We start from the raw sequence: 57671 nt of genomic DNA on the forward strand, positions 1-57671 counted from the left end.
GCCGGTTGTGGGCACGGGTCGCCGAGGTGATCGGCGCCCCCGAGGCAGGCGCGGTCACCGTGCATGCGGTGACCTCGGCGCCGATGATGAGCCAGCGCGACCCCTGGGTGAACATGTTGCGCACCACGCTTGCGGCTTTCGGCGCCGGCGTCGGCGGCGCCGACACCGTGCTGGTGCAGCCCTTCGACGCCGCGATCCCCGGCGGGCTGCCGGGAACGGCGACGAGCTTCACCCGGCGGATGGCGCGTAACACCCAACTGCTTCTGCTCGAAGAATCGCACCTGGGCAAGGTGCTCGACCCGGGTGCGGGCTCCTGGTTCATCGAGGACCTGACCGTGCAGCTGGCCGAACACGCCTGGGCGCACTTCCAGGATCTGGAGAGCCGCGGCGGGCTTACCGCCGCGCGCGATCACCTCGACGCGCAGATCGCCACCGTGCGCGGGCAGCGCGCCGCGGACATCGCGCACCGCCGGACCTCGCTGACCGGCGTGAACGAGTTTCCCAACCTCGCCGAGAAGCCGCTACCGGCAGGGTCGCGCGCCGCGGAATCCGCCCGGATCTACCGCTACGCCGCGGAATTCGAGGCCCTGCGCGACCGGTCCGATGCCTATCTGGCCGAGCACGGGACCCGCCCGCAGGCCGTCCTGCTACCGCTGGGTCCGTTGGCCGAGCACAACATCCGCACGACCTTCGCGGCCAACCTGCTGGCCTCCGGTGGCATCGAGACGGTCAACCCGGGCACCGTGGATCCGGCCGGTGTGGCCGCCGCGGTCGGCACGCACACCGTGGCCGTCATCTGCGGTACCGACGCCCGCTACGGCGCCGAGGTCTCCGATATCGCGGCGGCCGCGCGCGCGGCCGGGATCACGCACCTGTACCTGGCCGGACCGGAGAAATCGGTCGCCGAGGCGACCGCCAAGCCCGACGAGTACCTCACCGCCAAGATCAACGCCGTCGAGGCTCTCTCGACCCTGCTCACCCGATTGGGAGCGTGACATGACGTCAACGGAGAAGACCGAAACGGCGGCCATCGCCAGCTTCGCCGATGTGCCGCTGCAGGGGGACGCCACCCCGCCCGCAGCCACCGCCGAAGGCGTCGCCGAGCTGGCGGCCGGGGCCGCCGCGGCACACGGCTACACCCCTGAACAACTGGTGTGGGCGACCCCGGAGGGCATCGACGTCAAGCCGGTCTACATCGCCGCCGACCGTGACGAGGCCGCCGCCGCCGGATATCCGGTGGACAGCTTCCCCGGCGACCCGCCGTTCATCCGCGGGCCCTACCCGACGATGTACGTCAACCAGCCGTGGACGATCCGCCAGTACGCCGGTTTCTCCACCGCCGCCGAGTCCAACGCCTTCTACCGGCGTAACCTGGCCGCCGGTCAGAAGGGCCTTTCGGTCGCCTTCGATCTGGCCACCCACCGCGGTTACGACTCCGACCATCCGCGGGTCGCCGGCGATGTCGGTATGGCGGGTGTGGCCATCGACTCGATCCTGGACATGCGCCAACTCTTCGACGGTATCGACCTGGGCAGCGTGTCGGTGTCGATGACGATGAACGGCGCGGTGCTGCCGATCCTGGCGCTCTACGTGGTCGCCGCCGAGGAGCAGGGGGTGGCTCCGGAGAAACTGGCCGGGACCATCCAGAACGACATCCTCAAAGAGTTCATGGTCCGCAACACCTACATCTACCCGCCCAAACCGTCGATGCGGATCATCTCCGACATCTTCGGCTACACCAGCGCCAAGATGCCGAAGTTCAACAGCATCTCGATCTCGGGTTACCACATCCAGGAAGCCGGCGCGACGGCCGATCTGGAGCTGGCCTACACGCTGGCCGACGGCGTCGAGTACATCAAGGCGGGCCTGGACGCCGGCCTGGACATCGACAAGTTCGCGCCGCGGCTGTCCTTCTTCTGGGGCATCGGGATGAACTTCTTCATGGAGGTGGCCAAGCTGCGTGCCGGCCGGCTGCTGTGGAGTGAGCTGGTCTCGCAATTCGACCCGAAGAGCTCCAAATCGCTGTCCCTGCGCACCCATTCGCAGACCTCCGGTTGGTCGTTGACCGCGCAGGACGTCTTCAACAACGTCGCGCGCACCTGTGTGGAGGCGATGGCCGCCACCCAGGGGCACACCCAGTCGTTGCACACCAACGCGCTCGACGAGGCGCTGGCGCTGCCGACCGACTTCTCCGCTCGGATCGCCCGCAACACCCAGCTGTTGCTGCAGCAGGAGTCGGGCACGACCCGGCCGATCGATCCGTGGGGCGGCTCGTATTACGTCGAGTGGCTGACCCATCAGCTCGCCGACCGGGCCAGGGCACATATCAAGGAGGTCGCCGAATACGGCGGCATGGCCCAGGCCATCGACGCGGGCATCCCCAAGATGCGCATCGAGGAGGCCGCCGCGCGCACCCAGGCACGCATCGACTCCGGTGTGCAGGCACTGATCGGTGTGAACAAGTACCAGGTCGCCGAGGATCAGGAGATCGAGGTCCTCAAGGTCGAGAACAGCCGGGTGCGCGCCGAACAGCTGGCCAAGCTGGAGCGCCTCCGCTCGGAAAGAGATGAGCACGCCACCCAGGCCGCGCTTGCCGAATTGACCCGTGCCGCTGGGGAGAACGTGGCCACCGGGGAGGATGGTCTCGGCAACAACCTGATGGCGCTGGCCATCAACGCGGCCCGCGCCCACGCCACCGTCGGTGAGATATCCGATGCGTTGGAGAAGGTGTACGGCCGTCATGTCGCGGAGATCCGCACCATCTCCGGCGTGTATCGCGACGAGGTCGGGAAGGCTGGCAACGTGAGTACCGCGACGGATCTGGTGGAGCGCTTCGCCGAGGCCGACGGACGACGTCCGCGCATCCTGGTGGCCAAGATGGGCCAGGACGGACACGACCGGGGACAGAAGGTGATCGCGACGGCATTCGCCGATATCGGCTTCGACGTGGACGTCGGTTCGCTGTTCTCCACCCCGGACGAGGTGGCGCGTCAGGCCGCCGACAACGACGTGCACGTCGTCGGGGTGTCCTCGCTGGCTGCCGGTCACCTCACGCTGGTGCCCGCACTGCGCGACGCGCTGGCCGAGGTGGGTCGCCCGGACATCATGGTCGTGGTGGGCGGGGTCATCCCGCCCGGGGACTTCGACGAGTTGTATGCCGCGGGTGCCACCGCGATCTTCCCGCCGGGAACCGTGATCGCCGACGCAGCGATCGGCCTGCTGCACAAGCTGGCCGAGCGACTCGGGTACAGCCTGGCTTGATGAGCCGCTCGGATCTTGCGCCCGCAGAAATGGCGGCGGCACTGCGCAGCGGGGATCGCGCGGCCCTGGCGCGCGCGATCACCCTCGTCGAGTCGACGCGCGCCGATCACCGGCAGCGGGCACAGGAGCTGCTGCTGGAGCTGATGCCGGACGCGGGCAGCGCCGTCCACGTGGGCATCACCGGGGTGCCCGGGGTCGGCAAGTCGACGACGATCGAGGCGCTGGGCATGCACCTGATCGAGGCCGGGCATCGGGTGGCGGTGCTGGCCGTGGATCCGTCCTCGACGCGCACCGGCGGGTCGATCCTCGGGGACAAGACCCGGATGGCGAAGTTGGCCGTCCACCCCGAGGCCTACATCCGGCCTTCCCCGACATCGGGGACCCTCGGTGGGGTGGCCCGGGCCACCCGCGAGACCATCGTGCTGCTGGAGGCGGCAGGCTTCGACGTGATCCTTGTCGAGACCGTCGGGGTGGGCCAATCCGAGGTGACGGTGTCGGACATGGTGGACACCTTCGTGTTCCTGACCCTGGCCCGCACCGGAGATCAGTTGCAGGGCATCAAGAAGGGCGTCCTGGAGCTGGCCGACATCGTGGTGGTCAACAAGGCCGACGGTCCGCATGCCGTCGAGGCGCGAGCCGCCGCGCGCGAGCTGGCCGGCGCCTTGCGGTTGATCTATCCGCGCGAAACTCTTTGGCGGCCACCGGTTCTCACTATGAGCGCACTGACCGGCGACGGGCTGGAACAGCTGTGGCAGACGGTGGAGGAACACCGCAGGGTGCTGACCGAGGCGGGGGAGTTCGAGTCGCGCCGACGCACCCAGCAGGTGAACTGGACCTGGTCCATGGTCCGTGACACGGTGTTGGACCGAGTGCTGAGCAACCCGGAGGTCAAGCGGATCCGTGCCGATGTCGAGCGTCAGGTGCGCGATGGCGAGCTGACCGCGGCCCTGGCGGCCCAGCGGATCCTCGACGCCGCCGACTGAGTCGGCGCGGACACGGTTATGGCTGGCGGGATGCCGCTTTTCGGCAAACCCCGACGTCCTCACGGTTAGGTAACAGTCCTCGGTAGTTAGCCAGCCGGCGGAGTACATTGTGGCGACTGTGACCTACGCAATAGATGGTGAGCGCAACGACGCGTTCGCCGAGCAGACCGGGGGCGTCCGCGCCGGCGTCCTGCCGCGCGGCGTGCGCGGTGCCGCCGATCCCAGCTTCGCGCTCGCGGTACAGGCCTTCTCCCGGCTGTTCGGTCCGCGCCGGTTCGGCGGCGGCGCGTTGACGGTGTACCTGGACGGGGTTCCCGTCGTCGACGTCTGGACCGGCTGGGCCGATCGCGCGGGCCGGCGACGCTGGTCGGCCGATACCGGCGCCATGGTCTTCTCCGCGACCAAGGGTCTGGCTTCCACGGTCATCCACCGGCTGGTGGACCGTGGACTCGTCGATTACGACGCGCCGGTCGCCGAGTACTGGCCGGAATTCGGCGCCAGGGGCAAGGGCGCGATCACGGTCCGCGACGTCATGCGGCACCGGGCGGGTTTGTCCCAGCTCAACGGTGTCACCAGGGCAGACCTGCTCGACCATGTCCGGATGGAGGAGCGCATCGCCGCCGCGCCGCCGGGGTTGTTGCGTGGTCGGCCCGCCTACCATGCCCTGACCTACGGCTGGCTGGTCTCGGGACTGGCCCGGTCCGTCACCGGGCTGGGTATGCGTGAGCTCTTCCGGACCGAGCTGGCGCGCCCGCTCGACGTGGATGGCATCCATTTGGGGCGGCCGCCGGTCTCGGCACCGACCCAGCCCGCCCAGATCATCGGTCCGCAGCGGCATCTGCAGAACCCGATCGTCAATTTGCTCACCCCGCGGCTGGCGGCGCTGCCGGTCTCAGGGGGCCTGGGCGCGCTCTACTTCCCAGGGATGAAGTCAGTGGTGCAGGGGGAGACCCCGCTGTTGGACAGCGAGATGGCGTCGGCCAACGGGGTGTCGACCGCGCGCGGCTTGGCGCGGGTGTACGGCGCGATCGCCAACGGCGGTGAGATCGACGGCACCCGGTTCCTTTCCGGTTCGGTGGTGGCGGGTCTGACCGGCCCGCGCAGCCTGCATCCCGACGGATCACTGGGTATGCCGATGTCCTTCCACCTCGGCTACCACGGGTTGCCGCTGCCCGGTGTGCTCCCGGGGTTCGGCCATGTCGGGCTGGGGGGCTCGTTGGGCTGGGCCGATCCGGCCGCCGGGCTGGCATTCGGTTACGTGCACAATCGGCTGCTGACCCCGCTGGTGGTCGCCGATCAGGCCGGGTTCGTGGCGATGGCGGCGCTCATCCGTCGGGGCGCCGCGCGTGCCAGGCAACGGGGTTTCGCGGCGGTTCCGCGCTTCGGTGCGGGATCCGCGGGGCCGGCTGCGACGGCTGTCTGAACGCCTCGGCCGATCCTCGTTTCGGCCGCCCGAAGTTTTGCTTGCCGCGGCGATCATCACGCGATACCGCGGGTAACACGATATTGCTGGTGACCTCGGCAGTTGGCTGGATGAATGGATATACGGCGCCGTGCAAGGGCATTTTGCCGCTGTCGCAGCACCGGACCGGCCCCATTCCGAACGTGCAGATTCCGTTACCCAGTCAAAGGTTGCCAACCTCTCTGGCGAACTCGCCGGGATGCGCGTCGTCGAACCCCCGCGATATCGCGTTACCCGTGTCAGTGTGGTCATTGTGACTGCTGTTTACTCAGCTAGCGCGTGTTGAGCGGGCTGTTCGCGTCTTCGGTCGACAGCTTCTTCACAGTTTCGACGTACGGGTCGACATACCGCATGGTCGGTCCAATATGTTTGCTGGCAAATCCGGTGGCTAATCCATCGCTTGACAAAGTGACTCGAATCACATTTACTTGGACGTCAATATGGATGTTCATTCGCAGGTGGAGAGCCCGATGCGCAGTTGCTGGAATCACAAGACGTAGCTGGTGTAGCCTGCGCAACGGCGCTCTTGACGCTGTAGAGTTCGCAGTGGATTTGCTCGATTTTTAACGCCGTCGTCAACGGGGACGACTACGCTCCGACTCGGAGGCGAGTTGAAGCGAGGTCCGGAGAGGGTGAGGAAGAGTGCGCAACGGTTTTGTGCTCCTGTCAGACCGGCAGCCCGGTTGACCCGGCAGTAGCCAGCGCGCCCACTCAGTCTCGTACTACCCGTTTGGAAGAGGTTTGAACTTCGTGGTTGATACACCTGTCACAACTGTCGCCGTCATCGGGATGGCGTGCCGGTTGCCTGGCGGAATCGACTCACCTGACCGTATGTGGCAGGCGTTGCTCGGTGGCGAGGACCACGTCACCGTCATCCCGGCGGACCGCTGGGATGCCGACGAGTTCTACGACCCCGAGCCCGGCGTGCCCGGCCGGTCGGTCTCCAAATGGGGCGCCTTCCTCGATGACGTAGCCGGCTTCGACGCCGACTTCTTCGGTATCAGCGACCGTGAGGCCACCGCCGTGGACCCGCAGCACCGGCTGCTGCTGGAGACCGCGTGGGAGGCCATCGAGCACGCGGGCATCGACCCCGCGACGCTGCAGGGATCGCGCACCGGTGTGTTCATGGGCCTCACCCACGGTGACTACCAGCTGCTGGCCGCCGACGCGCACTCGATCGAGGGCCCCTACGGATTCACCGGCAACAATTTCAGCATGGCTTCGGGCCGCATCGCCTATCACCTCGGCGTGCACGGGCCGGCCTACTCGGTGGATTCCGCATGCTCCTCCGGTCTGCTCGCCCTGCACCTCGGGTGCCGCAGCCTGCACGACGGAGACAGCGACCTGGTGCTCGCCGGTGGGGTGAACCTCGTCCTGGAGCCCCGCAAGTTGTCCTCGGGTTCCGCGCAGGGCATGTTGTCGCCCACCGGTCAGTGCCACGCGTTCGATGCTGCCGCCGACGGTTTCGTGCCGGGGGAGGCCACCGGCGTCGTGCTGCTCAAGCGTCTCGCCGATGCCGAACGCGACGGCGACCGCATCCTCGCCGTCGTGCGGGGTAGCGCGGTCAACCAGGACGGTCACACCGTCAACATCGCCACGCCCTCGCGCGACGCCCAGGAGGCCGTCTACCGCGCGGCGCTGGCGTCCGGCGATATCGACCCGACCACCGTCGGCATGATCGAGGCGCACGGCACCGGAACTCCTGTCGGTGACCCGATCGAGTTCGCCGGCCTGGCCGCGGTGTACGGCACCGCGGGCCCCGTCGCGCTCGGTTCGTCGAAGACCAACTTCGGCCACGCCCAGTCCGCCGCGGGCACCATCGGCATCATCAAGAGCGTGCTGGCCCTGCAGCACGCGACGGTGCCACCGAACGCCAACTTCAACCGACTCCCCGACGAGCTCGCCAAGATCAAGACCGATCTGTTCGTGCCCGCCGAGATCACCCCGTGGCCCGTCACCGATGCTCCGCGGCGCGCCGCGGTCTCGGCCTACGGACTGTCCGGCACCAACGTGCACGCCGTGCTCGAAGAGGCACCCGCCGTCCCGGCTGCCGCCACCGATACCGACTCGGCCGGTCACGTCTTCGCGCTGTCCTCGACCTCGGCCGAGGAACTGCGCCGCACCGCAGGCCGGCTGGCCGACTGGGTGGCCGCCCAGGGCGAGGACCTCAGCCTGCACGACCTCGCCTACACGCTGGCCCGCCGCCGCGCGCACCGGCCGGTGCGCACCACGGTGCTCGCCGATGACCGCGCGGCATTGATCGCCGCGTTGCGTGAGGTCGCCGACGGTGAGACGCCGTACCAGCGGGCCGTGGGCGACGGTGAACGCGGTCCGGTCTGGGTGTTCTCCGGCCAGGGCTCGCAGTGGGCCCGCATGGGTGCCGGGCTGCTCGACGGTGAGCCGGCCTTCGCCGCCGCCATCGCCGAACTCGAGCCACTGATCGCCGCGGAATCCGGTTTCTCGGTCACCGAGGAGCTGACATCCGCGCAGACCGTCACCGGCATCGACAAGGTGCAGCCGACCGTGTTCGCGGTCCAGGTGGGCCTCGCCGCCACCCTGAAGGCCTACGGGGTGACTCCCGGTGCGGTGATCGGCCACTCGATGGGCGAGGTCGCCGCGTCGGTGGTCTCCGGTGTGCTGACCCTCGCCGACGGCGTCAAGGTCATCTGCCGCCGCTCCAAGCTGATGGCCACCATCGCCGGATCCGGTGCGATGGCCTCGGTCGAACTGCCCGCCCAGCAGGTGCTCTCCGAGCTCGCGGCGCGCGGTGTCAACGATGTCGTGCTCTCGGTGGTGGCATCGCCGCGCTCGACCGTCGTCGGCGGCGCCAAGGAGTCGGTGCGCGAGCTGATCGCCGAATGGGAGAGCCGCGATGTGATGGCCCGTGAGGTCGCCGTCGACGTGGCCTCGCACTCCCCGCAGGTCGACCCGATCCTCGACGACCTGGCCGACGCGCTGGAAGACCTCGATCCGTCCGAGCCCGAGATCGACTACTACTCGGCGACCCTGTACGACCCGCGTGATATCGCCGACTTCGACGCCGACTACTGGGTCGACAACCTGCGCCACGCGGTGCGCTTCGCCGCGGCCGTGCAGGCGGCCCTCGAGGACGGGTACCGCGTCTTCACCGAGCTGTCGCCGCACCCGTTGCTCACCCATGCGGTCGACCAGACCGCCAGCAGCCTGGACATCGCGCACGCGGCACTGGCAAGTGTGCGGCGTGAGCAGGAGCTGCCGCACGGGTTACGGGCCGTGCTCGCCGATCTGCACAACGCCGGCGCCAGGGTGGACTTCTCGGCGCTCTATCCGAGCGGCAACCTCGTCGACGCCCCGCTGCCGACCTGGACGCACCGCGAGCTGATTCTGGTGCGCGACCCGCTGGAACTGGCCCCCGGCGGTGCCACGCTGGCCGTGCATCCGCTGCTGGGCGCGCACGTCCGGCTGCCCGAGGAACCCGAACGGCACGCCTGGCAGGCCGATGTCGGCACCGAGATCCAGCCGTGGCTGGGGGATCACCAGGTGCACAACGTGGCAGCACTGCCGGGTGCGGCGTACTGCGAGATGGCGTTGGCCGCCGCCCGCAACGTCCTCGGCGAGGACGCCGAGGTCCGCGATATCAGCTTCGACCAGATGTTGTTGCTGCAGGAGAGCACCGAGGTGACCGCGGCCGCGACCGTGACCCGCGAGGGATCCGCCGATTTCGCAGTCGAGACCTATCTCGACGGCGAGCAGGTCAAGCGGGCGTCGGCCACGCTGCGGGCCGCCGAAGCCGATACCGTTCCCGCCGCCGTCGACATCGACGGTGAGCTGGCCGCGCACACCGTGCGCGTCGACGGTGCCGAGATGCGCGCCTGGTACAACCAGCGCGGCATCCAGTACGGCCCCGCGTTCGCCGGGTTGGTCGCCGTCTACGTCAACGATGGATCCGATGTGCAGTCGGACTCGGTGCTGGCCGAGGTGGCGCTGCCGGGGTCGATCCGCTCCCAGCAGGGTGCCTATGGCGTGCACCCGGCGCTGCTGGACGCCTGCTTCCAGGCCGTCGGCGCCCATCCCGCACTGCGCGGCGACACGACCGGCACCCTGATGCTGCCGCTGGGGGTGCGCCGGATGCGCGCATTCGGTTCCACCCGCAACGCGCACTACTGCCGCGCCACAATCATCGGTATCACTGCCAACTCCGTCGAGGTCGACCTCGACCTGCTCGACGAGGCTGGCACCGTGCTGCTGGCCGTCGGCGGTTTGCGGTTGGGCACCGGGGTTTCCGACAGCGGGCAGCGCGAGCGCACCTTCAACGACCGGTTGCTCACCGTCGAGTGGCGTCAGCAGGAGCTGCCCGAGGTCGACTACCACGGTGGCGGTCGGTGGTTGCTGATCAGCACCTCGGACGCGGCCGATCTGCTGGCCACCAGGCTTTCCGATGCGCTCAAGAGCCACGAGGTGGACGTCACCACCATGGTGTGGCCGCAGCATTCCGATCACGACACCCACGCCGCCCGGCTGCGTGAGCAGCTGGAGGCGCAGTCCTTCGGCCACGTTCTGGTGGTGACCCCGCCGCGGCACGGTGTGGCCGACGAACAGTCCGGCGTCCGCGGCGCCGACAACGTCCGGCACCTGGTCAAGATCGTCCGCGAGCTCCCGGAGGCCCCGGGCGAGGCGCCGCGGCTGCACGTGCTGACGCGTAACGCCCAGACGGTGTCGGGTGAGGATTCGGCGAACCTGGACGAGGCCGGTCTGCGCGGGCTGATCCGCGTGATCGGCACGGAGTACCCGCAGCTCAAGACCGCGCATATCGATGTCGACGACTACACCGACGCCACCCAGATCGCCGCGCAGCTGTTGTCCGGTTCCGACGAGGACGAGACCGCCTGGCGTTCCAGCCTGTGGTACGTGGCCCGGCTGACGCCCGGCGCGCTGCGGCCCGAGGACCGCCGCACGACGGTGGTCAATCCGGCCCGCGATGGGATGCGTCTGCAGATCCGCACACCGGGGGATATCCAGTCCCTCGAGCTGGCGGCCTTCGAGCGGGTGGCCCCAGGGCCCGGTCAGATCGAGGTCTCGGTCACCGCGTCGAACCTGAACTTCGCCGATGTGCTGGTGGCCTTCGGGCGTTACCCGTCCTTCGAGGGCCGGTTGCCCAAGCTGGGCGCCGATTTCGCCGGTGTCGTCACCGCGGTCGGGCCGGGGGTCACCGGGCACAAGGTCGGTGACCGCGTCGGCGGCATCTCCGCCGACGGCGCCTGGGCCACCTTCGTGACCTGTGATGCCAACCTGGCCGTCACGCTCCCTCCGGGCCTGCCCACCAATCGGGCCGCAGCGGTGCCTAGTGCGCACGCGACCGCCTGGTACAGCCTGCACGACCTGGCCCGCATCAGCGCCGGTGACAAGGTGCTGATCCACTCCGCCACCGGTGGTGTCGGCCAGGCGGCCGTCGCCATCGCGCGGGCCGCCGGGGCCGAGATCTTCGCCACCGCGGGCAGCGAGGCCCGTCGCGAGCTGTTGCGGGGCATGGGCATCGACCATGTCTACGATTCGCGCAGCACCGCGTTCGCCGACCAGATCCGCGCGGATACGGACGGCTACGGGGTCGATATCGTGCTCAACTCGCTGACCGGGGCCTCCCAGAAGGCCGGCCTGGAGCTGTTGTCGTTCGGCGGCCGGTTCGTCGAGATCGGCAAGCGCGACATCTACGGCGATACCCGGATGGGACTGTTCCCGTTCCGTCGCAACCTGTCGTTCTACGCCGTCGACCTCGCGCTGCTGTCGCTGACCGACTCCGACACGCTGCGTCGCCTGCTGGAGGTCTGCTACCAGCAGATCGCCGACGGGGTGCTGCCGCTGCCGGAGACCACGCATTACCCGCTGCAGGACGGTGCCACGGCCATCCGCGTCATGGGTGCCGCCGAGCACACCGGCAAGCTCGTCCTGGACATCCCGCACGGTGGCCAGATCGACGCCGTGGTGCCGCCCGATGAGTTTCGGGCAGCGCGGTCCGATTCGGCATATATCGTCACCGGCGGCCTGACCGGGCTCGGACTTTTCCTCGCCGAGAAACTGGCCGACTCCGGTGCGGGACGCATCGTGCTCAACGGCCGATCGACACCGTCGGAGGCGGCCACCGAGGTCATCGATCGCATCCGCCGCGGTGGGACCGAGGTCGAGGTGCAGCGCGGGGACATCGCCGATCCCGAGACCGCCGACCGGCTGGTCGATGCGGCGTGTGCAACCGGTCTCCCGCTGCGCGGCGTGTTGCACGGAGCGGCGGTCATCGAGGACGCGGTGCTGGCCAACATCACCGACGAACTCATCGAACGCGACTGGGCGCCAAAGGTTTACGGTGCGCTCAACCTGCACCGCGCGACCGCCAAGCAGACGCTGGACTGGTTCTGCGTGTTCTCCTCGGCGGCGGCGTTGGTGGGTTCGCCCGGCCAGGGCGCCTACGCCGCGGCCAACAGCTGGCTCGACGCCTTCACCCACTGGCGTCGCGGTCAGGGCCTGCCCGCGACATCGATCGCGTGGGGCCCCTGGTCGCAGATCGGTGCAGGCACGGCACTGGCGGAATCCGGCGAGGCCGCGATCGAGCCGGAGGAAGGCGCGTACGCGTTCGAAACGCTACTTCGCCACGATAGGCCGTACAGTGGGTATGCACCCGTGGTCGGCACCCCGTGGCTGGCGGCGTTCGCGCAGAGCAGTAAGTTCGCCGAAGCGTTCCGGTCGACGGGTCAGCGCAGTACCGGCAGTGCCTTCCTCGCGGAGCTGCACGAACTGCCGCGTGACGAGTGGCCTGCCCGGATGCGTCGCATGATCTCCGAGCAGATCAGCCTGATCTTGCGGCGGTCGGTTGATCCCGACCGGCCGCTTGCGGAGTACGGGCTGGACTCGCTGGGCACGCTCGAAGTACGAACCCGCATCGAGGCGGAGACAGGTATACGCATCGGATCCGCAGATATTTCGACCATTCGGGTGCTCGCCGATCGTCTGTGTGACGTTCTCGCCCCCGAAGAAGTATCGGTTCCGTCATGATCGAAGGTCGTGCAACGTCGCTCGAACCCCGATCCGACGTCGTCGAAGCAGGAGACAGATTGTGGTAGCGATGAAACCGATCCATGACTGGGTCGGCGAACCAGGTGCCGTGATTTCCTGGCATCCCTCGCGGTCGACCCTGGCCAAGGTCAAGGACGCCCCGGTCAGTGATGTCCCGGTCAGCTACCAGCAGGCACAGCACCTGCTGGCCTACCGCAAGCATTCGGCCGCGGGCACCGACATGGCCAGGCTCAACATCCCGTCCTGGGATATCCCCGGACGCTGTGACGTCCGTGCCATGACGCATGTCATCAACGCGTACCTGCGCAGGCACGACACGTTCCACAGCTGGTTCGAGTACACCGAATCGGGCGAGATCCTGCGCCATACGCTCACCAATCCGCGCGATATCAAGTTCGTCGCCACCGAGCAGGGTGAGATGACCTCCCAGCAGTGGCGTGAGCACATCCTGGCCACCGCCAGCCCGTGGGAATGGGACTGCTTCCACGTCGGAGTGATCCAGCGCGCCGACCACTTCACGGTGTACATCAGCGTCGACCATGTGCACACCGACGCCATGTTCATGGGCCTGGCCTTCGTCGAGATCCACATGATGTACAACGCCCTCGTCGAAGGTGCTGCCCCGCTCAAGCTGCCCGAGCCCGGCAGCTATGACACCTACTGCCGCGAACAGCACGAGTACGTCTCGGCGCTGACCACGGATTCTCCCGAGGTGGCCGGCTGGATCGACTTCCTGCACAGCAGCGGCGGCTCGTTACCGACGTTCCCCCTACCGTTGGGTGACCCCTCGGTCGCCTACACCGGCGATGTCATCACCCTGCCGCTGCTGGACAAGGAACAGGGCGACCGGTTCGAGGCCATCTGCATCGCGGCCGGTGCCCGCTTCAGCGGTGGCGTGTTCGCCTGCGGTGCGATCGCGCAGGCCGCGCTGACCGGTGACGACGTCTACCGCGTGATCACGCCGACCACGACCCGGCGCACGCCCGCGGAGTTCATGACCACCGGCTGGTTCACCGGCCTGGTGCCGATCACCGTCCCGGTGGACACCGAGACCTTCGGCAACACCGCCCGCGCCGCGCAGGAGTCCTTCGACGGCGGGCTGGACCTGGCCCACGTCCCGGTCGAGCGGGTGCTGGAGCTGGGTGCGGAATCACACGGCCTGCGCGCACCCAACGGCGGTGTGCCGATGCTGTCCTACCTCGACGTCGGGCTGCTCTCGCCCGGTGTGATCGCCGAATGGCAGCGGCTCAACGGCACCATCTGGAGTGACTCCCGCGCCGCCTATCAGGTGGGAATGTGGGTCAACCGGGTCGAACACGAGACCACCGTCACCGCGGCGTTCCCGGCGAACCCGATCGCCCGCGAATCGGTCCTGCGCTATCTGGAGGCGATGAAGGCCGTGTATGTCAGCGTCGTCGAGGGTCGCGATCTCGCGATCCTGCCGATCGGCGCCGACGCCGCGAGCCTGAACCTCAAGACGGCCTGATCGCCCTGTTCGCATCGGAGGTGTCGACGCGATGAGTCGTGCCGCCACACGGCCGGCGCAGCGGGACGACCGGATCGACTTCACCGATCAGGCGATGTTCCTCGGCCTGCGTGCCACCGGCCAGGAGGCCGTCATGCAGATCGTGTGGATCTACGAACGTCCCGTCGATCTCGACGCCATCCGCGGATTCCACGCCCATATCGGGTACGGGCTGCTGGGTAGGCGCATCGAACGGTCCGCGCTGCGATTCGGTCGGCACCGCTGGGTGTCGGCCCTGGGCCCGCAGTCCGAGCTCGACTTCGCCGCACCGCGTCCGCGCGCCGAACTGGGCCGCTGGATCGACGAGCGGTCGACCATGCCACTGGACCCCGAGTACGGGCCCGCCTGGCATGTCGGTGTGCTGCCCATGACCGACGGCGCGACCGCGGTCAGCATCGTCATATCGCACTGTGTCAGCGACGGGGGCGGTGCCCTGGCGGCGATGGTGAACGCCATCCATCGCCGACGCCTGGACTTCGGCTACCCGCCGCCGAGGTCACGAACCCGTGCCCGGGCGCTGCGCGCCGATCTGCGCGATACCGTGCGCGGTCTTCCCGAGGTGGGGCGCACCGTGGTCGAGGCGGCCCGCCAGGCGCTGCGCCGACGTGACGAACTGACCGCATCCGGGGCCACCAAACCCGCGATCAGTGGCACTGATGAGCAGGTCTTCACCCCATCGGCGACGGTTCGCATCGCACTCACCGACTGGGACCGCCGGGCCGGCGAACTCGGCGGCAACGGTCATTCGCTGGTGGCCGGGTTCGTCGCCAAACTCGCCGAGCAGATCGGCCGGGTGGGGCCCGACGGGATGGTGACCCTGAACATCCCGCAGGGCGACCGCAGGCCCGGCGACGATGACACCCGGGCCAACGCGGTGATCCTGGTCAATCTGGCCATCGACCCGGCCAAGGTCACCGTCGACCTCGCCGACGCGCGCGCGGCCCTGCGGGAGGGCCTGCGGGCGGCCCGTGAGGTGCCCAACGACGATCTCAAGCTGCTTCCGTTGACCCCGTTCATCCCGAAGCGGGTGGTGCGCAAGATGGCCGACGTGGCCTTCGGCTTTTCCACCGAACTACCGGTGTCGTGCTCGAACATGGGTGATGTGCCCCCGGACCTGCCGAATATCGACGGCACACCGGCCGATGTGGTGTTCCTGCGGGGTATCGACCGGGTGGCCACCCGGCATGCGTTGGAGCAGCGGTGCGGGCTGCTCACCGTGGTGGCGGGCCGGATCAACGGTGCCGAGGTGTTGACGTTCGCCGCGTATGCGCCGGGCGCGGAGAACACCACCGCATGGTTGCGGACCGAATTGGACAAGACGCTGGCCGCCTTCGAGCTGTCCGGTGTGATCGAGTAACGAGGGGACAGTCTGTGGAGTTCACCAACGGCGACGCCGTGGGCAATCGGCTGACGCTGTGGGACGAGGCGATGGTGCGCGCCAACCGGGCGACCGGCCGGGTGCAGATGATCCAGGTGGTCTGGGTCTACGAGCACCCGGTGAACATGGACCAGGTGCGCCGATTCCACCGCAACTTCGGTTACGGGATGGCGGGCCGCCGGGTCGAACGATCCCCGTTGCCGTTCGGCAGATACCGGTGGGTGGCCGCGCTCGGCCCGGCCGCACCGCTGCACGTCAACACCGATCCGTTGCCGCGCGCGGAGATCGGGGACTGGGCCGACCGGTGGGCTCAGGTCACGGTCGATCCGGAGGATGGACCGGGTTGGCAGATGGCTGTGCAATCCTTCACCGAAGGCGTGACGGCCATCTCGGTGGTGGGTTCGCACTGCCTGGGTGACGGGGTGGCCGCGCTGCTGGCCGTCGGCACGGCGGTGGCCGGCGCCAACATCGACATCGGTTATCCGCCGCCGCTGTCGCGGCGGACCGGCCGCGCGATCGTGGAGGACCTGCGCGAGACCGTCCGCGAACTCCCGACCATCGCCCGCGCCGCGCGTAAGGCGGTCAAGGTGCTGCGCGCCGGCGCCCGGGAGGCTGCCCAGGAGGGCACCCAGAAGGCCGCCCCCGCCCGCCCGGCCATCGCCGATCCGCACGAGCGCGTCATCGTCCCCGCCATCACCGCCTACGTCGATCTGGCGGAGTGGGACGCCAAGGCCGAGTCCCTCGGCGGCAACGGTTACTCGATGCTCGCCGCGATCTGCGCCAAGCTCGGCGAACGGATGGGCAGGCGTAACTCGGATGGCAACATCTCGCTGCTGATCGCCATCAGCGACCGCACCGCGCAGACCGACGTCCGGGCCAACGCGATGTCCTTGGTGAACGCCAAGATCGATCCGGCGGACCTGACCGAGGACCTCAGCGGCACCCGCGCCACGCTGCGCAACGCGCTGAAGTCCGCCAAGGATCAGCCCGACGAGATCCTCGAGCTGATGCCGCTGACGCCGCTGGTTCCCAAGCGGCTCGTCAAGAAGGTCGCCGACATCATGATCGCCTCCGACGACAAGCCGGTGGTGTGCTCCAACATGGGCGATCTGCCGTCGATGCTGGCCAGCGTCGACGGCACCGAGGCCGAGTACACATCGTTCTTCGGCATCGACCAGGCCACCCCGCGGTTCGAGCTCGAAAGCGGCGATGGTCAGCTGGTCGTCGTGTCCGGTCGGCTCAATGGCAAGGTCATCATCGGCATCGTCGCCTATGAGGCCGGGGCGGAGAACTCGAAGTCCCGGTTGCGCGCGCTCACCACCGAGGCGCTGGCTGAATTCGACCTCACCGGCGTGTTCGTTTAATACTGCTTACCGATTGAGCTGGTTCTCGAAAGAGAATTGCCGAGAAAGGCATCACCGTGTCCGACACCAACCTCATCGGCGTGCTGCGCGAGCGTGCGAGCCTGCAGCCTGAGGACATCGCGTACACCTTCATGGATTACGACCATGAGTGGGATGGCGTGGCCACCACCCTGACGTGGTCCCAGCTGTATCGCAGGGTCCGCAACCTGGCCTCCGAGATGCGCCAGATCGGTCAGCTCGGCGACCGTGCCGTCATCCTGGCACCGCAGAGCCTGGAGTACGTGATCGGTTTCCTCGCCTCGCTGGAGGCGGGCATCATCGCGGTACCGCTGTCGGTGCCGATGGTCGGCCAGCATGACGAGCGGGTGTCCGCGGTGATCAAGGACTCCACGCCCGCGATCATCCTGACCACCTCGTCGGTGGCCGCCACCGTCGCCGAGTACGCCAAGACCGACGACGGTGCCGCCGCGGCCACCGTCATCGAGGTCGACGCCCTGGATCTGGAGGCCCGGCGCAAGTCGCTGTCCAGCCGTGAGCAGAAGCCCGAGACCGCGTACCTGCAGTACACGTCCGGATCGACGCGGACCCCGGCCGGGGTGATGGTCACCCACCGCAACCTCACCTCGAACTTCGAGCAGATGATGTGCGCGTTCTTCCCGCACTTCGGCAAGGTGCCACCCTCGGGCGCTCACGTGGTGTCGTGGTTGCCCTTCTATCACGACATGGGTCTGCTGCTCGGCATCGTCGCCCCTGTGCTCGGCGGCTGGAGCACCGTGTTCACCACCCCGCTGTCCTTCCTGGCTCGCCCCGCCCGCTGGATCCAGCTGATGGGCAGCTACCCGCGCGTCGTCACCGGCGGCCCGAACTTCGCCTTCGAACTGGCGGCCGGTCGGACCACCGACGAGGATCTCGACGGTATCGACCTCAGCGATGTGATCGCCGTGTACAGCGGCGCCGAGCGGGTGCACGAAGCCACCCTGAAGCGGTTCTCGCAGCGATTCGCCAAGTTCAACTTCGACGAGGGGGTCATCCGGCCCTCGTACGGCCTGGCCGAGGCGACGCTGTTCGTGGGGACCGGCGTTCCCGGCCCGCCCAGCGTGGTGTCCTTCGACCCGGAGAAGTTGTCCGCCGGGGTGGCCGAGCGCACCGCCGACGGCAGCGGAACGAAACTGGTGGGGTACGGCCGCCCCGAGGACCCCGTGGTGCGCATCGTCGATGCGGAGACGCTGGTCGAGGTGCCTGCCGGCAGTATCGGCGAGATCTGGTCCTACGGTGAGAACAACTGCCTCGGCTACTGGGACAAGCCCGAACAGACCGAGCACACCTTCGGCGGGATGATCACCGACCCGTCCGAGGGCACGCCCGCGGGCCCCTGGTTGCGCACCGGTGACCTGGGCTTCCTCTCCGACGGTGAGCTCTTCATCATCGGCCGGATCAAGGATCTGCTGATCGTGCGCGGCAGCAACCACTATCCCGACGATATCGAGGCGACCATCCAGGAGATCACCGGTGGCCGGGTTGCGGCGATCGCGGTCGACGGGGACCGCAGCGAGCAGCTCGTCGCGATCATCGAGGTCAAGAAGCGCGGTGACTCCGAGGCCGAGGTGATGGAGAACCTCCTCGACATCAAACGCTCCGTGGCATCGGCGGTATCGCAGACGCACGGTATCGCCGCCGCCGACCTGGTGCTGGTGCCGCGCGGGGCCATCCCGATCACCACCAGCGGCAAGATCCGCCGCCAATCCTGTGTCCAGAAGTACCGTGACGGCGAGTTCGCGCGGCTCGACGAAAACCTGCAAACGGTGTGACCGGTGGGTGACAACACCCTGGCCTATATCGACCAGGCGTCGTTCCTGGGGCTGCGGGCCCTCGGCCGCGGCCCGATCGTCCAGACGGTCTGGGTGTATGAGCGGCCGGTCGATATCGACGGTCTGCGGCGGTTGCGCCGCGAACTGGGCCACGGCCTGCTGGGCAGGCGGATCGAACCATCGGTCCTGCCGTTCGGCAGGCACCGGTGGGTGTCCGACACCAGCGCGCCGACACTCGACCTCTCGGTACAGGAGATATCCCGCAGCGAGGTGGGGGACTGGGCCAACGGCCGGCTCGCGGTGCCGATAGATCCGGAACGCGGCCCGGGATGGCGGCTGGCGGTGCAGCCGTTGGTCGACGGTGGCGCAGCGGTCAGCCTCACCGCCTCGCACTCCCTGGTCGACGGCCTCGGGTTCATCTCCGCCGTCACCGACGCCGTGAACGGTGTGCGGCACGATCTGGGTTACCCACCGCCCGGATCCCGGCCGCGCCGAAGGGCTTTCGCTCAGGACGCCCGCCAGACACTGGCCGCTGTTCCGGAGGTGGCCGCCGCGGTGGTGGCCTCGGCCCGGGTCGCCAGGGCCGAGCGCGCAGACCTCACGACGTCGATCAAGGCCGCCGGGGACGTGCCGCCCGGCGACGACGTACCGATGGTTCCGCCGTCGGTGATCACGTTCGTCGATCTCGATCAGTGGGATGCCTGCGCGAAACGGCTTGGCGGCAGTAGCAATTCGCTGTTCGCCGGACTCGCGGCCCGAATCGGTGCACGCCTGGGCCGGTTGAACTCGGCAGGCCGGGCGAACCTGTCCTGGCCGGTGAGCGAGCGTACTGCCGGTGATACCAGGGCCAATGCGCTGGTATCGGTGTCGATGACGGCCGACCCGGACGAGGTGCTGGGCGATCTGGGCGGGGTCCGCGCCGCCATGCGGCAGGCACTCGCGGAGTCGGCGCAGACCTCGGTGAAATTGACCGGCCCGCTGCCGCTCACCCCGTTCACCCCCAAGGTCGTCCTGCGTCGGCTGGAGGGCATGGTGCTCGCGGTCAACGATCCGATCGGCTGCTCGAATCTCGGCGAGCCCGAGGACGCGTTCAGCTGTCCCGACGGTACCCCCGCGGATTTCGTGTTGATGCGCGGTGTGGAGCCCAATGTGACCAGCAGGGAGCTCAACCGGATCGGTGGCCAACTCGTGTTGGGCGGAATCCGGGCCAGGGGACGGTTCGGGGTCTCGGTATCCGCCTGGTCGGTGCACGGGCCGAATTCGAAAGCAGCGTTGCGCGAACTGGTCTCGGCGGCCTACGCGGACTTCGGACTCACCGGGCTGGTCGAGCTGTAGTCCGTCCGGTCACAGTCCGGTGATGCCGAGCCCGATCAGGATCACGCCGACGACCGCGACGAAAACACCCGCCTGCTTGCGGGTTCGGCTGCGCACCCACGCGTTCATCTGCTGCACCCATGTCCGGGTCTTCTCCGGCGCCACGATGAAGCTCAGCATCGGCAACGTCGCGGCCCACCCGGCCAGCAGCAGGAAGGTCAGCAGCGCCAATCCCTGCTCCAGCGGCGGGGTTTGGGACGCGATGATGATCGCGAGCAACGCGAAATAGTCGATACTCGGCATCGCCGTCGCGGCACCGATGGACGCCGCGAACACCGGCGACTCACTCTTGAGGAACTGGCGGATCCGGGCGAGGAACCGCGTCCGCCGGCGCGGCGGTGTGGCTTCGGCGACCACATCGGCGACGACCTCTTCATGCCCCGAACCTTCATGGCCCGCACCGTGATCGCCCGCGCCGTCGACCGCGGCGGGCTCGCCACCACCGGCTGGGATCTTGTCCTTCGGCCGGAACCGGTCCAGCGGGATCTTCGAGGCCAGTACCGCACCAAGCAGCACCAGCACCGCGCCGAAGGCGATCTGGAGTGGGGCGGGGTGAATGTTGCTGTCGCCCAGGAAACTGCGGTGGAAGACGAACAGGACGGTCAGTCCGACGCTGAGGCTGATGGTCAGCCCGGTGCACTGGAAGACGATGAGGTGTCGGATGGGATGCCGTCTGGTCAGCAACAGTGCGATCAACCCGAGGCGTGTGGGTTCGATGCTGACGGTGAGGCCGAGCAGCACAACGGTCGTCCACACGAGCGCAAACGGTACCGTTTGGGTTCGCCGTCGGCAACTTGCGTCACCCGCCGGTGCGCGCCGCCTCCTCGAGCAGGTCGGCGGCAGTCCCGACGCTCTGCGATGCCGGGCGCATCCTTCCGGCGAGCAAACGCGCGCTCTCGGTGACGCCCGGCGCCAGCACGGTGCGCAGGTCGGCGAGCAGGGAGTCCCGCGTGGTGGCGGAGAAACGACGGTAGGCGCCGACGCCGAGACGCTCGACCTGTTTGCCCCACAGTGGTTGTTCGGCGGCCACCCACAACACCAGGGTGGGGATCCCGGCGCGCAGGCCGGCGGCGGTCGTTCCGGCACCACCGTGGTGGACGACGGCGCGGCACGACGGGAACACCGCCGAATGGTTGACCGCGGGCACGACCAAGACGGAGTCGGTGGGCGCGGTCTCGTCGAACGCCGAGAAGCCCGCGCAGATCAGCGCGCGCTCACCCAGCTCGGCGCAGACATCGCTGATCATGCGCACCGCCTCGGCGGGGGAGTCCAGCGGCATACTGCCGAACCCGAAGTAGATCGGCGGGCTGCCGCCCGCGATCCACGAACTCACCTCCCGGTCCACCCCGGTGGACTTCTGCAATGTCATGGCCCCGATGAGGGGGCGCCGCTCGCCCCATTCGGCGGCCAGCCCGGGGAAGAACACCGGATCGTAGGCCTGGATCTCCAGCGCGCCACCGGAGACGATGCGGGTCACCGGTGAGTTCTTCGCCGGCGGCAGACCCAACTCCGCGCGCTGGCGGGCCTCGGCCGGTCGCAGCAGTTGCCAATGCACCCATGAACCTGCCGCATACCCCGCGGCGAGCATCGCCTTCGGTACCCGCACCGGCAGCAGTTCGCTGGTGGCACGCACCGGGAAGTAATGCACCTCGGCGAGCGGAAGTCCGCGGGACTCGGCGATGTTGGCAGCGATCTCCTGATAGGCGGTACCGGTCACGATCAGATCCGCGTCGCTGGCCAGCGACAGCAGTGTCCGGCTCATCTCTTCCCAACCGCGGGTGGCCGCGGCCCTGGCCCTACGCACCGCGTTGAGGGGATTACCCAGTCGCATCCAGTCCGCCGGAGTGGCTGCGGTGAGCGCGTCGGGGCGCTCGAAGACGTCGCCTTCGAGCTGCTTCTGCGAATCGGGGCCGTAGCCGACGGCGGACAGCCCGACCGACTCGACGAACCCGACCAGATTCGGCGGCACCGCCATCGGCACCTCGTGTCCGCGGCGCTGAAGCTCAAGAGCCACGGCCGCACACGGTTCGACGTCGCCGCGGGTGCCGTGGATGGTGATCGCGATCTTCATCGGTCGCCGTCGTCGAACGGCGCACCGTGGCATCCGGTCGGCACGCCGACAGACTATATACTCGCCGCGTCAGGCGGCACGGGCCGCCATAATTTCAGAAGGGGCCAGATGACGAGCAGCGCGGTCAGCACCGGCCCCAGCCGCCGCTACTACCTGACGTTCGGTGTCCTGCTGTTGGTGTGGGCCACGGTGCTCGTGCTGGTCGCGGCGAGGTTCGTCCCGGACGGTTACTGGTACTCCTACTTCTCCGTCGACTATTCGCAGGGCTTCATCCGGCGCGGCCTGGCCGGCGAGATCGTCAACCTCTTCCCCGACGAGCGGTACTTCGGCGCGTTGGCGGTGCTGCGCTGGATTCCGACGGTGCTGTTCGCCCTCGGCCTTGCCGCGGTGGCCTGGTTCGTCGCGGTGCGCAGCGGCCGATCCGATCGCAGGTGGTTGCTGGCACTCCTGATTCCCGTGCTGCCCTTCGGTTTTGCCTTCGGTGTGTTCTCGGCGCGTACAGATCTTCTCGGCGCCGCGGCGCTGGCCGTGTTCGCGGTCGCCCTGGCCGTGGTCACCACCCGTCGCGCGGTGATCATCAGCTCGGCGGTGTACGGGGCGGTCACGGTGGTGCTGACCCTGATCCACGAGGCAACGGTCTTCCTGTTCGGGCTCGGCGCGATCGTGGCGCTGGTGGTGCTGTCGGCACATCTCGGTACCGGCGTCCTGCGCCTGTGTGCGGCGCTGGCCCTGGGTCCCGGAATCGTGGCGGCTCTGACGGTGTCGTTGTTCGGTGCTCGTGGGAAGTCGGCGGCGCTGTGCGAGGTGGTGCCGCACGGCGTGATGAATCATCCGCTGGCCGGGAATCCGACACCGGGGCAGCTGCTGCGTGGGTTCCGCTACGAGGTCGATTATCACGACTGGATGTGCCGGGCGATCCTGCCGCTGTTCGACCAGAGCTTCGGCGATGCGCTGGGCTTCGTCGCCAGCATCGGCGTGGTGGCGCTGCTGGGATCGACCATCTACGGCGTCGTGGTGCTTGCCGTGTCGATGGGCCTCATCGCCGAGGTGTCCGGCGTGTCGGTGGCACGGTTCCGCGAAGCCTTGTCGGCGCAGCGAGTCGCGGTCGCCGTCGGGCTGGTACTGATCCTGCCGGTGTTCCTGACCGGCGTGGACTGGATCCGATGGTGGGTCATCATCGCCTTCGACCTCGCCATCGTGTTCCTGCTGTTCGTGAGTCGACGTGCCGAGATCGATCAGCCCCCGACGCCTCGCTCGGTGAAGGTGCTCACGGTCCTCGCCCTCGTGCTGGCGTTGGTGCCGATCGGCATCATCCCGGGATTCGGGGCGCCGGTACCGATGTGATCCGTGCTGATGTGATCTGTACTGATGGGATCTGCGGGCCTCAGCGGTTGGCCTTGCTGAACCATTTCGTCTTGATGCGCCAGGAATGCGCCGAGGAGATCGCGAAGCCGGCGCCGCAACCGCAGGCGAAGATCCACACCAGCACACCGCGCTCCAGATCGAGCGCCGCCGGCCAGATCGCGGTGGCGATGCGGATCGTGCACGCGATGATGCCGCTGGCGCAGGCGGCCAGGTAGATGTTGGCGACCCGACGCGACCTCGGATCCTTGCGCAGCACCAGCAGTGCGCGCGCACCGTAGACCAGCAGGTAGATCAGCAGGCCGCAGAGCATGGTCCAATACGCGGCCAGCCACCCGTCGGTGGGTGCGGCGAAGAAGTCGCGGGCGTAGACGTCGTGCGCGCTGCTCATGGCGAACGTGGCCAGCAGCAACGGGATGCAGAGCGTGGCGGGATACTCGACGTATTGCTTGAAGGCGCGCTGCATGGAGTGGTCGTCCTGCAAACGGCCCAGCGCGTTGTAGACGATGGCCGATGCGGCCACGATGTACATGTCGTGGCCGATGAAATCCTCCAGATTCCACATCCCGGTCCACGAGTGCAGGACCCTGCCGATGGTCTCCGAAGCCCACGGCGACATCAGCAGGATGGCACCGCCCTGGAGTGCGATGTTGAGGGTGGCGGCCACCTCCCAGCGACACGACCACGTGACGCGGCGGATCCACAGGCTCCACGCGATGCACATCAGTGTGATCGCGATCAGTGCGGTGATTTCCATCGTGGTGCGCCTTTATGGATGTAGAAAGCGGCCGTAGAAACCGGTATCGCGTGCGCAATACCGGATAACTGCCAGCAAATTCTAACCGTTAGAGGGGCGGCGCGTCGCTACGTGGGCGTAATTCGGAGAGCTTTTTCGGGCGGGCGTGTTGCTGGGTGATGGTCTGCTCGCGAACGGACTCGGCGACCGCGGTGACGGTGAACGGCGTCGACTCGATGTAGTTCCACACCTCTTGCCTGCTCATCAGGCCGAATCGGATCTGCAGGTCGGGATAACTCAGCGCGAACCGGTCGGCGATGCGGCGCAACTCTTCGGCATCGGGGTAGCTGACCTCTTTGATCCGGCGGTAATAGGTGCTGCTGGAGATGTCCAACGCGTCATAGATGTCCTTGGCCTCGACATCCCCGTCCAGCAGGTAATCAAGCAGGGCTTTCAGCTGGCGGCCGTTCTCATCTGTACGGGGCACCCACCGACAATAACCCTTTCCCATCGCTGAGGGCCAGCAACCGTTCGGTGGACATCTGGCCTTTAATTGACAGGGGTGTCAGACTTTCGGGAGTGATGTCCCAATTCTGGGAATCCGACTGTAGTCTCTGTCACATGGTTGCTCCGCTGTTCCAGGATCGGGTTCGCGTCGACTCTTTTTCCGCAGACGTTCTTGCCGCAGACGTGCTCGCTGCACCCGAGGTGTCCGAATTCGCGACATCACTGCCGTCGGCGCCGGACATATCGACCGCCGGCTTCGATCTGGTTGTCGGTCAGGCGCGGGATATCGCAGCGACGCTGACACTGACCGACTACGAGGCCGACGGGCTGCCCGCCGAATCGGATCTTCGCCGTGTCGGCCTGGAACTGCCGCCGGTACTCAGTGCCGAACTCGACGGCGCGGCGGCCCACCTGGGCATCCTGAACGGCAAAATCCTGATCGCCGCCCTCGGTAGGGCAGTGGCGCGCACCATCGGTCGCGGCGTCCTGGCCGTGGACGTCGACGCGCACATCATCGCCCTGGATTGCGTGATGCCCGCCGAGCTGGATGCCACCGAGATGATCGCGCACGTCTGCTCGGCGCTGGTCGCTTCGACCGGGCGACATGACGAGCAGCCGCCGGCCGACCTGTCCTTCCGGTGCGCCGGCCCCGTCTCGCCCGACGAGCCGCTGGCCGGGCATGCGCTGGAACTGCGCGCCTACCGCTGCAACGGGCTGGTGCAGATCGACTTCTGGTACGACACCCGACGCTTCGAGGCGTACACGATCGAGGAGCTGACCGAGCAGTTCCCGCAGGCTCTCATCGAGATCACCTCGGAGGCGGTCCCGGAGGAGATCGACGCCGCCTGAGCGTTAGACTCCGTAGTCAACGACGCAGATCCGGCCATCACCGGGGAGTCTCCGGAAGAACGGGCTGTATCCTCTGTGATCCCGCCCCAGTAGAACCGGACGGGCAGGCCCGTCATCGCCTGTAGTTGAGCGGCGGATCCGCGTGGTCCGCAAGCGGGGTGGTACCGCGGGCTCGCGCACCGGCGCGACGTTCGTCCCCGTGCCTGAATCGCTGGGCACACAGGAGACGCAGTGACCGCTGACCCGAATTCGGCCGCTTACCCCAAGCCGGCCGCCGGAACCCCCAACTTTCCGGCGCTGGAAGCCGAAGTTCTCGACTACTGGGGTGCCGACGACACCTTCCGGGCCAGTATCGCCCGCCGAGACGGCGCGCCGGAGTATGTGTTCTACGACGGCCCACCATTCGCCAACGGCCTTCCGCACTACGGCCACCTGCTCACCGGCTACGTCAAGGACATCGTCCCGCGCTACCGCACCATGCGCGGATACAAGGTGGATCGGCGGTTCGGCTGGGATACCCACGGTCTGCCCGCCGAGTTGGAGGTGCAACGCCAGCTCGGTATCACCGACAAGAGCCAGATCGAAGAGCTCGGCATCGAGAAGTTCAACGACGCCTGCCGCGCCTCGGTGATGAAGTATGCGGGTGAGTGGCGCGCCTACGTCACCCGCCAGGCCCGCTGGGTCGACTTCGACAACGACTACAAGACGATGGACCCGGACTTCATGGAGTCCACCATCTGGGCGTTCAAACAGTTGTGGGACAAGGGTCTTGCCTACCAGGGCAACCGCGTGTTGCCGTACTGCTGGAATGACGAGACCCCGTTGTCCAACCACGAGCTGCGGATGGACGATGACGTCTACCAGAGTCGCCAGGACCCCGCGCTGACCGTCGGATTTCGGATCACCGACGATGCCGAATCCGGCTTGGCCGGCGCCTACCTGCTGATCTGGACCACCACGCCGTGGACGCTGCCGTCGAATCAGGCCGTGGCGGTCAATCCCGGCGTCTCCTACGTGGTGGTCGACGGTCCCGACGGACACCGTTTCGTCCTCGCCGAAGCCCGCCTCGGTGCCTACGCCCGCGAACTGGGTGAAGAACCGGTCGTCGTCGCGACCTTCCTCGGTGAACAGTTGCTCGGCACGCGCTACCTACCGCCGTTCGCCTACTTCGTCGACTCCGATGCCGCGCGGAACTCCTTCCAGGTGCTCGGCGGCGATTTCGTCAGCACCGAGGACGGCACCGGGCTGGTGCACATGGCCCCGGCCTATGGCGAGGACGACAAGGCGACCGCCGATACCGCCGATATCGTGGCGGTCACCCCGGTCGATTCCAAGGGCCGGTTCGACGCCAGCGTGCCCGATTACGCCGGCCTGCAGGTGTTCGAGGCGAACCCGCAGATCATCAAGGACCTCAAGAACGGCACCGGGCCCGCGGCGGTGAATGCGCCGGTGCTGCTGCGGCACGAGACCTACGAACACTCCTATCCGCACTGCTGGCGCTGCCGTAACCCGCTGATCTATCGGGCGGTGTCGTCCTGGTTTGTCAAGGTGACGCAGTTTCGGGACCGGATGGTGGAGCTCAATCAGCAGATCACCTGGTACCCCGAACATGTCAAGGACGGCCAGTTCGGCAAGTGGCTCTCGAACGCGCGGGACTGGTCCATCTCGCGAAACCGCTACTGGGGCACACCCATCCCGGTGTGGGTTTCCGATGACCCCGCCTACCCGCGCACCGACGTGTACGGCAGCCTCGACGAGCTCGAACGCGATTTCGGGGTACGCCCGGACAACCTGCACCGACCGTTCATCGACGAGCTGACCCGCCCCAATCCCGATGACCCGACCGGCAAATCGACCATGCGGCGCATCGAGGACGTGCTCGACGTCTGGTTCGACTCCGGGTCGATGCCCTATGCGCAGGTGCACTACCCGTTCGAGAACCAGAAGTGGTTCGACGGTGCCAGTGGTCCGGACGGCACCGAGGAAGCCCATTTCCCCGGTGATTTCATCGTCGAGTACATCGGGCAGACCCGCGGCTGGTTCTACACCATGCATGTGCTCTCCACCGCCTTGTTCGACCGGCCGGCGTTCAAAACCTGTGTCTCGCACGGCATCGTGCTGGGTAACGACGGCCAGAAGATGAGCAAGTCGCTGCGCAACTACCCGGACGTGTCGGAGGTTTTCGACCGCGACGGCTCTGATGCCATGCGCTGGTTCCTGATGGCCTCACCGATCCTGCGTGGTGGGAATCTGATCGTCACCGAGCAGGGCATCCGCGAGGGTGTGCGGCAGGTGCAGTTGCCGTTCTGGAACGCCTACACCTTCCTGACCCTGTACGCCCCGGCCAAGGGCACCTGGCGCACCGATTCAACCCATGTGCTCGACCGTTACATCCTGGCCAAGCTCGCCGCCCTGCGTGACGCGTTGACCGCCTCGTTGGACGTCTGCGATATCTCCGGCGCGTGTGACCAGCTGCGGCAGTTCACCGAGGCCTTGACCAATTGGTATGTGCGACGGTCGCGTTCGCGGTTCTGGGAGGAGGATGCCGACGCGATCGACACCCTGCACACGGTGCTGGAGGTGACCGGGCGGTTGGCCGCTCCGCTGCTGCCGCTGGTGTCGGAGGTCATCTGGCGCGGGGTGACGGGACAGCGGTCGGTGCACCTGACGGACTGGCCGTCGGCCGATGAGCTGCCCGCCGATCCCGATCTGGTGGCCGCCATGGACCAGGTGCGCGAGGTGTGCTCGACGGGCTCCTCGCTGCGCAAGGCCAAGAAGCTGCGGGTGCGGCTGCCGCTTCCCAAACTGACTGTCGCGGTTCAGAATCCGGACAGCCTGCAGCCGTTCGTGGACCTGATCGCCGACGAGCTGAACGTCAAGGCCGTCGAGCTCAGCGACGAGATCGACACCTACGGCCGGTTCGAGCTGGCAGTCAACGCCCGCGCCGCGGGCCCGCGGATCGGCAAGGACGTGCAGGCGGCCATCAAGGCGGTCAAGGCCGGCGAGGGTGTGCTCAACGACGATGGCACGCTCACCGCCGGGCCCGCGACCTTGCTGCCCACCGAGTTCACCTCCAAACTCGTTGCCGCGGACCCGGAATGGACCGCGGCGTTGCCCGACGGTGCCGGCCTGGTGGTGTTGGACGGAAACGTGACCCCGGAACTGGAGGCCGAAGGCTGGGCCAAGGACCGCATCCGTGAGCTGCAGGAGCTGCGTAAGACCACCGGTCTTGACGTCTCCGACCGCATCGCGGTGCGCATGTCGGTGCCTGCGGAATTCGCCGAATGGGCGGCCACCCACCGCGATCTGATCGCCGGTGAGATCCTGGCGACGGACTTCGACTTCGGCGAGGTCGTCGACGGCCATGATGTCGGCGAGGGCGTGCTGGTGACCATCGCCAAGGCGTGAGCCGCCTCAGTCCGCCGTGACCCGGGCCGACCTGTCGGCGAAGGACACCTCGTCACCGGGGTGCAGCTGGCGGCCGCGGCGCAGATCGACCTCACCGTTGACCGTGACCAGGCCCTCGGCTATCACCGATTTGGCATCCGCGCCGCTGTCGATCAACCCGGCCAACTTGAGGAACTGCCCCAATCGGATCGACCCGTCGCGGATCGGCACGTTGTCCATGCCGCCAGGGTAGTGGCGTGTGGTCGTGCCGTCGGACCGTGCGCCTAGCATCCAGGTGTGCATCGGTGGGTTCTGCATCTGGACATGGATGCGTTCTTCGCCTCCGTCGAACAGTTGACCAGGCCCACCCTGCGTCATCGTCCGGTTCTGGTCGGTGGCCTCGGCGGCCGCGGCGTCGTGGCCGGTGCCAGCTACCAGGCGCGGGTCTTCGGGGCGCGCTCGGCGATGCCCATGCATCAGGCACGCAGGCTCGTCGGTGCCGGGGCCGTGGTCCTACCGCCGCGCGGCGCGGTGTACGGGACCGCCAGCCGGCGGGTCTTCGCCACCGTTCGGTCGGTCGTGCCGGTGCTGGAACAGCTGTCCTTCGACGAGGCGTTCGGCGAACCGGCCGAACTGGCCGGCGCCGCCGTGGCCGAGGTCGAGGAATTCTGCGAAACCCTGCGTTCCCGGGTGCTGGCCGAGACCGGGCTGATCGCGTCGGTGGGGGCGGGCTCGGGTAAACAGGTCGCCAAGATCGCCTCCGGGCTGGCCAAACCGGACGGTATCCGGGTCGTCGGGCGTGCCGACGAGCGGGCGCTGCTCTCGGCCCTGCCGGTCCGCAAACTCTGGGGTATCGGCCCGGTGGCAGAGGACCGGCTGCGCAGGCTCGGTATCGAGACCATCGGGGCGTTCGCCGCGCTCAGCGACGGTGAGGTCGCCGACGTGCTGGGCGCCACGGTCGGCCCCGCGCTGCACCGGCTGGCCCGCGGCATCGACGACCGCCCGGTGGCCGAGAACGCCCCGGCAAAGCAGATCAGCGCCGAATCCACCTTCGCCGAGGATCTGCGCACCCTCGATCAACTCCGCGACGCGATCACCACGATCGGTGAGCACGCGCACCGGCGTCTGCTCAAGGACGGCCGGGGTGCGCGCACCGTGACGGTGAAGCTGAAGAAGTCCGATATGGCGACCCTGACCCGCTCGGCGACGCTGCCGTATGCCAGCACCGACGCCGCGACCCTGGTGGCCACCGCCCGTCGGCTCCTGCTCGATCCGATCGAGGTGGGGCCCATCCGCCTTGTCGGCATAGGCTTTTCGGGGCTTTCCGATGTACAGCAGGAATCGCTGTTTCCCGATCTGGACCTCGTCGACGAGGAGGTACCCGACAGCCGCACCACGGCGCCGGTGCTCCCCGGACCGGCGCCGTGGCGCATCGGTGACGACGTGCGGCACACCGAGCACGGTCACGGGTGGGTGCAGGGTGCCGGGCACGGGGTGATGACGGTGCGGTTCGAGACCCGGGCATCCGGGCCGGGGATCGCGCGCACGTTCCCGGCAGATCTGCCAGATCTCAGCCGGGCCGACCCGATCGACAGCCTGGACTGGCGCGCCTATCTGGACACCCTCGACCCGGCCTGACCATCAGCCCCACCGGGCGAAGACATCGTCGACCGCTGCGCCGGCGGCCAGCGCGGCCATCAGCAGCACCCGCGCCTGGGCCGGGCGCAGACCGGGCACCGGCACGGCCCCGGCGTCGGTCAGCTCGCGGCCCGGCCCATACACCGGGCGCACCCGGCCACCGGGGACCCTGGTGCCGACGGCGACGGTGACACCGGCGCGCACCGCACGGCGGACCCCGTCGATCACGGCGGCCCCGGCATTGCCCGCACCGAGGGCCTCCAGGACGATCCCGCGCGCCCCGGCCGCCACGCAGGCATCGATACCGACCGCATCCGCGCCCGGATAGGCGGCGATGATGTCCACCCGCGGCGCGGCGGCAGCGCGCAATGCCGCGAACCGCGGGCCACGCGACGGCCCGGACATCTCGACGCGCCCGTCGCGTACCGAGCCCACCGCGGTCCCGGTGAACCCGGACAGGTCCTCGGTGGCGGACTTGTACAACCCCAACGGTTGCCAGATGGTCCCGGCGAAGCTGACCAGGACCGCTGCCGGGCCGGACCGCGCGACGGCGATGGCGTCGCGCAGATTGGCCGGACCGTCGGCGTCGGGGGCATCGGCACTGCGCTGAGCCCCGGTCAACACCACCGGCACCGGACCGTCATGGGTCAGCTGCAGCCACAGGGCCGTCTCCTCCATGGTGTCGGTGCCGTGGGTGATGACGATCCCGCCGCAGTCTGGCCGGGTGCCCTCCTCCCGGACCGCGGCGGCCATCCGGTCCCAGTCGGGGGGACCGAGCGCCGAGCTGTCCACGGCCATCAACTCACGCACCCGTACGTCGAGACCGGTCGTCAGGTCGGCCCCGCTGCGGGTGGGACGCGCCACCCCGTCGGTCCCGGCACTGGTCGCGATGGTGCCGCCGGTGCTGATGACGGTGATGGCGGACATGGCTGCGATTGTCCACCATCGTCACGGCAGATCAGGACGGCATGGCGGCGTCGGCCCCACCGTTTGGGATGATGGTCCGGTGACCGAAGAATCGACGGGCGCCGTCCCACCGGCGAGCGCGCACGACGCAGCACCACCGCCACCCCGAAAGCGGTTGCGCCTGCTGCTCGGCATCGCCGGTGTGGTCTTACTCCTCGATATCGTCACCAAGGTGCTGGCAGTTCGGCTGTTGGTGCCCGGACAGCCCGTGTCGATCATCGGTGACACCGTCACCTGGACGCTGGTGCGCAACTCCGGTGCGGCCTTCTCGATGGCCACCGGCTACACCTGGGTGTTGACGCTGGTCGCCACCGGGGTGGTCGTCGGCATCATCTGGATGGGTCGTCGGCTGGTGTCGCCATGGTGGGCGCTCGGGCTGGGCATGATCCTCGGTGGCGCGCTGGGCAACCTGGTCGATCGCTTCTTCCGTTCCCCCGGTCCGCTGCGCGGGCACGTGGTCGATTTCCTGTCCATCGGGTGGTGGCCGGTGTTCAACGTCGCCGACCCGGCCGTGGTGGGTGGGGCGATCCTGCTGGTGGTGCTGTCGCTGTTCGGTTTCGATTACGACACCACCGGCCGCCAGCGCCCGGAGACCGCCGAGGCCGAGCCCGTCGGACAGGAGAACCCGGCGCCGAACAACCCTGAGCCGAACACCCCTGAGCCGAACAACCCTGAGCCGAACAACGTGCCCGCGCCGGCGACGGTGACCGACAAGCCCAACGACCAGCCGGACACCCAGAGCTGATGACCACTCGCTCGATGCCTGTTCCCGAAGGCCTGGCCGGCATGCGCGTCGACGCGGGCCTGGCCCGCCTGCTGGGCCTGTCCCGGACCGCGGCCGCCGCCATCGCCGAGGAGGGCGGTGTCGAGCTCGACGGAACCGCGGCGGGTAAGTCTGACAAACTCGTCGCCGGTGCCTGGCTGGAGGTGCGGCTGCCCGAACCGCCCGCGCCGGTGGAGAACACGCCCGTCGATATCGAGGGCATGTCGATTCTGTACTCCGATGCCGACATCGTCGTCGTCGACAAGCCGGCAGGCGTGGCCGCGCACGCGTCGGTGGGGTGGACCGGGCCCACGGTGCTCGGCGGCTTGGCCGCGGCCGGATTCCGGATCACCACGTCCGGCGTGGCCGAGCGCAAGGGCATCGTCTCGCGGCTGGACGTCGGGACATCGGGCGCGATGGTGGTGGCGATCTCCGAGCGGGCCTACACGGTGCTCAAGCGCGCGTTCAAGGAGCGCACGGTGGAGAAGCGGTACCACGCGCTGGTGCAGGGACATCCGGATCCGTCCAGCGGAACCATCGACGCACCGATCGGCAGGCACCGCGGCCAGGACTGGAAGTTCGCGGTCACCGAGAGCGGCCGCGACAGCGTCACCCACTACGACACCATCGAGGCGCACGTCGCGGCCAGTCTGCTCGACATCCATCTGGAGACCGGGCGTACCCACCAGATCCGGGTCCATTTCGCGGCGCTGCACCATCCCTGCTGTGGTGACCTCACCTACGGGGCCGACCCGACCCTGGCCAAGAAGCTCGGTCTGGAGCGGCAGTGGCTCCATGCCCGCTCGTTGGGCTTCGCGCACCCGAGCGACGGACGATGGCTGGAGATCACCAGTCCCTATCCGGCGGATCTGCAGGCGGCACTGGACCGCGTGCGCGGCTACGACCGGTGACGGTGCGCGCCGCCGATCGGCAGCGCAGCGGGTGGTTGTTCGGTATCGGCGCCTACGGCATGTGGGGTCTGTTCCCGGCGTTTTTCCCGCTGCTCAAACCCGCGGGCGCGGTGGAGATCCTGGCGCATCGCATCGTCTGGAGCGCCGCCTTCCTGGCGATCGTCGTCGTGCTGGTGCGCCGGGTGGCGGATCTGCGCGCCATCACCGCTCGCACCTGGGGCCTGCTGGCGATCGCATCGGCGCTGATCTCGGCAAACTGGGCGATCTACGTGTACGCCGTGAACAACGGTCACGTCGTCGATGCGGCGCTGGGCTATTTCATCAATCCGCTGGTGACCGTCCTGCTGGGGCTGCTGGTGTTCCGCGAGCGGCTCGCCAGGGCGCAGTGGGTGGCCTTGGCCGTCGCGGTCGGTGGGGTGGTGGTGCTGACCTGGCAGTTGGGCGCGCCGCCGTATATCGGGTTGGGGCTGGCGCTGTCCTTCGCGCTGTACGGCGCGGTCAAGAAGGTGGTGCCGGTCGACCCGCGGGTCAGCGTCGGTGTCGAGGCGGGTCTGGCCACCCCGTTCGCGTTGGGCTACCTGGTGTTCTTGCAGCATGACGGCACCGGCACGTTCCTCGGCTCCGGTGCCGGGCACAGCGTGCTGTTGATCGTGGCCGGCGTGCTCACCGCCCTGCCGCTGTTGCTGTTCGCCGCGGCGGCCCAGCGGTTGGCCCTGGTGACCATGGGGCTGCTGTTCTATCTGACACCGGTGATGCAACTGTCCTGGGGTATCGCGGTCGGCGGCGAACCGATGCCACCGGCCCGCTGGATAGGATTCGGGCTGATCTGGGTGGCGTTGGCCATCTTCACCGCCGATTCCGTGCTGCGGTCTCGTGCCCGCCGGAACATCCACGGGAACATCCATGGGGGCGCTTCGGACCACCCGGCCACCGCGCCGGGCGATCGTGGCGGGACGAGTTAACAGCAACACCATGTAGCCTAGTCGCCAATGCCCAGACGTCCTAAGGTGACCATCCACGGTCTGCTTGCCGCCAACGGCAAGATGATCGTGCGTCATCCGGTACTCATGATCGCCACATGGCTGGTCATCGCCGGTTCCCTGTTCGCGGCCATCCCGCCGTTGGCGGTGGTCGCGCAGAAGAATCCGCCGGACTTCGTGCCTTCGGACTCGCCCGTTGTCGTCGCCAACCAGCAAATGACAGAGGCCTTCACCAAAGAGGGTGAAGAGGGCAACGACATGGGCAACCTCATCGCGGTCGTCCTGGTCAACGATGACGGGCTGACCGACGCCGACGAGCAGACCTACCGGCAGCTGGTGGCCAAGCTCGGCGCATCCCCGGCGGTGTCGGCGACCCAGAACTTCGTCGAGATCCCCGAGCTGCGGGCCGGCATGGTCAGCAAGGACAACAAGGCCTTCAACCTGCCGGTGGGCCTGAATGGCGCGATGGGCGGCGCCGACGGTCTCGCGGCCTATCGCGAAGCGCTGGCGATCATCAACGAGACCACGGCCGGGACCACGCTGGAGCCCGTCATCGTGGGCGCCGCGGCCACCATGGACGATGTCACCGACATCGCGCTGCGCGATCAGTTCATCATCGAGGTCTCCACCGTGGTCACGGTGCTGCTGATCTTGATCATCGTCTATCGCAATATCGTCGCGATGCTCATCCCGCTGGTCAGCATCGGTATCTCGCTGGCTGTCGCCCAACAGGTGGTTGCCGGCCTCGGCCTGCTGGGGCTGGGTCTGGCACCCCAGACGATCGTGCTGATCACCGGCATGATGATCGGCGCCGGTGTCGATTACGCGGTCTTCTATTTCAGTCGCTATCAGGAGCATCTGCGCGGCGGCATGAAGACCGATGCGGCGATCGTCGCCTCGATGGTGTCCATCGGGGAGGTGATCGCCGGTTCGGCGGGCACGGTGGCCATCACCTTCCTGGGCCTGTCGTTTGCCACGCTGAGCGTGTTCTCCAGTGTGGGGCCGGCGCTGGCGGCGACCATCACGATCGGCTTCCTCGGATCGATCACGCTGCTGCCCGCTTTCATCGTGCTGGCCGGCCGCCGTGGCTGGGTCAATCCCCGCAAGGACGTCACCGGCCGGTTCTGGCGCCGGTCCGGGGTCAACGTGGTGCGCCGTCCCGTGTTGAACCTGACCGTCAGCCTGCTCCTGCTCGTCGGTCTGGCGGCATGCACACTGCTCATCGACTTCAACTACGACGACCGGCGAAACCTCCCCGAGGACTCGGCCAGCAACCAGGCCTACGAGCGGATGAACGAGCACTTCCCGATCAGCAACTCGTTGCAGCAGTTCATCGTGATCCATTCACCGACCCAGGATCTGCGGTCTCCGCGGGCGCTTGCCGATATGGAGCAGATGGCTTTCCGGATCAGCCAGATCCCCAACATCGACGCCATCCGGGGCATCACCCGACCCAACGGTGAGATGTTGGCCGAGGCGCGCGCGACGCATCAGGCCGGCGAGGTCGGTGACAAGCTCGGCGAGGCGACCAATCTCATCGACGAGAACGATTCACGGCTGACCCAGCTGTCCGAGGGCGCACACGCGCTGGCCGACGCCCTGGACAAGATCCGTGACGAGGTGGTCGGATCGGCGGGCCCGATCAAGACCATCCTGGTGTCGCTGGCCCAGACCCAGCAGGACTTCGGCGGGGTCCAGACGCTGCGCAGCATCGATGCCAGCGCCCGGATGATCGACCTGTTGCGCGGTGTCGGCCGCGCCATGGGCGGCGGTATCGAACAGGTTGTGCTGCACACGATCTGGCTCGGTCCGATGGTGGCGCTGCTGAACTCCAGCCCGCTGTGCACCATGGACCCGGTGTGCCGGGCCGTCCGCTCGGATATGGGCGACATCATGGCCGCCTACGATGACGGCACCATCCAGCAGCTCTACGAGCTGTCCAAGCAGATGGAGAACACCCAGCCCGGTGACAGCCTGTCGAAGTCGGTCAGCGGCGTCACCGACAACCTCGAGCGGTCACTGACCGCCGTGGAGGATCTGGGGCTGGACAGCCCGGCGGCGGTGGAGAAGCAGGTCGACGAATTGGTCGCCGGCATCAACAAACTGGCCGATTCCAGTGCTTTGCTCGCCCAGGGCGTGCAATTGCTGGTCGACCAGACCCGGCAGATGGGCGGGGGACTGACGCAGGCCTCGGACTTCCTGCTGGCGATGAAGCGTGACGCCGGCGACCCGTCGATGTCCGGCTTCTACATCCCGCCGCAGATCCTCACCCGTCCGGAATTCGAGAAGGCCGCCCAGCTGTTCATCTCACCCGACGGACACACCGCGCGCTATCTGATCCAGACCGCCCTGGATCCGCTGAGTACCGATGCGATGGATCAGGTCGACGAAATCGTGGAGACGGCGCAGAACGCCCGCCCCAACACCACGTTGGAAGACGCCGAGATCACGATGGTCGGCCTGAGCGCGGTGCAGAACGATGTCCGCGGCTACTACAACGGCGATTTCCAGTACATCGTGCTGGTCACCTTGATCGTGGTGTTCCTGATCCTGACCTTCCTGCTGAAGGCGATCATCGCGCCGATCTACCTGGTGATCTCGGTGGTCTTGTCCTACGCATCTGCGATCGGCATCGCGGTGATCTTCTTCCAGTTCATCCTCGGTCAACCCATCTTCTGGAACATCCCCGGTATGACGTTCCTGGTGCTGGTGGCCGTCGGCGCGGACTACAACCTGCTGCTGATATCCCGGATCCGGGAGGAGGCCCATCGGGGCACCAAGGTCGCGATCATCCGCACGATCGGCGCGACGGGCGGTGTGATCACTTCCGCCGGCCTCATCTTCGCCGCGTCGATGCTCGCGCTCACGGTCAGCAGTATCGCGGCGATCGTGCAGACCGGTTTCATCATCGGTGTCGGGTTGCTGCTGGACACCTTCGTGGTGCGCACCATCACGGTGCCGGCGATCGCGGTGCTGCTGGGGGAGAAGAACTGGTGGCCCAACCGGGTGCCCAACGAATTGCGCAGTCACCTCTCGTTCTTGCAGAACCGCCGCGGCGTGGTCAGGGATGAGCCGGTGAAGACCACGCCGATCGCCTTCCCCGTCGACGATGATCCGGTCGACGACGACACCGACGTCGGCTACGGCGTCGCTGTCGCAAAGGCTTCCATGGTCACCGCGGCTTGGCGGGACCGTTAGCGGGCTCTGCCTGCGCGTGCCTGCCCTGTTCGCTTCGCCTGCCCGTCTCGCGATGTTCACCTGTTCGAGGTGTCCGTCGGCGGGGTGATCGACCTAGGGTCGACGCAGCTATCCGGCATGTCGACGGGGGTCGGTCAGCCGTCGGAGGATCCGGCGTGACCAGGTTGCGGCAGAGAGGTCATCGATTTGCGTCTGACGGTGTTCGGTCTGGGATATCTCGGGCTCACCCACGCGGTGTGTATGGCCGAACTCGGCCACGATGTGCTCGGGGTGGAGACCGATCCGAAGCGGATCGCCAAGCTGGGCAACGGTGAGGTGCCGTTCTACGAGCCGGGCGTTGCCGAGCTGCTGCGCAAGCATCTGCAGACCGGCAAGCTGACCATCACGGCCGACTACGCGCAGGCCGCCGAATGGAGCGAGCTGTATTTCATCGCGGTCGGAACCCCGCAGAAGAAGGGCGAATCCGCGGCCGATCTGCGCTACGTCGACGCCGTCATCGACACCCTGGTGCCGTTGTTGCACCGTGATGTGGTGGTGCTGGGCAAGTCCACCGTGCCCGTCGGCACGTGTGCGAAATTGGCAACGCGCGCAACGGAATTGGCCGACGGCATCACCGTGGAGATCGCCTGGAATCCGGAGTTTCTGCGCGAGGGCTTCGCCGTGCAGGACACCATCACACCCGACCGGGTGGTCCTGGGTCACCACGGCGGCGGCCGTGCCGAAACGATGACCCGCGAGGTGTACGCGCAGATCCTGGAGCGTGAGACCCCGTTCATCCTCACCGATCCGGAGACCGCGGAGTTGGTCAAGGTTTCCGCCAATGCCTTTCTGGCAACCAAGATCTCGTTCATCAATGCGATCGCCGAGGTCTGCGACGCGGTCGGTGCCGATGTGGCCGCTGTCGCCGATGCGATCGGCTACGACGCGCGCATCGGCCGCCGCTTCCTCAACGCCGGTATCGGGTTCGGCGGCGGCTGCCTGCCCAAGGATATCCGGGCGTTCATGGCTCGTGCCGGTGAACTGGGCGCCTCGGAGGCGCTGACCTTCCTTCGCGAGGTCGACAACGTCAACATGCGGCGCCGCACCCGGATGGTGGAGGTGGCCCGTAAGGCCTGTCCGGTCGGGTTGCAGAGCGCCAACATCGCCATCCTCGGTGCTGCCTTCAAACCGGATTCCGACGATGTTCGCGACTCACCCGCGCTCAATGTGGCCGGCCAGCTCCAACTGCAGGGCGCATCGGTGACGGTGTTCGACCCCAAGGCGATCGAGAATGCCCGTGCGGTCTTCCCGACGCTGTCCTATGCGGCATCGGTCGACGACGCCTGCGAGAACGCCGACCTGGTCATGGTGCTGACGGAATGGTCGGAGTTCGTCGCCATCAACCCGTCCGATCTCAGCGCGATCGTGCGGAACAAGACGGTGATCGACGGCAGGCTCTGCCTGGACAAGGAATGGTGGATCAAGTGCGGATGGACCTACCTGGTCTGAGACACCGCTGAGCTGACGGCCCGGCCCACCGGCTGCCGATCGACCGGCGCCTGGAGCACACGATCTGCCGATATCTCCGCGTCGAGATCCTGTGCGACGGGACCGTCGCACAGGTATGGCGGCCGGCGGGTGATCCGCCGACCGACGAAGATCATCCAGCCCAGTGTCACCAGCGTCATCGGGACGTACACGGCGGCACCCCAGGCGAGATACCACGGGCGTGAGAAGGTCCACACGCTGGCCTGCAACAGCGACAGGGCCGACGGTATCCCGATCAGCAGCACCGCGAACCACACCCAGCCCAGGACACGTGCCCCCGGCTGGTCGCGCCACGGGCCGTTGATCAGCCAGATCATCAGCGGGATCAACCAGACCCAGTGGTGGGTCCACGAGATGGGCGAGGCCATCAGCCCGAACAGTTGGACCACCAGCAGCGACCCGAGGACGTCACGGTTTCCCGTCTTTCCCAGCGCTCGCCAGGCACACACCGAAAGCACGGCGGTGGCGGCGATGGCCAGGGGTACCAGTACCGTGTGCCCGGCGTCGTAGCCGACGATCCGCGATATGGTGCCCAGCCACGACTGGTTGTTGCTGGTCCCCGTGGAAACCGGAACCCGACGGAACAGCTCGACGAAGAACTCCCGGGTTTCACTCGGCGCGATCAGCGCGGTGATGCCGACGGTGGCGAAGAACGCGGCGACGGCAAAAGCCGCGGCCGCCCATCGCCGCATCGCCAGGAAGTACAGACCCGTGATCGCCGGGGTGATCTTGACTCCCGCGGCGAGGCCGACCAGCAAACCTGCCAGCCAGGATCTCGACGTGTACGCCGCGTACAACACCGCGAAGGTGAGGAAAACCCCGACCTGGGAGTAGTTGAGCAGCAGGCGAATCGGCTCCAACCAGATTGCTGCCGCGGTCCACAGCATGGCGATCCGGTGTCCGCCCCTGCCGATCATTCGCTGACTCACCCGCACGATTCCGTACAGGCATGCAATGGTTGCGAATTGCCATAGCCAGGCAACAACGACGAACGGAAGCCATTGCAGCGGATAGAAGATCATGGCCGCGAACGGCGGATAGATGAACGGCAACTGCTCGCCCAGCAAATCGGTGTAACTGAGCTGATACAGCGTGCCGGGGTGGTCCAGCGCGGCCCCGCCGGCGATGTACACACGCAAATCGACAAACATGTCCGGGATGTTGGTGGTACCGATCGACCGGATGACGATGCTGGCTACCAGCAACCACGGCGCCAGCTTTATCGCGCGTTCCCCCAAACGCTTCACAGCACTCCAATCATCGATTTTCGTCGGTCTGTGACTGACACCGAGAATGCGGGCCTGGCTGAATTCAACCCCAGAAACCACCCTGTCGCAGCGTCAACTTAACGACGTCATCGCTGTCATACAAGCGCACCGGAGCGCACCGTTGCGGCGATTCACCGGATTTCGTACCGAATTCGGGGCGTCGGTCGTCTCGTGGACCGCTCGGACCCGATACTCGGACCCGATAGAAAGCCCGGCCGATCAGCCGGGCTGCGCGATCGCACACATGCACCCGAGCGTGAGCCGGTCGCGGTGCCTTATAGTCGCCCTGGTGAGTACGGATTCTGTTCCGTCGGCGCGAGATCGGTTCGCGCGTCTGAAAGCGCTGGCCCCGGCCATTTTCGCGATCAGCGCGGTCCTGCGGGTGGCATCGACGATGGGGTTTTACCTCGTCGAGGGCGACGCCTTCTTCGATTTGCGCATCTACGTTCTCGGCGGCGCCGCGCTGAACAATCCGGGCACGCTCTACGAGTTCTTCTATACCGATCCGCTGAAGAACGAGCAGCTTCCGTTCACCTACCCACCGTTCGCGGCGATCCTGTTCTATCCGCTGCACCTGCTGCCCTTCGGCCTCACGGCGCTGTTGTGGCAGCTGGCCCTGGTGGGTGCGGTGTACGCCACCGTACGACTGAGCCAGCGTTTCGTCGGTGGCGGGAGCCGGCGGATCGCCATGCTGTGGACCGCGGTGGCGATCTGGATGGAGCCACCCGGCGGGAGCATCCAGGTCGGACAGATCGGCATCTTTCTCATGCTCGCGGTGCTCTACGCCGCCTACAGCACGCGCTGGTGGGTGTCTGGCCTACTGATCGGCGTGACGGCAGGTATCAAACTGACCCCGGCCATCACCGGGCTGTACTTCGTGGGGGTGCGCCGCTGGGGTACCGCGCTCTTCTCCGCGGTGGTGTTCTTCGCGACCGTCGGCATCGGCTATCTGCTGCTGCCCGACGAGACGCGACGTTATTTTCCCGGGCGCATGAGCGAGGCCGGCCACGATCTTCCCGTCGGATCGGTCTGGAACCAGTCCTGGCGCGGCGGCCTGTCGCGCATCATGGGCCACGACGTGGGGACCGGTGCGCTGCTGATCGGTGCCCTGTTGGTCACCGCGCTGCTCTCGGTATTGGCGTGGCGGGCGCTCGGATCGGTGGGCGGGGAACGCGACCGGTTGGCCTCGCTGCTGGTGATCCAGATCTTCGGGCTGGTGGCCTCGCCGGTGGCATGGACCCACCACTGGGTGTGGGTGGTGCCCCTGATGATCTGGTTGTTCCATGGGCCGTGGCGCGCGAAACCCGGTGCCCGCCCGCTGGGTTGTGTGTGGTTCGCCCTGATGGTCCTCAGCGTCCCGACGCTGCTGTCCTCGGCGCAGTCCAGCATCCACGACATCAGCCAGCCGTGGTATCTGGCGTGGGCCGGACTGGTCTACATCATCGCGGCGGTCGCGACGCTGGTCTGGATGATCGTGGTGGGACGCCGTGCCGACCACCCGGGTGACTCAGCCGCCGACGGGTCCGGACTCGGCCGCCCGCCGGTAACCGCGCACCGCCGCGGGACCGAAGATGCTCCCGAGCAGGATGGCCCAGACCGCGGTGACGGCCAGCGGTAGTCCGATGTTCGCATCGCCCACCGACAGCAGTCGCATCGTCTCGACCGCCGCGGCGACGGGTTGGTACTCGGCCAACGGGCGCAGCGTCGCCGGGGTCTTGTCCACGGGTACGACGGCGGCGAAAGCCAGTCCGACGCTCAAGGTGCCGAACCAGGCCAAGATGGTGCGGCCCTCGCCGCGCAGGCCCAGGATCATGACGATCATCGTGTAGACCGCCACGATCACGCTGGGGATGACCAGATAGCCCGCCAGCGCGGCGATGTTGCCGTGGAAGCGAAACCCGAGACCGTAGCCGATCGCGGTGACCAGCACAGTGCCCAGCACGGTGCGAAGCGCCTCGGCAAGCACGATGCCGGCAAGGGCGCTGCCGCGGCGCACCGGCATGATCCACAGGCGGGTGAGCAACCCGTTCTCGCGGTCATGGGACATCATCGACCCCGACGCCGCCGACCCTGACATCGCACCGACCAGCGCGCACACCGGGATGAGCAGGTCGAGTCCGCTGTTGCCGGTGATCCTGGTCATCGACTTGCCCACCAGCACGCTGTAGGTGAGTAGCAGGACCGCGGGGAACATCAGCGCCTGCAGGGGCACCGTGGGATACCGGCACCACTGCACGAGCAACCTGCTGGCGAAGATCCAGATCTCGTCGGCCACCTCTCGTGCGGCACCACGACGCGGCGGCTGTGCCTGCGGCTGCGGGCGGGTCATCGGGTTCGCCGCTGTTCTCGCAGGGCGGCGTAACCGAAAAGGCCGAGGAACAGCACGCACCAGCCCACGCTGGCCAATGCGTTGGGCGCATCGACCCGGCCGTCGGTGAAATCGCGCAGGGCCTCGGTGATCTGGGAGACCGGTTGGCTGGAGACGAACGGTTGCAGGGCGGTGGGGAAGGACTCCGTCGGCGCCAATCCGGTCGACAACAACACCAGCAGCAATTGTGGGATCAGCAGTAGCTGGCCGGCGACCTCGCTGCGCTTTGCGCGCGCACCCACGGCATCGGCGCCCAGCGACAGCGCCAGGGTCAGCGCCAGGGCGAGTCCGAAAAATGCTGCAGCGTAACCGATTCCGCCGGTGAACCGGAAGCCGAACAACAGCGCGCCCAGAGTCGAGGCCACGACGGCCAGCAGACCGCGAACAACGCAGTAGTACATGCGTGCCGTCAGCGGCGCCAAGCGTGAGATCGGCAGCGTCTGCAGCCGCCTGCTCATCCCGTCGGCGTTGTCCGCCGCGGCGCGGTCGGTGGTGGTCAACGCCCCGAAGAACATCGCCTGCACCACGACCGCAGGGAGGACGTACTGCGCGTAGGTCATCCCGTCGGTCACGATGACGTCCTGCAGCAGGAACACCAGGCCGATGATGCCCACCAGGGGAGCGACGATGGCGAAGGCCAGATCCACCCGATTGCGTCGCATCAACCGCGCGGTCAGGATGACCGGCGCGTTCACGACGCGGCGGAGGGGGCGGTCAGATGCAGGAACACCTCGTCGAGCGTCGGGCGCCGCAACGAGATGTCGAGCAGTTCGACGCCGATGTCCTCCAGCCTGCGGAACACCTCCGACAGCGTCGCGGTGCCACGGGGAGCGGGCACCGAGACGCGCATGGTCTTGGCGTCCACCTCGACCTCGTCGAAGTCACCGAGCGCCGCGGCGATCCGCGGCAGGTCCTCGGCGTGCATCGCCGTCATCTGGCAGTAGCCCGGCCCGGCCCGCCGCTTGAGTTCGTCGGCCGTGCCGCTGGCCACCACGCGGCCCGAGTCGAGGATCACGACGGAGTCGCTGAGCACGTCGGCCTCCTCCAGATACTGGGTGGTCAGCAGAACGGTGATGTCCTGCGCGGACAGTTCCGACACCAGATCCCACACGTCTCGGCGACTGCGCGGGTCCAGACCGGTCGTCGGCTCGTCGAGGAACAGCACGGTGGGCGCCACCACCAGCGACACGGCGATGTCGATGCGGCGACGCATGCCGCCGGAGTATCCGCTCACCTGCCGGTCGGCGGCCCCGCGCATGTCGAACCGGGTGATCAGCTCGTCGGCCCTGGCGCGGGCGCGGCTCTTGGACAGCCCGCGCAGGCGGGCGAAGAGCACCAGGTTCTCCCGACCGGTCAGACGCAGGTCCAGTGCGGCGTCCTGGCCGGTGACCCCGATGGCGCGGCGCACCTGAGCCGCGTCGGCGACCACGTCGTAACCGGCCACCGTCGCCGACCCCGCCGACGGCCGTACCAGCGTCGAGAGGATGTTGACGGCGGTGGTCTTGCCGGCGCCGTTGTGGCCGAGCAGGGCGCAGACCGAGCCGGTGGGGACCGCGAAGCTCACGTCCCGCAGAGCGGTGATGCCGCCGCCGAACGTCTTGGCGACACCGTTGAGCTCGATCACAAAATCCCACGATACAACCGGCGACCGGGGGCGTTGCCGGGCGAGAGGGCCGGTCGGGCCGCAGCTGGGCGCGGGTGTGCCGGACACGTCCCCGCGACACGCCCGGGGATGTCGGTCGGCACCCATAGAATCGTCGTCCTATGGGCTCCTCGTTCGTGCATCTGCATAACCACACCGAATACTCGATGCTCGACGGCGCGGCCAAGGTCAAGCCGATGATCGCCGAGGCGCAACGCCTGGAGATGCCGGCCATCGGAATGACCGACCACGGCAACATGTTCGGGGCCAGCGAGTTCTACAACGTGGCCACCGATGCCGGGATCAAGCCGATCATCGGTATCGAGGCCTATATCGCCCCCGCTTCTCGATTCGACACCAAGCGCGTGCAGTGGGGTGATCGCAGCCAGAAGGGTGACGACGTCTCCGGTAGTGGCGCCTACACCCACATGACGATGGTCGCCGAGAATGCGACCGGTCTGCGCAACCTGTTCAAGCTGTCCTCGCTGGCCTCGTTCGAGGGCCAGCTGGGCAAGTGGTCGCGGATGGACGCCGAGCTGATCGCCGAGCACGCCGAGGGCATCATCGCCACGACCGGGTGCCCCTCCGGTGAGGTGCAGACCCGGTTGCGTCTCGGACACGTCGAGGAGGCGATCGCCGCCGCCGCCAAATGGCAGGACATCTTCGGCAAGGAGAACTTCTTCCTGGAGCTGATGGACCACGGCATCGAGATCGAGCGCCGGGTCCGCGACGGACTGCTCGAGGTGGGCCGCAAGCTCGGCATCCCGCCGCTGGCCACCAACGACTGCCATTACGTCACCCGTGAGGCCTCGCAAACGCACGAGGCGCTGCTGTGCGTGCAGACCGGCAAGACGCTGTCGGATCCCACCAGGTTCAAGTTCGACGGTGACGGCTACTACCTGAAGTCGGCCGCGGACATGCGGGCGTTGTGGGATCCGCAGGTGCCCGGTGCCTGCGATTCGACCCTGCTGATCGGCGAGCGCGTGCAGTCCTACGCCGATGTGTGGACCCCGCGTGACCGGATGCCGGTCTTCCCGGTGCCCGACGGCCACGATCAGCAGTCCTGGCTGACCCACGAGGTGATGACCGGGCTGGCGGAGCGACGGTTCCCGGGTGCGCAGGTTCCCCAGGAGTACATCGACCGCGCCAACTACGAGATCAAGGTCATCTGTGACAAGGGCTTCCCGGCGTACTTCCTGATCGTCGCCGACCTGATCAACTACGCCCGCTCGGTCAACATCCGGGTCGGGCCCGGCCGTGGGTCGGCGGCCGGTTCGCTGGTGGCCTACGCCATGGGCATCACGAATATCGATCCGATCCCGCACGGCCTGCTCTTCGAGCGGTTCCTCAACCCCGAGCGTCCGTCGGCACCGGATATCGATATCGACTTCGACGACCGCCGCCGCGGTGAGATGGTGCGCTACGCCAGCGAAAAGTGGGGTAGCGACCGGGTTGCGCAGGTCATCACCTTCGGCACCATCAAGACCAAGGCCGCGCTGAAGGACTCGGCCCGGGTCAACTACGGCCAGCCCGGTTTCGCCATCGCCGACCGCATCACCAAGGCGCTGCCGCCGCCGATCATGGCCAAGGACATCCCGCTGTCGGGTATCACCGACCCCAAGCACGAGCGGTACAAGGAGGCCGCCGAGGTACGGGGGCTCATCGACACCGATCCCGATGTGCGCACCATCTACGAGACCGCCCGCGGCCTGGAGGGTCTGGTCCGTAACGCCGGCGTGCACGCCTGCGCGGTGATCATGAGCTCCGAACCCCTCGTCGACGCGATCCCGCTGTGGAAGCGCCCACAGGACGGCGCCATCATCACCGGCTGGGATTACCCCTCGTGTGAGTCCATCGGCCTGCTGAAGATGGACTTCCTCGGTCTGCGCAACCTCACCGTCATCGGTGACGCGCTGGAGAACATCAAGGCCAACCGCGGTATCGATCTGGACATGGATCATCTCCCGCTCGATGATCCGGCGACTTATGAGCTGCTGTCCCGCGGTGACACCCTCGGGGTGTTCCAGCTCGACGGCGGGCCGATGCGTGACCTGCTGCGCCGTATGCAGCCGACCGGATTCAACGACATCGTGGCCGTGCTGGCGCTGTACCGGCCGGGCCCGATGGGCATGAACGCGCACAACGACTACGCCGACCGGAAGAACGGTCGCCAGCCGATCAAGCCGATCCATCCAGAGCTCGAAGAGCCGCTCAAGGAGATCCTCGCCGAGACCTACGGTCTGATCGTCTACCAAGAGCAGATCATGTTCATCGCCCAGAAGGTCGCGTCCTACACCATGGGCAAGGCCGATGCGCTGCGAAAAGCCATGGGCAAGAAGAAGCTCGAGGTGCTCGAGGCCGAGTACAAGGGCTTCAAGGAGGGCATGACGGCCAACGGGTTCTCCGAGGCCGCGGTGAAGGCGCTGTGGGACACCATCCTGCCGTTCGCCGGGTACGCGTTCAACAAGTCGCACGCCGCGGGTTACGGGCTGGTGTCGTTCTGGACCGCCTATCTCAAGGCCAACTACCAGGCCGAGTACATGGCAGGTCTGCTGACCTCGGTCGGTGACGACAAGGACAAGGCTGCCATCTATCTGTCGGACTGCCGCCGGCTCGGGATCACCGTGCTGCCGCCCGACGTCAACGAGTCCGTGCACAACTTCGCCTCGGTCGGCGACGATATCCGCTACGGCCTCGGCGGGGTGCGCAATGTCGGCGCCAACGTGGTCCAGTCGATCATCAACGGCCGCAACGACAAGGGGAAGTACACCGACTTCTCGGATTATCTGAACAAGATCGACATCACGGCATGCAACAAGAAGGTGACCGAGTCCCTCATCAAGGCGGGCGCCTTCGACTCGCTGGGTCATCCCCGCAAGGGCCTGTTCCTGGTGCACGCCGATGCGGTGGATTCGGTGCTCGGGACCAAGAAGGCCGAGGCCATCGGCCAGTTCGATCTGTTCGGCGGCGGGGATGCCGACACCGGGATGGAGTCGGTGTTCACCATCCCGGTGCCCGAGGGTGAGTGGGAGGACAAGCACAAGCTGGCGCTGGAACGAGAGATGTTGGGTCTCTACGTGTCCGGCCACCCCCTCGACGGTGTCGCCCATCTGCTCGCCGCGCATGTCGACACCCAGATCCCGGCCATCCTGGAAGGCGATATCGCCAACGACACCCAGGTGCGCATCGGCGGAATCCTCGCCTCGGTGAACCGCCGGGTCAACAAGAACGGTCTGCCGTGGGCCTCGGCACAGGTGGAGGACCTGACCGGCGGTATCGAGGTGCTGTTCTTTCCGCAGACCTATTCGGCGTTCGGTGCCGATATCGCCGATGACGCGGTGGTGATCGTCGGTGCGAAGGTGGCCATCCGTGATGACCGGATCTCGCTGATCGCCAACGACCTTGTGGTGCCGGACTTCTCGAATGCCCAGGGTGACCGGCCGGTTGCGGTGAGCCTGCCGACGCGGCAGTGCACGGTGGACAAGGTGACCGCGCTCAAGCAGGTGCTCGCGCGGCACCCCGGCACCTCGCAGGTGCATCTGCGGCTCATCAGCGGTGAACGCATCACCACCCTGGAGCTCGACCAGTCGCTGCGGGTCACCCCGTCCTCGGCGTTGATGGGTGATCTGAAGGCACTGCTCGGCCCCGGTTGTCTGGGCGGCTGAGGTCCGCCCAGGGGCCCGCCGATCGGTTCTACAGTTCGATGGCCACCATCGCGCTGTCGGGCCACAGCGCGCGATGCGTTGCCCGGCGCAGCTTTTCGCGCAGCGGGAGGTCGCGGTGCACGCTGGTGACACCGGGGATCGTCACCATCGGCAGGATGTTGTACTGCCACCCGTAGCGACGGTGTAGCGCGGTGTTGGCCCGCTCGGCCGCCTCGCCGGTGAGCAACCGGGCCCGGCCGGGACGGAAGGTGCCCACCCGTTCGCCGCGGTGATCGCAGATCGCCACCTCGACGTCGGAATGTGCCTGCAGTCGACGGGTCTTGGGTCCGATCTTGGTGCGCAACAACATGGTTCGCCCGTCCAGTGCGAACCACATCGGCGTATCGACGCGCCTACCATCGCGACGGTACGTGCGCAGCATGGCGTACCGGGAGCGGCTGAGGGCGGTCAGGTCGGTGTCGGTTTTTGGCATGACGCCAGTGAACAACTTAGAGTTGGCTTCAAGTCAAGCGGTGCGTGTCGAGAGGGGGTGGTGATGACGGGAGTGCTGACCATCGGCGAGGTGTCGCGTCGCACCGGGATCGCCCAGACCACCCTGCGGTATTACGAGCGGGTCGGTTTGCTGCCCGCCCCGGACCGGGTCGGCGGCCAACGTCGTTACCAGGCGACGGTGCTCGTTCGGCTGGAGATCATTCGCGCTTGCAAGACGGCGGGATTCGCACTCGAGGACATCGCGGTGCTGATCGGCGACGACACGCCGGGTCGGCCCGCCTCGCGCGCGTTGGCGCAGGCGAAGCTGGCCGAGATCGACACGACCATCGCCTCGCTGGTACGCGCCAAGGAAACCATTCGCCGAGGGATGGAATGTCAGTGCCCGTCGATCGACGCGTGCGCGTGCGGCATCGATCTGCAACCGGCGTAGCGCGATACCTAGCGGCGCGCGGTCATGCTGCCGGCCACCCAGATCACGGTGGCGATACCGGCAGCGGTGAGGACGGCGGTGCCCATGCTCGTGGTCGTCATGCCGACCAACGCCAGGACCAGCACGCCCACGATCAACGCGAGCAGCTTGTGCATCGGCCAGGGCACCCCGGCGATGGCGAATTCGGTCTGGGTCGTCACCACACCACGATAACTCGCAACCCAGAGTTCGGGCAACCGAAACTCTGTATTGGGCGTGTCACGCCCGGTGGCCAATTTTCACGGACGGCCCAGGTGGTGGCACCATTGTCGGGGTGTCCACCGATCTGAACCAGAGCACCTCGCCGCTGACCGCCACCGATGTGGACGAGGCTGCCGAGCGAATTTCGGGTGTGGTCACGGTGAGCCCGCTGCAGTTCAGCGATCGGCTGTCCCAGATCACCGGAGCGCAGGTCTATCTCAAGCGCGAGGATCTGCAGGCGGTCCGCTCCTACAAGCTGCGTGGTGCCTACAACATGTTGATGCAGCTGACACCCGACGAGCTGGCGGCCGGGGTGGTGTGCTCCTCGGCGGGTAACCATGCCCAGGGCTTCGCGTTGGCCTGCCGGTCGATGGGCGTGCACGGACGCGTCTACGTGCCCGCCAAGACGCCCAAGCAGAAACGGGACCGTATCCGCTATCACGGTGGTGAGTTCATCGAGCTGATCGTCGGCGGCAAGACCTATGACATGGCCGCCCAAGCCGCCCTCGATGATGTGGCCCGCACCGGAGCCACGCTGGTCCCGCCCTACGACGACCCCCGCACCATGGCCGGGCAGGGCACCATCGCCGTCGAACTGCTCGACCAGCTGCCCGGTGAACCAGATCTGGTGATCGTCCCCATCGGCGGCGGCGGATGCATCGCCGGGATCACCACCTATCTGGCCGAGCGCACCACCGGCACGGCGGTGCTCGGCGCCGAACCGGCCGGTGCCGCCTCGATGCTGGCCGCGCTGGCGGTGGGCGCACCGGTGACACTCGAGCATGTCGATCAATTCGTCGACGGGGCGGCGGTGGCCCGGGCGGGCACGCACACCTACGCCGCCTTGGCCGCCGCCGGCGACATGGTGTCGGTCACCGCCGTCGACGAGGGCGCGGTCTGCTCGACGATGCTCGATCTGTACCAGAACGAGGGCATCATCGCCGAGCCCGCGGGCGCGCTGTCGGTGGCGGCGTTGCTGGAGGCCGACATCACCCCCGGTGCGACGGTGGTGTGCATCATCTCCGGCGGCAACAACGATGTGTCGCGCTACGGGGAGATCCTGGAGCGCTCCCTGGTGCACCGCGGACTCAAGCACTACTTCCTGGTCGACTTCCCGCAGGAGCCCGGGGCATTGCGCGGCTTCCTGGACACGGTGCTCGGGCCCAATGACGACATCACCCTCTTCGAGTACGTCAAGCGCAACAACCGGGAGACGGGCGAGGCCCTTGTCGGCATCGAGATGGGCTCGGCAGGTGACCTGGATGGCCTGCGCGCCCGCATGGAGGCCTCCGATGCGCACGTCGAACTGCTCGAGCCGGGTTCCCCGACGTATCGCTACCTGACCTGAGTCGCGCGGGCTCCCCGCAGGACCGCGAACGACTGCGCGGGGATCTCGGTGCCATCGTCGCCGCAAGAGGGCGGTGCCCAGGCCAGCACCACCTCGCCGCTGACCGGCACGGTGACCGGCACCTCGCCGAGGTTGCAGATCACCGCGAAGGTGCCGCGATACATGATGATCCAGCGTGCCGACTCGTCGTAGTCGATGCGCAGCCGGGTCAGCCACGGATCGGCGAAGTCGGGCTCGTTGCGCCGCAACGCGATCAGGTCGCGATACGTCTGGTGCAGGCGAGCGTGCACACCCTGGTCGACCTCGTCCCAATTCAGCTTGGACCGTTCGAAGGTGGCCGGGTCCTGCGGGTCGGGGATCTCGTCGGCATCCCAGCCGTGCGCGGCGAATTCGGCCTTGCGACCCTCGGCGGTGGCGCGGGCCAGTTCCGGTTCGGGATGGGAACTGAAGAACTGGAACGGGCTGCTGGCACCCCATTCCTCGCCCATGAACAGCATGGCGGTGTACGGCGATCCCAACGCGAGCGCGGCCTTGACCGCGAGCTGCCCGGGTGTCAGGTTCTGTGAGGGCCGATCGCCGACCGCGCGGTTGCCGACCTGATCGTGGGTCAGCGTGTAGGCCACCAGTCGCGTCGCCGGCACCGTGGCGATGTCCAGCGGACGGCCGTGCCGACGGCCGCGGAACGACGAGTGGGTGCCCGCATGGAAGAAGCCGTGGGTCAGTGTCTGCGCCAGGGTCTGCAGGGAGCCGAAATCGGCGTAGTAGCCCTGCCGTTCGCCGGAGACCGCGGTGTGGATGGCGTGGTGGATATCGTCGTCCCATTGGGCCGTCATCCCGAGCCCGCCCTGATCACGTGGTGTGATTGTCCGGGGATCGTTCATGTCGCTCTCGGCGATCAATGCCAGCGGCCTGCCCAATTGCGTTGCCAGCGCCTCGGTTTCGGCCGAAAGCTCCTCCAGGATGTGGATGGCCGTGGTGTCCACCAGCGCATGGACGGCGTCCAGGCGCAGGCCATCGGCACCGAAATCGCGCATCCAGCGCAGCGCGCAGTCGATGATGTAGCGGCGCACCTCGTCGGCACCGTCGTCGGCGATGTTGATCGACTCGCCCCACGGATTGCTGCCGCTGGACAGGTACGGGCCGAAGCGCGGCAGATAGTTCCCGGACGGTCCGAGGTGATTGAATACGGCGTCGATCAGCACACCGAGACCGCGGGCATGGCAGGCGTCGACGAAGCGCAGCAGTGCGTCCGGTCCGCCGTAGGGTTCGTGGACGGCGTACCAGAGCACACCGTCATAACCCCAGCCGTGGCTGCCGCTGAACGCGTTGACGGGCATCAGTTCCACGAAGTCGACACCCAGATCGACCAGGTGATCCAGCTTCTGGGCGGCCGCGTCGAGGGTGCCGGCCGGGGTGAAGGTCCCGATGTGCAGTTCGTAGATGGTGGCGCCCTCGATCGAGCGACCGGCCCATGGTGTCGGCGCAGCGGGCGGCTGCCAACGCTGTGAGGATCCGTGCACCCCATCGGGTTGCCGCGGTGAGCGCGGGTCGGGCAGCACCGTGTCGTCGTCATCGAGCACGAATCCGTACCGACTGTCCGGACGGGCGTCGACGTCGACATGCCACCAGTTGGACTCATCGCGTTGCATCGGGTACCGCGCCCCGTCGAGTTCCAAAATCACCCGGTGCGGCCGGGGCGCCCATACGTCGAATGTGGCCATCACGCACGCTCCAGCAGCACGCCGGGCAGCTCGGCGAACAGATCGCCGGCAGCGGCCTCGCCGCCGAACGTGCGACCGGTCACGCGGTCGGTCCAGGTGCCCTCGGGCAGCGTCACAGTCGTCTCACCCCAACCGGTGTCCTCGAGTCGGGCGGTCCATCTGCCGACCGCCACCACGACGTCGGCGCCCCTGGCATAGGCGATCACGTGATCGGCGGCCGGACCGCCGGCCGGCAGCGGGCGGTATCCGCCGTGCAGATAGGTTTCCGGCCGTTCGCGGCGTGACCGCAATGCGGCGTTGACAATTCGCATCTTGGGGTCGGTCAGCTCGGCGAGCGCCTTACGACGAGCCGGGTAGTCGACCGGTCGCCGGTTGTCCGGATCGACGAGGCTGTCGTCGAGAAGCTCGGTGCCTTGGTAGACATCGGGAACACCGGGCACGGTGAGCGCGAGCAGTTTCTGGCCGACGGCATCGTTGAGGGCATGGGGCTGAAGTCGCTCCACCAGGGCGGTCAGCTCCGTGCCCACCGGCCCGTCGAGGACAGCGTCCAGCCAATCGTTCACGGCCGATTCGAATTCCGCGTCCGGGTCGTTCCAGGTGGTGTGCACCCCGGCCTCCCGGATCGCCTTCTCCGCATAGGCGTGCAGGCGGGTGCGCAATTCGTCGGTCACCAGGCCGTCCACCGGCCACACACCGAAGATGTTCTGCCACAGGAACAGCGCGGTCTGGGCATCGGGTGCGATGACCACCTGAGACCAGCGTGCCACCCGGTCTGCCCAGAGTGCGGGCACCTGGGACAACACGCCGATACGGGCCCGGACGTCTTCGCTGCGCTTGGTGTCGTGGGTGGAGGTGGTCACCATCGCGCGCGGCCACAGCGCCGCCCTGGTGGCGTTACGCGCATGGAACTCGGCGGCGCTGACACCGAACAGATCGGGCTCACCACCGACCTCGTTGAGGGTGACCAAGCGGGCATCGCGGTAGAACTGGCAGTCCTCGACGGCCTTGGCGGTGACGGCACCACACAGCTGCTGGATGCGTTTGGCCGATTCGCCGGCGCCGGCCAGCGCCGCGGCGACGATCTGCAGTGGCGCCGCCAGATCCGGACGTGCGGAGACGGTTTCGGCGATCGCCACCGGTCCCAGCGCGGCAAGTGCGGGATAGTCGAACCGGTAGACGCCGATATGGGTCAGCAGCGCGGTGATCGATTCGGACAGCTCCGGGTGGTCGGTCCCGGTCTCGGCGACGATGCTGCGCCGCACCCTGGCGAGCTCGCTGGCCAGGGTCACGTTCGCGGCCGTCGTCTTGAGTTCGGCGATCTGGGTCGCGTATTCCGATGTCCCGCCGTAGAGCCCGTCGAGCTCGGGTTGTGCGGCGGGATCGAGGAAGATGCCACCCACCTCGCGCAACGCGTCGTAACCGGTGGCGCCGTCGACCGGCAGCGACGTGTCCAGCGCCTCGTCGGGCGCCAGGATCTTCTCGATCACGATCCAGGCGTCGGGGCCCACGAGCTCGCGTAGCCGGGTCAGGTAATCGGCGGGATCGGTCAACCCGTCGGGATGGTCGATGCGTAGCCCGTCGACCAGTCCCTCGGTGAACCAGCGCGCCACTTCGGCATGCGATGCGGCGAACACCTCGGGATCCTCCTGGCGCAGCCCGGCCAGCGAGGTGATGGAGAAGAAGCGGCGGTACCCGCACACGTTGTTCCGCCAGCCGATCAACTTGTAATGCTGGCGCGCGTGGACCTGCTCGGCGGTGCCCCCTCCGGTGCCCGGCGCGATCGGCCACGACCGGTCACCGAGGCGTAGCACGTCGCCGTCCACCGCCAGCCCGGCGATATCGTCGTCAGAACCCAGCACCGGCAACACGATTCGCCCGTCCGCGAGGTCCCAATCGATGTCGAAAAATGCCCCGTACGCCGAATCCCTGCCATGCGTGAGCACATCCCACCACCAGGGGTTGGCCCGGGGATCCTCCACGCCGACGTGGTTGGGCACGATATCGACGATCAGGCCCAGCCCCCGTTCGCGCGCCGCCTCCGAAAGGCCACGCAGCCCGTCGGGACCGCCGAGGGCCGCCGACAACGTGGTGGGATCGGTGACGTCGTAGCCGTGCGTCGACCCGTCTGCGGCGGTCAGGATGGGGGACAGGTACAGATGGCTGACCCCCAACTCGTCCAGATAGTCGAGCAGGGCGAGTGCGTCGGCGAAAGTGAACGCATCCGGGCGCATCTGGAGTCGATATGTGGAGACCGGGACACCCATCAGCCGTTACCGCCTAGGTCGTTTTCCTGAGCACCCGAAGTGATCGTGGCTGCAGCGAGATCTTCTCACCGGCAGACATGGTCACCTCGACGGCACCGGCGGGGTCGCCGGTGTCCAACGCGGTTACCCACTTTTCGGCGTAATCATCGGGCGGCAGCACGAAATCGAGTTGCTCGTCGTGTGCGTTGAAGCACAGCAGGAATGAATCGTCGCGGACCCGCTCACCACGGGCATTGGGTTCGGGGATGGCGTCACCGTTGAGGAACACCGCGATGCTCCTGCCGAACCCCGAGCCCCAGTCCTGCGGCGTCATCTCCGCACCGGCCGGGGTCAGCCAGGAGATATCGCGCACCTGCTCACCGCTGCGGATCGGGTTGCCCGCCAGGAACCGGCGGCGCCGGAACACCGGGTGCTTCTTGCGCAGGGCCACCGCCTTGCGGGCGAACTCCAGCAGTTCGGCATTCTCGTCGAGTGTGGACCAGTCCACCCACGCGATCGGCGAGTCCTGGCAGTAGGCATTGTTGTTGCCGCCCTGGGTTCGGCCGATCTCGTCGCCGTGGCTGATCATCGGGGTGCCCTGGGACACCATCAGGGTGGCGATCATGTTGCGCATCTGCCGGGACCGCAGGCCGATGATGTCGGGATCGTCGGTCGGTCCCTCCACCCCGCAGTTCCAGGACCTGTTGTGGCTCTCGCCGTCCCGGTTGTCCTCACCATTGGCCTCGTTGTGCTTCTCGTTGTAGGAGACCAGGTCGGCAAGGGTGAACCCGTCGTGACAGGTGATGAAGTTGATGCTCGCACCCGGTCGGCGCCCGGTGTGCTCGTAGAGATCCGAGGAGCCGGTCAGCCGGGAGGCGAACTCGCCGAGGGTGGCCGGTTCGCCGCGCCAATAATCGCGCACCGTATCGCGGTACTTACCGTTCCATTCGGTCCACAGACCGGGAAAGTTGCCGACCTGGTAGCCGCCCTCGCCGATATCCCACGGTTCGGCGATCAGCTTGACCTGACTGATCACCGGATCCTGTTGCACCAGGTCGAAGAATGCCGACAGCCGGTCCACATCGTAGAACTCGCGCGCCAGCGTGGAGGCCAGGTCGAAACGGAAACCATCGACGTGCATCTCCAGTACCCAGTACCGCAGCGAGTCCATGATCAGCTGCAGCGTGTGGGGGTGTCGGGCGTTGAGGCTGTTGCCGGTGCCGGTGAAGTCCTTGTAGAACTGCTCTTCACCGTCGAGCAACCGGTAGTAGGCCGCGTTGTCTATCCCGCGGAAGTTCAGGGTCGGCCCCAGGTGGTTGCCCTCGGCCGTGTGGTTGTACACCACGTCGAGGATCACCTCGATACCCGCGGCATGGAAGGAGCGCACCATCGCCTTGAACTCGGCGACCGCGCCACCCGCGTGGCGGTTGGACGCGTATTCCGAATGGGGTGCGAAGAAGCCGAAAGTGTTGTAGCCCCAATAGTTTCGCAGTCCGAGATCGAGCAGCCGATGGTCGTGCAGGAACTGGTGCACCGGCATCAGTTCGATGGCGGTCACGTTGAGCGCCTTGAGATGCTCGATGATCGCCGGGTGGGCCAGCCCGGCGTAGGTCCCGCGCAACTCCTCGGGGATGTCGGGATGGCACTGCGTCAGGCCCTTGACATGGGCCTCGTAGATGACCGTCTCGTGGTAGGGCGTCCTGGGCGCCCGGTCCGATCCCCAGTCGAAGAACGGATTGATCACCACGCTGGTCATGGTGTGCCCCAGGGAGTCCACCGCGGGGTCGGCGGGCGTGACGGCGGGATGGTCGGACTCCAGGTCATAGGAGAACAGCGCCTGACCGAAGGTGAAGTTGCCGTAGAACGCCTTACCGTAGGGGTCGAGCAACAGTTTGCTCGCATCGCAGCGGTGCCCGACCCGGGGATCCCACGGTCCGTGCACCCGGAAGCCGTAGCGCTGACCGGGACTCACCGTCGGAAGATAGGCGTGCCAGACGTAGCCGTCGACCTCGTCCAGCGGGATCCGTTGTTCGGTGCCGTCCTTGGCGATCAGACAGAGTTCGACCAGTGTTGCCGCCTCGGAGAACAACGAAAAGTTGGTTCCCGCACCGTCATAGGTCGCGCCCAGCGGGTAGGGGGTGCCGGGCCAGACCGTGGTGGCCACGTCACCACCAGCCGGTCGCGGCCGCGAGCTGCCGCCCGAGTTCGTTGGTCATGGAACGCACGTAGGTCGTCGACAGATGGTGAGAGTCGTGATACATCAACACATTTCCCTCCACTACCCGGCAGAAGTCCGGTCGGCACACGGCGTCGGTCATATCGAGCGGCTTGAGGTTGGGGAACCGTTTCAGGTAGTCGAGGGTGGGGTTGACGTCGGACAGTACCTCAGCCCGATCGATACCGCAGGAGACGGCGTCACCGCCGCTGGCCAGGCAGTCGGCCGGGAAGTAGGGCTTGTTGTTGCGTGTCAGCCACGGCGTGTCACGCATGGCCAGCACGTCGATACCCGCGTCCAGGAACTCCTGCCAGATCCCGAGATACTGGCTGGGCATCACATCGCCGGGTTTGATGTTCCACGGCCGGGTGGAGGTGGTGAAGACGTAGTCGGGCTTGTCGGCCAGCAGCTTGGGCATGACCTTCTCGTTCCACTCCCGGCATTTCGGGTAGGGCCGGTTGTCACCCATCACCAGAGGCTTCTGCTCGGTGGTCAGTGGGCAGCCCATCTTCAGGTAGGTGACGACCTTGAAATCGTGGAGCCGGCCCAGCAGGTCGAGGGCGGTGATCCAGTGCTCGGCGTGCGATCCACCGGCCAGCGCGATCGTGCGGGTGGCCTCGGAGTCCCCGTAGGTGCAGTTGATGACGTCGACATTGTCGAAATCGCTGATACAACCGGCCGGCGTCGATTCGGGGATGTCGTTCTTGGCTTCCAGCACCGTCGGGCGCATCGGCAGCTTCGGAACCTTCGCGTGGTTGATCAGTGCCCGTGCCCCGGGGTAGTCCCTGGCCGAGAGCCCCGACAGCTCCTTACCGCTGGCCCGCTCGACGGTGACATGCTCGCGCCAGGTGAACGATGTCGCGGTCAGCGTGACGCCCAGCAATGTGACGAAGGAACCCAGCACGATGGTCGGGCGGCGCAGCCGCGTACGCCACGGGATCGCCACGG

The 57671-nt window shown here is 67.3% G+C and carries 39 protein-coding genes (2 of these 39 cut by a window edge); 23 read left to right on the forward strand and 16 right to left on the reverse strand.

The annotated features are described in order from the left end of the window. The 10 genes from mutA to FBY28_RS25040 form a co-directional block, all read left to right on the forward strand. Positions 1-995, forward strand: the 3' portion of a protein-coding gene (gene mutA / locus FBY28_RS24995; protein ID WP_141869833.1) for a methylmalonyl-CoA mutase small subunit. 841 nt of this gene lie to the left of the window's left edge; the window shows 995 of its 1836 coding nt (coding positions 842-1836); the start codon falls outside the window, past its left edge; it ends in the stop codon at positions 993-995. Position 996: 1 nt separating this feature from the next. Beyond that, on the forward strand, positions 997-3261 hold the full coding sequence (gene scpA, locus FBY28_RS25000; RefSeq protein ID WP_141869834.1) for a methylmalonyl-CoA mutase: 2265 nt from the start codon (positions 997-999) through the stop codon (positions 3259-3261). After that, a complete protein-coding gene (gene meaB, locus FBY28_RS25005; protein WP_141869835.1) occupies positions 3261-4244 on the forward strand; it encodes a methylmalonyl Co-A mutase-associated GTPase MeaB in 984 nt (327 codons plus the stop codon). The genes scpA and meaB overlap by 1 nt, the downstream gene beginning before the upstream one ends. A gap of 118 nt (positions 4245-4362) precedes the next feature. Continuing rightward, positions 4363-5667 (forward strand): esterase/beta-lactamase LipL, encoded by a 1305-nt coding sequence (lipL, locus tag FBY28_RS25010; RefSeq protein WP_141869836.1) that lies wholly within the window; start codon positions 4363-4365, stop codon positions 5665-5667. A gap of 789 nt (positions 5668-6456) precedes the next feature. Then, entirely contained in the window at positions 6457-12726 is a 6270-nt protein-coding gene (pks2, locus tag FBY28_RS25015; protein WP_141869837.1) for a sulfolipid-1 biosynthesis phthioceranic/hydroxyphthioceranic acid synthase, read from the forward strand. A 70-nt stretch (positions 12727-12796) separates the two neighbouring features. Continuing rightward, positions 12797-14233 carry a condensation domain-containing protein gene (locus FBY28_RS25020; protein ID WP_141869838.1) on the forward strand — a complete coding sequence of 479 codons (1437 nt, stop codon included), beginning with the start codon at positions 12797-12799 and terminating at the stop codon, positions 14231-14233. 31 nt (positions 14234-14264) lie between these two features. Further along, positions 14265-15629, forward strand: coding sequence for a condensation domain-containing protein (locus FBY28_RS25025; protein ID WP_141869839.1), 1365 nt, complete (start codon positions 14265-14267; stop codon positions 15627-15629). A 14-nt stretch (positions 15630-15643) separates the two neighbouring features. Further along, a complete protein-coding gene (locus tag FBY28_RS25030; RefSeq protein WP_141869840.1) occupies positions 15644-17014 on the forward strand; it encodes a WS/DGAT/MGAT family O-acyltransferase in 1371 nt (456 codons plus the stop codon). Between the two features lie 56 nt (positions 17015-17070). Continuing rightward, positions 17071-18822, forward strand: coding sequence for an AMP-binding protein (locus FBY28_RS25035; protein ID WP_141869841.1), 1752 nt, complete (start codon positions 17071-17073; stop codon positions 18820-18822). A gap of 3 nt (positions 18823-18825) precedes the next feature. After that, positions 18826-20157, forward strand: a complete 1332-nt coding sequence (locus FBY28_RS25040; protein WP_141869842.1) for a hypothetical protein — start codon at positions 18826-18828, stop codon at positions 20155-20157. A gap of 9 nt (positions 20158-20166) precedes the next feature. On the opposite strand, the gene FBY28_RS25045 is transcribed toward FBY28_RS25040, so the two are convergent. Both FBY28_RS25045 and FBY28_RS25050 read right to left on the reverse strand, forming a co-directional pair. Further along, positions 20167-20952, reverse strand: coding sequence for a GAP family protein (locus tag FBY28_RS25045; protein WP_141869843.1), 786 nt, complete (start codon positions 20950-20952; stop codon positions 20167-20169). Positions 20953-20995: 43 nt separating this feature from the next. Continuing rightward, complete coding sequence (locus tag FBY28_RS25050; RefSeq protein WP_141869844.1) at positions 20996-22267, reverse strand: glycosyltransferase; 1272 nt, start codon at positions 22265-22267, stop codon at positions 20996-20998. Between the two features lie 108 nt (positions 22268-22375). Here FBY28_RS25050 and FBY28_RS25055 point away from each other — a divergent pair, with 108 nt between their 5' ends. Continuing rightward, positions 22376-23611, forward strand: coding sequence for an Rv1490 family membrane protein (locus FBY28_RS25055; protein WP_141869845.1), 1236 nt, complete (start codon positions 22376-22378; stop codon positions 23609-23611). Positions 23612-23651: 40 nt separating this feature from the next. Here FBY28_RS25055 and FBY28_RS25060 read toward each other — a convergent pair whose 3' ends face one another. Together FBY28_RS25060 and FBY28_RS25065 are read right to left on the reverse strand one after the other, a co-directional pair. Continuing rightward, the gene (locus tag FBY28_RS25060; RefSeq protein ID WP_141869846.1) at positions 23652-24386 is read right to left on the reverse strand and encodes a hypothetical protein; all 735 of its coding nucleotides are present in this window, start codon (positions 24384-24386) and stop codon (positions 23652-23654) included. 88 nt (positions 24387-24474) lie between these two features. Continuing rightward, the gene (locus FBY28_RS25065) at positions 24475-24852 is read right to left on the reverse strand and encodes an XRE family transcriptional regulator (RefSeq protein WP_141869847.1); all 378 of its coding nucleotides are present in this window, start codon (positions 24850-24852) and stop codon (positions 24475-24477) included. 134 nt (positions 24853-24986) lie between these two features. Here FBY28_RS25065 and FBY28_RS25070 point away from each other — a divergent pair, with 134 nt between their 5' ends. Further along, complete coding sequence (locus FBY28_RS25070; RefSeq protein ID WP_141869848.1) at positions 24987-25721, forward strand: hypothetical protein; 735 nt, start codon at positions 24987-24989, stop codon at positions 25719-25721. 231 nt (positions 25722-25952) lie between these two features. Then, a complete protein-coding gene (gene ileS / locus FBY28_RS25075) occupies positions 25953-29129 on the forward strand; it encodes an isoleucine--tRNA ligase (protein ID WP_141869849.1) in 3177 nt (1058 codons plus the stop codon). 6 nt (positions 29130-29135) lie between these two features. Here ileS and FBY28_RS25080 read toward each other — a convergent pair whose 3' ends face one another. Further along, positions 29136-29348, reverse strand: a complete 213-nt coding sequence (locus tag FBY28_RS25080) for an RNA-binding S4 domain-containing protein (protein WP_141869850.1) — start codon at positions 29346-29348, stop codon at positions 29136-29138. A 57-nt stretch (positions 29349-29405) separates the two neighbouring features. Between FBY28_RS25080 and FBY28_RS25085 the strand changes: the two genes are divergently transcribed. After that, positions 29406-30746: a DNA polymerase IV gene (locus tag FBY28_RS25085; RefSeq protein ID WP_174241746.1), complete on the forward strand. Its 1341-nt coding sequence runs from the start codon at positions 29406-29408 to the stop codon at positions 30744-30746. Positions 30747-30749: 3 nt separating this feature from the next. On the opposite strand, the gene FBY28_RS25090 is transcribed toward FBY28_RS25085, so the two are convergent. Next, positions 30750-31673, reverse strand: a complete 924-nt coding sequence (locus FBY28_RS25090) for an asparaginase (RefSeq protein WP_141869851.1) — start codon at positions 31671-31673, stop codon at positions 30750-30752. A gap of 79 nt (positions 31674-31752) precedes the next feature. Between FBY28_RS25090 and lspA the strand changes: the two genes are divergently transcribed. The 5 genes from lspA to FBY28_RS25115 all read left to right on the forward strand — a co-directional run bounded on the left by lspA (position 31753) and on the right by FBY28_RS25115 (position 39052). Continuing rightward, on the forward strand, positions 31753-32457 hold the full coding sequence (gene lspA / locus FBY28_RS25095; protein ID WP_216847941.1) for a signal peptidase II: 705 nt from the start codon (positions 31753-31755) through the stop codon (positions 32455-32457). Further along, positions 32457-33386 (forward strand): RluA family pseudouridine synthase, encoded by a 930-nt coding sequence (locus FBY28_RS25100; protein ID WP_141869852.1) that lies wholly within the window; start codon positions 32457-32459, stop codon positions 33384-33386. Before lspA ends, FBY28_RS25100 begins: the two co-directional genes overlap by 1 nt. Next, positions 33383-34348: an EamA family transporter RarD gene (gene rarD, locus FBY28_RS25105; RefSeq protein WP_174241747.1), complete on the forward strand. Its 966-nt coding sequence runs from the start codon at positions 33383-33385 to the stop codon at positions 34346-34348. The genes FBY28_RS25100 and rarD overlap by 4 nt, the downstream gene beginning before the upstream one ends. Positions 34349-34375: 27 nt before the next feature. Further along, positions 34376-37564, forward strand: a complete 3189-nt coding sequence (locus FBY28_RS25110; protein WP_216847943.1) for an MMPL/RND family transporter — start codon at positions 34376-34378, stop codon at positions 37562-37564. A 186-nt stretch (positions 37565-37750) separates the two neighbouring features. Beyond that, positions 37751-39052, forward strand: a complete 1302-nt coding sequence (locus tag FBY28_RS25115) for a UDP-glucose dehydrogenase family protein (protein WP_141869853.1) — start codon at positions 37751-37753, stop codon at positions 39050-39052. Here the strand turns inward: FBY28_RS25115 and FBY28_RS25120 are convergent. Continuing rightward, positions 39040-40419 (reverse strand): mannosyltransferase, encoded by a 1380-nt coding sequence (locus FBY28_RS25120; RefSeq protein WP_286178471.1) that lies wholly within the window; start codon positions 40417-40419, stop codon positions 39040-39042. The genes FBY28_RS25115 and FBY28_RS25120 overlap by 13 nt on opposite strands. A gap of 229 nt (positions 40420-40648) precedes the next feature. Between FBY28_RS25120 and FBY28_RS25125 the strand changes: the two genes are divergently transcribed. Further along, a complete protein-coding gene (locus FBY28_RS25125) occupies positions 40649-41977 on the forward strand; it encodes a mannosyltransferase (RefSeq protein ID WP_216847945.1) in 1329 nt (442 codons plus the stop codon). On the opposite strand, the gene FBY28_RS25130 is transcribed toward FBY28_RS25125, so the two are convergent. The 3 genes from FBY28_RS25130 to FBY28_RS25140 are packed head-to-tail and all read right to left on the reverse strand — an operon-like array spanning position 41867 to position 44351. Then, complete coding sequence (locus FBY28_RS25130; protein ID WP_141869855.1) at positions 41867-42688, reverse strand: ABC transporter permease; 822 nt, start codon at positions 42686-42688, stop codon at positions 41867-41869. The genes FBY28_RS25125 and FBY28_RS25130 overlap by 111 nt on opposite strands. Next, positions 42685-43422, reverse strand: a complete 738-nt coding sequence (locus FBY28_RS25135; protein WP_141869856.1) for an ABC transporter permease — start codon at positions 43420-43422, stop codon at positions 42685-42687. The genes FBY28_RS25130 and FBY28_RS25135 overlap by 4 nt, the downstream gene beginning before the upstream one ends. Further along, positions 43419-44351, reverse strand: coding sequence for an efflux ABC transporter ATPase subunit, DrrA-related (locus FBY28_RS25140; protein WP_141869857.1), 933 nt, complete (start codon positions 44349-44351; stop codon positions 43419-43421). Before FBY28_RS25140 ends, FBY28_RS25135 begins: the two co-directional genes overlap by 4 nt. Positions 44352-44506: 155 nt before the next feature. Here FBY28_RS25140 and dnaE point away from each other — a divergent pair, with 155 nt between their 5' ends. Further along, positions 44507-48034, forward strand: a complete 3528-nt coding sequence (dnaE, locus tag FBY28_RS25145; protein WP_524912036.1) for a DNA polymerase III subunit alpha — start codon at positions 44507-44509, stop codon at positions 48032-48034. 28 nt (positions 48035-48062) lie between these two features. Here the strand turns inward: dnaE and FBY28_RS25150 are convergent, their stop codons facing one another. Further along, positions 48063-48506, reverse strand: coding sequence for a PPOX class F420-dependent oxidoreductase (locus FBY28_RS25150; protein WP_141869859.1), 444 nt, complete (start codon positions 48504-48506; stop codon positions 48063-48065). A gap of 63 nt (positions 48507-48569) precedes the next feature. On the opposite strand from FBY28_RS25150, the gene FBY28_RS25155 reads away from it, so the two are divergent. Beyond that, a complete protein-coding gene (locus FBY28_RS25155) occupies positions 48570-48956 on the forward strand; it encodes a MerR family transcriptional regulator (RefSeq protein WP_141869860.1) in 387 nt (128 codons plus the stop codon). Positions 48957-48964: 8 nt separating this feature from the next. Here FBY28_RS25155 and FBY28_RS25160 read toward each other — a convergent pair whose 3' ends face one another. Beyond that, complete coding sequence (locus tag FBY28_RS25160) at positions 48965-49156, reverse strand: hypothetical protein (protein WP_141869861.1); 192 nt, start codon at positions 49154-49156, stop codon at positions 48965-48967. Between the two features lie 113 nt (positions 49157-49269). Between FBY28_RS25160 and ilvA the strand changes: the two genes are divergently transcribed. After that, entirely contained in the window at positions 49270-50544 is a 1275-nt protein-coding gene (gene ilvA, locus FBY28_RS25165) for a threonine ammonia-lyase IlvA (RefSeq protein ID WP_141869862.1), read from the forward strand. Here the strand turns inward: ilvA and treZ are convergent. The 4 genes in view from treZ to sucT are tightly spaced (at most 46 nt apart) and all read right to left on the reverse strand, a layout consistent with a single transcriptional unit that may run on beyond the window. Beyond that, positions 50532-52265 carry a malto-oligosyltrehalose trehalohydrolase gene (gene treZ / locus FBY28_RS25170; protein WP_141869863.1) on the reverse strand — a complete coding sequence of 578 codons (1734 nt, stop codon included), beginning with the start codon at positions 52263-52265 and terminating at the stop codon, positions 50532-50534. The two genes, ilvA and treZ, sit on opposite strands and share 13 nt — an antisense overlap. Continuing rightward, the gene (gene treY / locus FBY28_RS25175) at positions 52265-54496 is read right to left on the reverse strand and encodes a malto-oligosyltrehalose synthase (protein WP_216847947.1); all 2232 of its coding nucleotides are present in this window, start codon (positions 54494-54496) and stop codon (positions 52265-52267) included. Before treY ends, treZ begins: the two co-directional genes overlap by 1 nt. Before the next feature lie 46 nt (positions 54497-54542). Continuing rightward, entirely contained in the window at positions 54543-56672 is a 2130-nt protein-coding gene (gene glgX / locus FBY28_RS25180; RefSeq protein WP_141869865.1) for a glycogen debranching protein GlgX, read from the reverse strand. A 1-nt stretch (position 56673) separates the two neighbouring features. After that, on the reverse strand, positions 56674-57671 hold the 3' end of the coding sequence (sucT, locus tag FBY28_RS25185; RefSeq protein ID WP_174241748.1) for an acetyltransferase SucT. 1168 nt of this gene lie beyond the right edge of the window; 998 of the gene's 2166 nt are visible here — the last part of the coding sequence; its start codon lies beyond the right edge, outside the window; its stop codon occupies positions 56674-56676.

The sequence above is a fragment of the Arthrobacter sp. SLBN-53 genome, assembly GCF_006715585.1.
Lineage (GTDB): Bacteria > Actinomycetota > Actinomycetes > Mycobacteriales > Mycobacteriaceae > Mycobacterium > Mycobacterium neoaurum_A.

What these genes read in the sequence shown, in the direction of transcription:
- scpA (WP_141869834.1), top strand. Translation starts at nt 997, where the DNA reads ATGACGTCAACGGAGAAGACCGAAACGGCGGCCATCGCCAGCTTCGCC.
- FBY28_RS25020 (WP_141869838.1), top strand. Translation starts at nt 12,797, where the DNA reads ATGAAACCGATCCATGACTGGGTCGGCGAACCAGGTGCCGTGATTTCC.
- FBY28_RS25110 (WP_216847943.1), top strand. Translation starts at nt 34,376, where the DNA reads ATGCCCAGACGTCCTAAGGTGACCATCCACGGTCTGCTTGCCGCCAAC.
- FBY28_RS25070 (WP_141869848.1), top strand. Translation starts at nt 24,987, where the DNA reads ATGGTTGCTCCGCTGTTCCAGGATCGGGTTCGCGTCGACTCTTTTTCC.
- FBY28_RS25080 (WP_141869850.1), bottom strand. Translation starts at nt 29,348, where the DNA reads ATGGACAACGTGCCGATCCGCGACGGGTCGATCCGATTGGGGCAGTTC.
- FBY28_RS25055 (WP_141869845.1), top strand. Translation starts at nt 22,376, where the DNA reads ATGACGAGCAGCGCGGTCAGCACCGGCCCCAGCCGCCGCTACTACCTG.
- treY (WP_216847947.1), bottom strand. Translation starts at nt 54,496, where the DNA reads ATGCGCCCGGATGCGTTCACTTTCGCCGACGCACTCGCCCTGCTCGAC.
- FBY28_RS25155 (WP_141869860.1), top strand. Translation starts at nt 48,570, where the DNA reads ATGACGGGAGTGCTGACCATCGGCGAGGTGTCGCGTCGCACCGGGATC.
- FBY28_RS25130 (WP_141869855.1), bottom strand. Translation starts at nt 42,688, where the DNA reads ATGACCCGCCCGCAGCCGCAGGCACAGCCGCCGCGTCGTGGTGCCGCA.
- meaB (WP_141869835.1), top strand. Translation starts at nt 3,261, where the DNA reads ATGAGCCGCTCGGATCTTGCGCCCGCAGAAATGGCGGCGGCACTGCGC.
- FBY28_RS25025 (WP_141869839.1), top strand. Translation starts at nt 14,265, where the DNA reads ATGAGTCGTGCCGCCACACGGCCGGCGCAGCGGGACGACCGGATCGAC.
- FBY28_RS25150 (WP_141869859.1), bottom strand. Translation starts at nt 48,506, where the DNA reads ATGCCAAAAACCGACACCGACCTGACCGCCCTCAGCCGCTCCCGGTAC.
- FBY28_RS25060 (WP_141869846.1), bottom strand. Translation starts at nt 24,386, where the DNA reads ATGGAAATCACCGCACTGATCGCGATCACACTGATGTGCATCGCGTGG.
- FBY28_RS25090 (WP_141869851.1), bottom strand. Translation starts at nt 31,673, where the DNA reads ATGTCCGCCATCACCGTCATCAGCACCGGCGGCACCATCGCGACCAGT.
- FBY28_RS25100 (WP_141869852.1), top strand. Translation starts at nt 32,457, where the DNA reads ATGACCACTCGCTCGATGCCTGTTCCCGAAGGCCTGGCCGGCATGCGC.
- treZ (WP_141869863.1), bottom strand. Translation starts at nt 52,265, where the DNA reads ATGGCCACATTCGACGTATGGGCGCCCCGGCCGCACCGGGTGATTTTG.
- FBY28_RS25050 (WP_141869844.1), bottom strand. Translation starts at nt 22,267, where the DNA reads ATGAAGATCGCGATCACCATCCACGGCACCCGCGGCGACGTCGAACCG.